The sequence below is a fragment of the Kocuria salsicia genome, from assembly GCF_039532055.1.
Lineage (GTDB): Bacteria > Actinomycetota > Actinomycetes > Actinomycetales > Micrococcaceae > Kocuria > Kocuria salsicia.
On record NZ_BAAARF010000025.1, the window covers coordinates 1 to 57,159 of the forward strand.

The 57,159-nt window shown below is 69.4% G+C and carries 49 protein-coding genes, 2 tRNA genes, 2 pseudogenes and 1 riboswitch (1 of these 54 only partly in view); of the genes and pseudogenes, 29 read left to right on the top strand and 24 right to left on the bottom strand.

What is annotated here, in order from left to right:
- Positions 1-237: 237 nt before the first annotated feature.
- Together ABD264_RS11795 and ABD264_RS11800 are read right to left on the bottom strand one after the other, a co-directional pair.
- On the bottom strand, positions 238-999 hold the full coding sequence (locus ABD264_RS11795; RefSeq protein WP_344206216.1) for an SDR family oxidoreductase: 762 nt from the start codon (positions 997-999) through the stop codon (positions 238-240).
- 214 nt (positions 1,000-1,213) lie between these two features.
- The gene (locus tag ABD264_RS11800; protein WP_058954749.1) at positions 1,214-1,774 is read right to left on the bottom strand and encodes a hypothetical protein; all 561 of its coding nucleotides are present in this window, start codon (positions 1,772-1,774) and stop codon (positions 1,214-1,216) included.
- Between the two features lie 261 nt (positions 1,775-2,035).
- Here ABD264_RS11800 and ABD264_RS11805 point away from each other — a divergent pair, with 261 nt between their 5' ends.
- Positions 2,036-2,815 (top strand): SUMF1/EgtB/PvdO family nonheme iron enzyme, encoded by a 780-nt coding sequence (locus tag ABD264_RS11805; protein WP_082681876.1) that lies wholly within the window; start codon positions 2,036-2,038, stop codon positions 2,813-2,815.
- On the top strand, positions 2,697-3,338 hold the full coding sequence (locus ABD264_RS11810; protein ID WP_344206271.1) for a hypothetical protein: 642 nt from the start codon (positions 2,697-2,699) through the stop codon (positions 3,336-3,338). The genes ABD264_RS11805 and ABD264_RS11810 overlap by 119 nt, the downstream gene beginning before the upstream one ends.
- A 24-nt stretch (positions 3,339-3,362) precedes the next feature.
- On the opposite strand, the gene ABD264_RS11815 is transcribed toward ABD264_RS11810, so the two are convergent.
- Both ABD264_RS11815 and ABD264_RS11820 read right to left on the bottom strand, forming a co-directional pair.
- Positions 3,363-3,989, bottom strand: a complete 627-nt coding sequence (locus ABD264_RS11815; RefSeq protein ID WP_344206221.1) for a DJ-1/PfpI family protein — start codon at positions 3,987-3,989, stop codon at positions 3,363-3,365.
- Positions 3,990-4,090: 101 nt separating this feature from the next.
- Positions 4,091-5,032 (bottom strand): DMT family transporter, encoded by a 942-nt coding sequence (locus tag ABD264_RS11820; RefSeq protein WP_344206223.1) that lies wholly within the window; start codon positions 5,030-5,032, stop codon positions 4,091-4,093.
- On the opposite strand from ABD264_RS11820, the gene ABD264_RS11825 reads away from it, so the two are divergent.
- Complete coding sequence (locus ABD264_RS11825; protein ID WP_344206225.1) at positions 5,031-6,437, top strand: aminotransferase-like domain-containing protein; 1,407 nt, start codon at positions 5,031-5,033, stop codon at positions 6,435-6,437. The two genes, ABD264_RS11820 and ABD264_RS11825, sit on opposite strands and share 2 nt — an antisense overlap.
- Positions 6,438-6,590: 153 nt before the next feature.
- On the opposite strand, the gene ABD264_RS11830 is transcribed toward ABD264_RS11825, so the two are convergent.
- Positions 6,591-7,166 (bottom strand): maleylpyruvate isomerase N-terminal domain-containing protein, encoded by a 576-nt coding sequence (locus ABD264_RS11830; RefSeq protein WP_344206268.1) that lies wholly within the window; start codon positions 7,164-7,166, stop codon positions 6,591-6,593.
- Positions 7,167-7,320: 154 nt separating this feature from the next.
- On the opposite strand from ABD264_RS11830, the pseudogene ABD264_RS11835 reads away from it, so the two are divergent.
- Both ABD264_RS11835 and ABD264_RS11840 read left to right on the top strand, forming a co-directional pair.
- Positions 7,321-8,571, top strand: a pseudogene (locus tag ABD264_RS11835) (IS256 family transposase).
- A gap of 75 nt (positions 8,572-8,646) precedes the next feature.
- Positions 8,647-10,599: pseudogene (locus tag ABD264_RS11840) on the top strand (acetoacetate--CoA ligase); the annotation flags it as partial.
- A gap of 258 nt (positions 10,600-10,857) precedes the next feature.
- Here ABD264_RS11840 and ABD264_RS11845 read toward each other — a convergent pair.
- From ABD264_RS11845 to ABD264_RS11855, 3 genes are read right to left on the bottom strand one after another with little or no spacing between them, the layout of a single operon-like run.
- Entirely contained in the window at positions 10,858-12,534 is a 1,677-nt protein-coding gene (locus tag ABD264_RS11845; RefSeq protein WP_144942439.1) for an FAD-binding oxidoreductase, read from the bottom strand.
- A gap of 28 nt (positions 12,535-12,562) precedes the next feature.
- Positions 12,563-13,465, bottom strand: coding sequence for a lysophospholipid acyltransferase family protein (locus ABD264_RS11850; RefSeq protein WP_303106494.1), 903 nt, complete (start codon positions 13,463-13,465; stop codon positions 12,563-12,565).
- Positions 13,466-13,468: 3 nt separating this feature from the next.
- Positions 13,469-14,251, bottom strand: a complete 783-nt coding sequence (locus ABD264_RS11855) for an SDR family NAD(P)-dependent oxidoreductase (RefSeq protein ID WP_055085016.1) — start codon at positions 14,249-14,251, stop codon at positions 13,469-13,471.
- A gap of 83 nt (positions 14,252-14,334) precedes the next feature.
- On the opposite strand from ABD264_RS11855, the gene ABD264_RS11860 reads away from it, so the two are divergent.
- Entirely contained in the window at positions 14,335-16,602 is a 2,268-nt protein-coding gene (locus ABD264_RS11860; protein ID WP_145010663.1) for an HAD-IB family phosphatase, read from the top strand.
- Between the two features lie 6 nt (positions 16,603-16,608).
- On the top strand, positions 16,609-17,340 hold the full coding sequence (locus tag ABD264_RS11865; protein WP_238694060.1) for a TetR/AcrR family transcriptional regulator: 732 nt from the start codon (positions 16,609-16,611) through the stop codon (positions 17,338-17,340).
- Here ABD264_RS11865 and ABD264_RS11870 read toward each other — a convergent pair.
- The 3 genes from ABD264_RS11870 to ABD264_RS11880 are packed head-to-tail and all read right to left on the bottom strand — an operon-like array spanning position 17,337 to position 20,932.
- Positions 17,337-18,617, bottom strand: coding sequence for a DUF4032 domain-containing protein (locus ABD264_RS11870; RefSeq protein WP_094393533.1), 1,281 nt, complete (start codon positions 18,615-18,617; stop codon positions 17,337-17,339). The two genes, ABD264_RS11865 and ABD264_RS11870, sit on opposite strands and share 4 nt — an antisense overlap.
- A 1-nt stretch (position 18,618) precedes the next feature.
- Entirely contained in the window at positions 18,619-19,416 is a 798-nt protein-coding gene (otsB, locus tag ABD264_RS11875; protein ID WP_055085068.1) for a trehalose-phosphatase, read from the bottom strand.
- On the bottom strand, positions 19,409-20,932 hold the full coding sequence (locus tag ABD264_RS11880; RefSeq protein WP_290498735.1) for an alpha,alpha-trehalose-phosphate synthase (UDP-forming): 1,524 nt from the start codon (positions 20,930-20,932) through the stop codon (positions 19,409-19,411). Before ABD264_RS11880 ends, otsB begins: the two co-directional genes overlap by 8 nt.
- A 202-nt stretch (positions 20,933-21,134) precedes the next feature.
- On the opposite strand from ABD264_RS11880, the gene ABD264_RS11885 reads away from it, so the two are divergent.
- A complete protein-coding gene (locus ABD264_RS11885; RefSeq protein WP_094393534.1) occupies positions 21,135-22,010 on the top strand; it encodes a DsbA family protein in 876 nt (291 codons plus the stop codon).
- A 77-nt stretch (positions 22,011-22,087) separates the two neighbouring features.
- Here the strand turns inward: ABD264_RS11885 and ABD264_RS11890 are convergent.
- A tRNA-Thr gene (locus ABD264_RS11890) sits at positions 22,088-22,161 on the bottom strand.
- Positions 22,162-22,366: 205 nt separating this feature from the next.
- Between ABD264_RS11890 and ABD264_RS11895 the strand changes: the two genes are divergently transcribed.
- Positions 22,367-22,870, top strand: a complete 504-nt coding sequence (locus ABD264_RS11895; RefSeq protein ID WP_055085070.1) for a ferritin — start codon at positions 22,367-22,369, stop codon at positions 22,868-22,870.
- 106 nt (positions 22,871-22,976) lie between these two features.
- On the opposite strand, the gene ABD264_RS11900 is transcribed toward ABD264_RS11895, so the two are convergent.
- The 3 genes from ABD264_RS11900 to ABD264_RS11910 form a co-directional block, all read right to left on the bottom strand.
- Positions 22,977-23,579 (bottom strand): TIGR03085 family metal-binding protein, encoded by a 603-nt coding sequence (locus ABD264_RS11900; protein WP_303106500.1) that lies wholly within the window; start codon positions 23,577-23,579, stop codon positions 22,977-22,979.
- 106 nt (positions 23,580-23,685) lie between these two features.
- A complete protein-coding gene (locus tag ABD264_RS11905) occupies positions 23,686-25,755 on the bottom strand; it encodes an ABC transporter ATP-binding protein (RefSeq protein ID WP_303106501.1) in 2,070 nt (689 codons plus the stop codon).
- Positions 25,752-27,500: an ABC transporter ATP-binding protein gene (locus tag ABD264_RS11910; protein ID WP_344206235.1), complete on the bottom strand. Its 1,749-nt coding sequence runs from the start codon at positions 27,498-27,500 to the stop codon at positions 25,752-25,754. Before ABD264_RS11910 ends, ABD264_RS11905 begins: the two co-directional genes overlap by 4 nt.
- Before the next feature lie 279 nt (positions 27,501-27,779).
- On the opposite strand from ABD264_RS11910, the gene ABD264_RS11915 reads away from it, so the two are divergent.
- The 8 genes from ABD264_RS11915 (at position 27,780) to ABD264_RS11950 (ending at position 39,471) form a co-directional block, all read left to right on the top strand.
- Positions 27,780-28,571 carry a DeoR/GlpR family DNA-binding transcription regulator gene (locus ABD264_RS11915; protein ID WP_144942434.1) on the top strand — a complete coding sequence of 264 codons (792 nt, stop codon included), beginning with the start codon at positions 27,780-27,782 and terminating at the stop codon, positions 28,569-28,571.
- On the top strand, positions 28,568-29,680 hold the full coding sequence (locus ABD264_RS11920) for a 1-phosphofructokinase family hexose kinase (RefSeq protein ID WP_344206238.1): 1,113 nt from the start codon (positions 28,568-28,570) through the stop codon (positions 29,678-29,680). The genes ABD264_RS11915 and ABD264_RS11920 overlap by 4 nt, the downstream gene beginning before the upstream one ends.
- A 42-nt stretch (positions 29,681-29,722) precedes the next feature.
- Complete coding sequence (locus tag ABD264_RS11925) at positions 29,723-31,945, top strand: PTS fructose transporter subunit IIABC (protein WP_344206240.1); 2,223 nt, start codon at positions 29,723-29,725, stop codon at positions 31,943-31,945.
- 5 nt (positions 31,946-31,950) lie between these two features.
- Entirely contained in the window at positions 31,951-33,684 is a 1,734-nt protein-coding gene (ptsP, locus tag ABD264_RS11930; RefSeq protein ID WP_238694081.1) for a phosphoenolpyruvate--protein phosphotransferase, read from the top strand.
- A gap of 85 nt (positions 33,685-33,769) precedes the next feature.
- Positions 33,770-34,051 (top strand): HPr family phosphocarrier protein, encoded by a 282-nt coding sequence (locus ABD264_RS11935; protein WP_055085040.1) that lies wholly within the window; start codon positions 33,770-33,772, stop codon positions 34,049-34,051.
- Between the two features lie 76 nt (positions 34,052-34,127).
- Complete coding sequence (locus ABD264_RS11940) at positions 34,128-36,050, top strand: FMN-binding glutamate synthase family protein (RefSeq protein WP_344206243.1); 1,923 nt, start codon at positions 34,128-34,130, stop codon at positions 36,048-36,050.
- A 90-nt stretch (positions 36,051-36,140) separates the two neighbouring features.
- The gene (locus ABD264_RS11945; RefSeq protein WP_094393539.1) at positions 36,141-37,223 is read left to right on the top strand and encodes a lipid II:glycine glycyltransferase FemX; all 1,083 of its coding nucleotides are present in this window, start codon (positions 36,141-36,143) and stop codon (positions 37,221-37,223) included.
- 118 nt (positions 37,224-37,341) lie between these two features.
- On the top strand, positions 37,342-39,471 hold the full coding sequence (locus tag ABD264_RS11950) for a threonine/serine exporter family protein (RefSeq protein WP_145010642.1): 2,130 nt from the start codon (positions 37,342-37,344) through the stop codon (positions 39,469-39,471).
- A gap of 48 nt (positions 39,472-39,519) precedes the next feature.
- On the opposite strand, the gene ABD264_RS11955 is transcribed toward ABD264_RS11950, so the two are convergent.
- Together ABD264_RS11955 and ABD264_RS11960 are read right to left on the bottom strand one after the other, a co-directional pair.
- On the bottom strand, positions 39,520-40,371 hold the full coding sequence (locus tag ABD264_RS11955) for a siderophore-interacting protein (protein ID WP_144942428.1): 852 nt from the start codon (positions 40,369-40,371) through the stop codon (positions 39,520-39,522).
- A gap of 19 nt (positions 40,372-40,390) precedes the next feature.
- Complete coding sequence (locus ABD264_RS11960; protein ID WP_144942427.1) at positions 40,391-41,074, bottom strand: uracil-DNA glycosylase; 684 nt, start codon at positions 41,072-41,074, stop codon at positions 40,391-40,393.
- Positions 41,075-41,137: 63 nt separating this feature from the next.
- Between ABD264_RS11960 and ABD264_RS11965 the strand changes: the two genes are divergently transcribed.
- The 4 genes from ABD264_RS11965 (at position 41,138) to ABD264_RS11980 (ending at position 44,792) form a co-directional block, all read left to right on the top strand.
- Positions 41,138-41,362 carry a DUF3263 domain-containing protein gene (locus tag ABD264_RS11965; protein WP_144942426.1) on the top strand — a complete coding sequence of 75 codons (225 nt, stop codon included), beginning with the start codon at positions 41,138-41,140 and terminating at the stop codon, positions 41,360-41,362.
- Between the two features lie 89 nt (positions 41,363-41,451).
- On the top strand, positions 41,452-41,766 hold the full coding sequence (locus tag ABD264_RS11970) for a hypothetical protein (RefSeq protein WP_244944782.1): 315 nt from the start codon (positions 41,452-41,454) through the stop codon (positions 41,764-41,766).
- 261 nt (positions 41,767-42,027) lie between these two features.
- Positions 42,028-43,662: a chaperonin GroEL gene (gene groL / locus ABD264_RS11975; RefSeq protein WP_303106513.1), complete on the top strand. Its 1,635-nt coding sequence runs from the start codon at positions 42,028-42,030 to the stop codon at positions 43,660-43,662.
- 128 nt (positions 43,663-43,790) lie between these two features.
- On the top strand, positions 43,791-44,792 hold the full coding sequence (locus ABD264_RS11980) for an RNase H family protein (RefSeq protein ID WP_344206250.1): 1,002 nt from the start codon (positions 43,791-43,793) through the stop codon (positions 44,790-44,792).
- A 7-nt stretch (positions 44,793-44,799) separates the two neighbouring features.
- Here ABD264_RS11980 and ABD264_RS11985 read toward each other — a convergent pair whose 3' ends face one another.
- The 4 genes from ABD264_RS11985 to ABD264_RS12000 form a co-directional block, all read right to left on the bottom strand.
- Complete coding sequence (locus ABD264_RS11985; RefSeq protein ID WP_144942423.1) at positions 44,800-45,090, bottom strand: WXG100 family type VII secretion target; 291 nt, start codon at positions 45,088-45,090, stop codon at positions 44,800-44,802.
- A gap of 103 nt (positions 45,091-45,193) precedes the next feature.
- Complete coding sequence (locus ABD264_RS11990; RefSeq protein ID WP_186366711.1) at positions 45,194-46,666, bottom strand: sensor histidine kinase; 1,473 nt, start codon at positions 46,664-46,666, stop codon at positions 45,194-45,196.
- A 4-nt stretch (positions 46,667-46,670) separates the two neighbouring features.
- Positions 46,671-47,384 carry a response regulator transcription factor gene (locus ABD264_RS11995; RefSeq protein WP_144942422.1) on the bottom strand — a complete coding sequence of 238 codons (714 nt, stop codon included), beginning with the start codon at positions 47,382-47,384 and terminating at the stop codon, positions 46,671-46,673.
- Between the two features lie 79 nt (positions 47,385-47,463).
- Positions 47,464-47,751 (bottom strand): hypothetical protein, encoded by a 288-nt coding sequence (locus ABD264_RS12000; RefSeq protein ID WP_344206253.1) that lies wholly within the window; start codon positions 47,749-47,751, stop codon positions 47,464-47,466.
- 168 nt (positions 47,752-47,919) lie between these two features.
- Between ABD264_RS12000 and ABD264_RS12005 the strand changes: the two genes are divergently transcribed.
- Genes ABD264_RS12005 through ABD264_RS12015 form a run of 3 tightly spaced genes read left to right on the top strand, consistent with a single transcriptional unit; the run spans position 47,920 to position 50,316 of the window.
- Positions 47,920-48,303: a cold-shock protein gene (locus tag ABD264_RS12005; RefSeq protein WP_144942420.1), complete on the top strand. Its 384-nt coding sequence runs from the start codon at positions 47,920-47,922 to the stop codon at positions 48,301-48,303.
- A complete protein-coding gene (locus ABD264_RS12010; RefSeq protein ID WP_303106518.1) occupies positions 48,296-49,045 on the top strand; it encodes a DUF3027 domain-containing protein in 750 nt (249 codons plus the stop codon). Before ABD264_RS12005 ends, ABD264_RS12010 begins: the two co-directional genes overlap by 8 nt.
- A 56-nt stretch (positions 49,046-49,101) precedes the next feature.
- Positions 49,102-50,316, top strand: coding sequence for an MFS transporter (locus ABD264_RS12015; protein WP_144942418.1), 1,215 nt, complete (start codon positions 49,102-49,104; stop codon positions 50,314-50,316).
- Positions 50,317-50,363: 47 nt separating this feature from the next.
- Here the strand turns inward: ABD264_RS12015 and serC are convergent, their stop codons facing one another.
- A complete protein-coding gene (gene serC / locus ABD264_RS12020; RefSeq protein ID WP_144942417.1) occupies positions 50,364-51,491 on the bottom strand; it encodes a phosphoserine transaminase in 1,128 nt (375 codons plus the stop codon).
- Positions 51,492-51,686: 195 nt separating this feature from the next.
- Between serC and ABD264_RS12025 the strand changes: the two genes are divergently transcribed.
- The 4 genes from ABD264_RS12025 (at position 51,687) to ABD264_RS12040 (ending at position 55,343) form a co-directional block, all read left to right on the top strand.
- Positions 51,687-52,397, top strand: a complete 711-nt coding sequence (locus ABD264_RS12025; protein WP_344206257.1) for a metal-dependent transcriptional regulator — start codon at positions 51,687-51,689, stop codon at positions 52,395-52,397.
- A 445-nt stretch (positions 52,398-52,842) separates the two neighbouring features.
- Positions 52,843-53,009, top strand: a riboswitch (cyclic di-AMP (ydaO/yuaA leader).
- A 3-nt stretch (positions 53,010-53,012) separates the two neighbouring features.
- Positions 53,013-53,588 (top strand): C40 family peptidase, encoded by a 576-nt coding sequence (locus ABD264_RS12030; protein WP_145010639.1) that lies wholly within the window; start codon positions 53,013-53,015, stop codon positions 53,586-53,588.
- Between the two features lie 244 nt (positions 53,589-53,832).
- Positions 53,833-54,822 carry a C40 family peptidase gene (locus tag ABD264_RS12035; protein ID WP_344206259.1) on the top strand — a complete coding sequence of 330 codons (990 nt, stop codon included), beginning with the start codon at positions 53,833-53,835 and terminating at the stop codon, positions 54,820-54,822.
- Between the two features lie 197 nt (positions 54,823-55,019).
- Entirely contained in the window at positions 55,020-55,343 is a 324-nt protein-coding gene (locus ABD264_RS12040; RefSeq protein WP_144942413.1) for a hypothetical protein, read from the top strand.
- A gap of 64 nt (positions 55,344-55,407) precedes the next feature.
- Here ABD264_RS12040 and ABD264_RS12045 read toward each other — a convergent pair whose 3' ends face one another.
- Positions 55,408-56,289 carry a DUF4031 domain-containing protein gene (locus ABD264_RS12045; protein ID WP_144942412.1) on the bottom strand — a complete coding sequence of 294 codons (882 nt, stop codon included), beginning with the start codon at positions 56,287-56,289 and terminating at the stop codon, positions 55,408-55,410.
- Between the two features lie 60 nt (positions 56,290-56,349).
- Between ABD264_RS12045 and ABD264_RS12050 the strand changes: the two genes are divergently transcribed.
- Positions 56,350-56,422, top strand: a tRNA-Arg gene (locus tag ABD264_RS12050).
- 78 nt (positions 56,423-56,500) lie between these two features.
- On the opposite strand, the gene ABD264_RS12055 is transcribed toward ABD264_RS12050, so the two are convergent.
- Positions 56,501-57,159, bottom strand: partial view of a hypothetical protein gene (locus ABD264_RS12055; protein ID WP_144942411.1) — the 3' portion only. It continues 43 nt past the right edge of the window; only the last 659 of its 702 coding nucleotides appear in the window; its start codon lies beyond the right edge, outside the window; its stop codon occupies positions 56,501-56,503.

The following is a 57,159-nucleotide window of genomic DNA, read 5'->3' on the forward strand; positions in this document are numbered from 1 at the left end:
GGACTCGTACAAGTCCACCGCCCGGCGACGGAACTCGTCGGTGTAGTTCTTCCTGGCCATCCTTGGATTCTCGCTTCTCCCAGCATCGTGCTGGATTCCGCGTGTCCAAGATCAAGGGTCAAGCCCCACCCAAGATTGTTCGCCCGCCAGCCAGCACGCTCGGCGTGTAGCTCAAACAAAGGGTTCTGCACCACCGAGGCGAGCCGGTGGCTCAACCCACCGTTTTCGCACTGCTCACTAGCCCACTCCGAAGCCACCATTGCTGTATAGCACTTGCCCGGTAACCCAGCCACCCTGCTCAGACAGGAGAAATGCGACGAGGTTAGCCGTGTCTTCGGGGTTGCCGAGGCGTCCAGCCGGGGTCATGGCTGTGAGGTGGTCGCGAGTCTGTGAATCCATCCAGCCTGTATCGATCGGTCCCGGATTGATTGCGTTCGCGCGCACACCGAGCGATGCAAGTTCGATCGATGCTGCCGTCACGAGACGATCCAACGCGCCCTTGCTGGTTCCGTAGGGCAGGTTGAATGCGGAGTGATCGCTCGTCAGCGCGACGATACGCGCAGAATTGCCGTCCTTGACCTGGGCAGAAAGTGTCTCAGCGAACGCTTTGATCAGAAGCCATGCCGCACGAGCGTTGACCGCGTAGTGGAGATCCCAGCTCTCCACAGTGGTGTCCAAGATCGAGCTATCCACACCTTCAGAGTGAGACAACACCAGGGCCGTGAGAGTGCCGTGCTCGTTGGCGCGTTCGACGAGTTGCTGGGGCACAGCAGGGTCGGCCAGATCGGCAGGCAGCAGGGTGATTGTTGCTCCGCGCGTCCTGCACTCCGCAGCAATGTCTTCAACGTCATCGGGGCTCGAGGGGAGACCAACACGTTCTTCATAGCCTGGAAGGTGGGCGAGAGCTAGGTCCCACCCGTCGCTGGCAAGGCGAGTCGCTATGGCTGCGCCTAGGCCGGATCGGCGGCCTACCCCCGTGATCAGTGCAGTTGGACGCATATGACGAAACCTCTCTTGTGGGGTGGCCCCGGCGAGGACGCAGCTACCTGAGCAACATAGGCACGTTGAGCGGTGTAGCTCAAACGAAGGGTTCTACACCACCGAGGCGAGCCGGTGGCTCAACCCACCGTTTGTGCATCAACTACGCGACGGCTTTCACTCAGTGTGAGCAGAAGCCGCCATCGTTGCTACGCACGTGCTCCGCGGAGCAGGGCTAGAAAGGCAGCTTGCCGTGATTCTGCGGAACGATGAGCAGGCCAACCACTTGATCCGTCTCGTCGAGTGCGACGCGTCCGACCAGCTCGCCTGCTTCGCACATCAGACGCGTGGCACCGATGACGGTGCCGATGATGTCTCCGTCCTGGCTGAGGACCGTGCCGTCGTGGAGCTCAACGTGGGTGTTGGTGAAACCCTCCAAGGATCCGCATTCGGTCAGCGCGTTGCGCCAGGCCTCTCCGATGCGCTGCGGAGTGAGCTGTTCGCGCACCTGCGGGTGGAGATGGGCCTGTACCGCCGTGTCATCCCCGCTGGCGATGAGGCGAAAAATCTCCTCGGTGAGTTGGCTGGCTTTGTCGATGCTGCGGGTTTTCATGATCTCCCCTGTTCGTGGATCGTGAGTAGTTCCGAACCTCTTGAAGGCGGCTTGCCGGGTCATGCCGAGCAGCTGCCCGATCTCCGCCCACGAACGCCCTTCGCGACGTGCCGCAGTGACGGCATCGTGGAGACGGGCGCGGGCAAGGTCAACTGCTTGCTTAGCTTGGATGATGCCGTCCACACCCCTATGTAAACCAACGGTTGACATATTTGTCAACCGTTGGTTTACATGGGGGTTTCTGCGGCGACGCACCGCTGCAGCTCCCACGAGGGTTCTGCCCCACCAGTCTGCGGCGGTAGCGCAATCCACCGTTGTCGCATAGCCTGGCCGCATCGGAGGGGCGGGCGATACCGAATGAGATTATCGGTGGCTTCCTGTAACCCCAGCGCCAATGAGTCCAACGGGGGTGTTCCCGGCTTCGCTATCTGTCTAGGAAGTGTCATGCAGACGCTGGTCCCGATCCCCGGCGGGGACACGACCTTGAAGGACGCGCGACGGGGTACAGAGCGTATGGTGACGCTGCTGCCGTTCGATATCGGGGATACCCCGGTAAGCGCAGCGCAGTTCGCGGCAGGCCGTGTGGGCGTCGAGGGGCTTGATGGGGGCGATCTTCCTGCGGTGGGGGTTCGATGGCTGGATGCCGTGCAGTGGTGCAACGACGCTTCGAGACACGACGGGTTCGAGCAGGCATACCGTGTCGATGGGGGCAGCATGCGATGGATCCCGGGCGCAGACGGGTATCGCTTGCCGACAGAGGCTGAATGGGTCCATGCCAGCCGAGGTGACGTTGCTGGGGCACGTTACGGAAACCTCAGGGAGATTGCCTGGACAGCTTTGGATGAGATCCGCGGCCCTCAGCGCATGGGGTTGAAGGTTGCCAACGTCTACGGGGTCTACGACACTCTAGGAAACGTGTGGGAGTGGTGCTGGGATCGGTTAGATCCTGCGCGCTACGGTGACTACCGCTTATTCAAAGGCGGGGGCTGGGCCGACCCCGAGTGGTCTGTGCGGGTGGGCGTCCGGCGGGGCGACGCTCCGGACGCGCGGCTGGAAGATGTTGGGTTCCGAGTTGTTCGTGGGGCTGTCTCTACGGATGGGAACAGTGATGGTGGTCAAGGCTGGTCAGATCGAGATGACCGGGAACGAGCATCTTTCCAGGGCATACGCCCGTTGGGGTGGACGCCGCTGGAACCCCGGGATTCCGCCCAAAAGCCACGCTAAGGTTCACGCGCAGAAGCGACCGTTTGAGCTACAGCGCCGCGTTCGCCGCCTCAACACGTCCTTGGAGGCGACGAACACCGTCCCGACTCATCGCGCCATACCCCTGCTCGGGCAGTCGTGCGACAGATTGCTGCGCCCGTACAACCTGATCTTCGGCGTCTTGGACGCGCCCAGCGCGCAGGTAATCATCACCGAGGTTAAGGTGCAAGCTCGGAGCGAACCCCGCTGTCGAGGGAACTCCGATGGCTGCGAGGTCACCGTCTTGGAGGTGTGTGAACTCTGTCAGGGCTTGCTCGTCCCAATGAGTCTCGCTCTGAAGATTCTCCTGCTGGTCGGCCAGGTAGTGCGCCAACACGCACCGTTGGGCATGGTCTTCTTCGACCGCCTCATCCCAGCACTTTTCAAGAGCCGCCTTGGCGGCTTCGCTCCGACCGTTGACCGCTTGACCGACTGCTTCGAGGACTGGTTCCCAATACATGCCCCCGACACTAGACGTGAGGAGGGACACGCCGCAGATGGGTAGCTCAAACGACCGCTTTTGCACCCCTCATGTGAGTCCGTGCACCTGGGCGAAGGGATCCACGGTGCTGTCGGTTTGCGGCTGGTACTCAGCACGAGTGACAGCTGCCTCTCGAACGCCAGACCCGAAGATGCTGGCAATGAGCGCTGCCGTCATGTCCATCCCTGCCGCAACCCCAGAAGAGGTCCACCGGTCCCGGTCCTCGACCCAGCGGGCGTGAGGTTCCCACCCCACATTGCGCCCAAAACTGGAAGCCCAGGTAAAGGCCAGTTTGTTGCTGGTAGCTCGATACCCCTCCAGCAGCCCCGCCGCTGCGAGGACGGCAGATCCGGTACAAACCGAGACCAGGAGCTGGGAGTGCTCGCCCGTCTCCGCCAGCCAGGACAGGAAGGGTTTGTCGGTGACGAGTCGTCGTGTACCAGCTCCGCCGGGTACGAGGACGATGTCTGGGGTTGCGACGAGCTGGGGATAGCTGAGGTCCGCCACGATCTGGGCGCCTTGGGAACTTCTGACCGGGCCTGGGTGTGGCCCCACGTAGTCCATCGTGACATGGGGCACGTGGCTGAGCAGTTCCACGGGGCCGAACACGTCCAGCAGCTCGAACCCCTCAAACAGCACCACGCTCACCCGGCGTTTCCGTGGCAAGTCAGTCATGCCCACGAATCTACACAGACCACAGGAAAACCCGTCACATCAGAGGCACCGACCACCGCTTCTAGACCTCTCAGGCGAGTCCGGGTGCCTGGGCGAAGAGGTCAATGGTGCCGTTGTACCGGTTGTTTTGAGCGGGAACGGACCGCGGCAAGAGCACACACGATGACCGCGGCACCTCCCATGATCGTGGGAACAGTGATTCGCTCATGAAGAAGCACAGCAGCCCATGCAATGCTCAAGATTGGTTGCGCCAGTTGAATCTGGCTGACCTGTGCGATCGGCCCAATCGCAAGACCGCGATACCAGGCGACGAACCCCAAGAACATGCTCACCACGCACAAGTAGCCAAAGCTGACCCACTCACCGGCGGTGCCCGTCGGCGGGTGCGTCACAATCGCGTGCGCCGAAAGCGCTGCCATGATCGGAGCCGCTACCACCAGAGCCCAAGAGATTGTCTGCCAGGACCCCAAGCTGCGTGACAGAACCCCGCCCTCTGCATATGCCACGGCACAGACGATCACGGCGGCGAACAGCAACCCGTCAGCGGGTCGCAGGTGCCCGAGACCCCCCGCATGCACGGCCGCGAAAATCACGGCAGCCACAGCCCCGGCAGCAGCCGAGCACCAGAACATCACAGAGGGTCGCTCTCGGGTGCGCAGCACGGACACCACGGCAGTTGTCGCGGGAAGAAGCGCGATCACCACCGCACCGTGGCTCGCATGCGTTTGTGTCAGCGCGAATGACGTCAGCAGCGGAAATCCGAGCACAGCACCCAGTGCGACGATCCCGACGCTGACCCACTGGCGCCCCCGTGGGCGCTGTGACTGTGTGACGAGCAGCGCAAACGCGGCGATCACGGCCGCGACAACAGCCCGCGCGCTACCGACGAAAAGCGCCGACATGTGACCGCTCTCCACGGCGATACGCGTCAGCGGAACAGTGAAAGAAAACGCCAGGACGCCGAGAAATCCCCAAGCGAGCCCGAGCCGGGACTGCGATAGCGGAGGGCGAACAGGAAGAGTAGCGCTACTATGTGGTGTCATGTACCAGAGTAGCAGTGAACGTATTGCGGCCGATCTAGAAACCTGGATTGCCTCGGCACCTCCTGGTGCACAGTTGCCGTCGACACGCGAGCTCGCCGCTCAACACGCAGCCAGCCCCGTGACGGTGCAATCGGCACTGAGATCACTTGTGGCGCGCGGTCTCATTGAAACCCGCTCAGGCGTGGGTGTGTTCGTCAGCGCGGATCGAGCAATCGGCCCACGCGACTACTCCTGGCAAACCGGCGTCATGGGAGCCTCCAGCGCGGCAATCACAGAAACCTCAGTCGACTTACGTCCCGCCCGCACCGACGCAATCTCCCTGCACTCGGGATACCCCGACCGTGACCTTCTCCCAGAGCGTCTGGTGCGTTCCGCTCTTACGCGTGCGGCACGAAGCGATGAAGCTCTGCGCCGGTCGGAATCGGCGGGGATGACAAACCTGCGTTCCTGGTTCGCCTCCGAACTCGCCTTGCAAACACCTCCGCACCTGACCGCCCCGACAACCCACGATGTGATCGTGCTCCCCGGCAGCCAGCTCGGGCTCGGCTCCCTGTTCCGCAGCATCGCCGGGCCCGGCGGGACATTGCTGATTGAGTCACCCACCTACTGGGGTGCCATCATCGCGGCACGACAGGTCGGGGTGAGACTGGTTCCCGTCCCCACCGGAACCGACGGACCCGATCTGGTCGCCCTGGATCGGGCTTTCAACGACACCGGGGCGAATGTTTTCTACGCGCAACCGAACTACGCGAACCCGACAGGCGCGCAGTGGAGTCCCTCGACCAGCGCCCGCGTCCTGGAGATGGTGCGTGATCACCGCGCCTTCCTCATCGAAGACGACTGGGCGCACGACTTCGGGATCACCACTGACGCCACCCCGATAGCTACTCGCGATGACAGCGGGCACGTGATCTATCTGCGTTCACTCACCAAAAGTGTTTCACCGGCAATCCGCGTCGCCGCGGTCATCGCACGGGGCCCACTGCGCAGACGCCTCCTGGCGGACCTGCAAGCGCAGTCAATGTATGTCAGTGCTCTACTGCAAGCTGCGGCCCTAGAGGTGGTCAACGGGCCGGGGTGGCAAAACCACCGACGCACACTGCGCAAAAAGTTGCGCACCCGGCGTGACCTTCTCGTCAACGCGATCACAACCCACGTCCCGGACGCCACGATCGCAGCAGTGCCCCCAGGAGGGCTAAACCTCTGGGTGCGTCTACCAGATGAGGTCGACCTCGATCGACTGGTCAAGGACACCGAATCCAAGGGACTCGTCGTTGCTGGTGGTGATGAGTGGTTCCCCGCTGAACCCGCCGGCCGCTATCTGCGCCTCAACTTCGCGGGCCCTGAACCAGCAGCCTATGGACAAGCCGCTGTCCTGCTCAACGAAGCACTCGCACAGCAATAGAAGGTGCACGGATCGAACGGATCGATCCGAGAACGCCGGAACCACTACAACACCGGCAGAAATAGCAGTCCGCCAAACGAGACACTTTCCACCGTTTTGACTTTGTGGTCGGTAGCGCGGGAGGGCACCGCGCTACTTCATGCGTACGAGGGGTCAGGACGATGCAGAAACACTGGGGTCCCATGCCCACTCCTCTAAGCGGGGATGTTCACCAAGGGACGCCCGGCCGCAGCAGTAAAGAAATACGGCGGTGGGATCCCCATCGGGCGAGTGAGGGAAAAGACGGTTCAGTAGCGATCCGCACAGGGTTGCTGGGGGCCTCCACTCCAGGCCCAGACCACGCGCGATGTCATAGGTGTGGGCAAGGACCTCCACCGCGCCCATTGCCGCGAACCCAGGGCCGTCCGACACTCCGAAAGGGTGCCAACCCCTGGCCTGGGGGTGGGCGTTCTCAACGGCCTGCCCTAGTACGCGGCCGCACATGGCGATTGTTTCAAGGATTTGGCAGTTGGTCGCGTTTGGATCAATCACGATATCAATGGGCAGATAGCTGTCCTGGGGTTGGGCGATCACCTGCGACGCGTAGGAGAACAGGTCGTCTGCAACGTGCACCGCCGTGTCACGGCAGGACCACTCCACGTCGCCAGCGGGGACCGCCCATGAGATGCCTGCGATGTCACCTAGCAGCGACTGCATCTGCGTGACCGATTCCTCAAGCACCTGCGTCATCGAGTCCACACCCGAATCCTAATGCCGTGCCACTCGGGGGCACTTCGCAGCGCGCTGCCTGAGGGGGGACTGTAAGAAAAACGGTGTGTGAGGGTCCGGCCTGATCCGAAAGGAGACGGCCGTGACCGACTTCACGACAGACAGGACAGAGGAGATGATCGATCCCGTGACGGGAGAGATCATCGATCAGAAGGACCTCGCCGAGCGGCTGCTGGCCCAGGCGAAGGAGCAAGGCGTGAGCCTGGTCGGCCCGGGCGGGCTGCTGAACCAGCTGATGAAGAACGTCCTGGAAACCGCCCTGGAAGCCGAACTGACCGAACACCTGGGCCACGACCACGGGCAGACCCCGATCGCGGCCAACATGCGCAACGGGACCCGAGTGAAGACCGTGCTGACCGAGATCGGCCCCGTCGAGATCGGGGTGCCTCGGGACCGGGACGGGTCCTTCGAGCCGGTGATCGTGCCCAAGCGCAAGCGGCGCCTGGACGGGATCGATCAGATCGTCCTCTCCCTGTCGGCCCGCGGGCTGACCACCGGGGAGATCGCGGCGCACTTCGAGGAGGTCTACGGGGCCAGGGTCTCCAAGGACACCATCAACCGGATCACCGAGAAGGTCGCCGGCGAGCTGGCCGAGTGGTCTTCGCGCCCCCTGGACCCGCTCTACCCGGTGCTCTTCGTCGACGCGATCGTGGTCAAAGTCCGCGACGGGCAGGTGCGCAACACCCCGTTCTACGTCGTCATGGGCGTCACCGTGCACGGGGAACGCGACATCCTCGGGATCTAGACCGGTGACGGCGCCGAGGGCGCCCGGTTCTGGCTGCAGGTCTTCTCCGAGCTGAAGAATCGGGGCGTCGAGGACGTGCTCATCGCCGTCTGTGACGGCCTCAAGGGCCTGCCGGAGGCGATCAACACCACCTGGACGCAGACGGTGGTTCAGCAGTGCATCGTGCACCTGATCCGCAACAGCTTCCGCTACGCCGGCCGCCAACACCGCGACGGGATCGTCAAGGCGCTCAAGCCGGTCTACACGGCCCCGTCCGAGGCCGCGGCGAAGGACCGGTTCACCGAGTTCAAAGCCGAGTGGGGCCAGCGGTATCCGGCGATCGTGCAGCTGTGGGAGAGCTCCTGGGCGGAATTCGTGCCGTTCCTGGAGTACGACGTGGAGATCCGCCGGGTGATCTGCACGACGAACGCGATCGAGTCGATCAACGCCCGTTACCGGCGGGCGGTGCGGGCGCGCGGGCACTTCCCGAATGAGGCTGCTGCGCTGAAGTGCCTCTACCTCGTCACCAGATCTCTTGATCCGAGCGGTGGCGGTAGAGCACGCTGGGTGATGAGGTGGAAGCTGGCGCTGAACGCGTTCGCGATCACCTTCGCCGGACGGTTCGAGAGAACCACTCACTGATGAGAACCGCCGGGCCCCACACACCGTTTATCGGACAGTCCCGAAGGACACCAACGCGTTCTTCTCGGGACTCCGCCAGGCGAGTTTGTGGGAGACTCCCCGATGGACCGCTTCGCCCGGTGGGTGGAGCAGACCCGCGGCGTCCTCCTCCCCGACTACGCCGCGTTGCACATGTGGTCGGTGGAGCACCTCGAGGACTTCTGGGGTGCGGTGTGGTCGTACTTCGACGTCGTGGCCTCCGTGGCGCCCGAACGGGTACTGGCCAGCAATCAGATGCCCGGGGCGCGGTGGTTTCCGGGGGCGCGGCTGAACTACACGGAGAACTCGCTGCGGGCGGCGCGGACCCGGCCGGACGCCATCGCCATCGTAGGCGAGCACGAGAGCCGGGATCCCGACCGGTGGACGTGGCGCGAGCTGGAGTCACAGGTTGCTGCTCTTGCGCGGAAACTGCGGCAACTGGGGGTGGAACCTGGCGACCGGGTGGCGGGGGTGCTCCCCAACATCCCAGAGACCGTGGCCGCGATGCTTGCCACGGCATCAGTGGGGGCGGTGTGGTCCGTGGTGAACACCGACTTCGGGCCCTCCGGCGTGGCCGATCGGTTTGCCCAGATCGAGCCGAAGGTGCTGTTCGTGGGGGACGGCTACGAGTTCGGTGGCACGGTGCGGGACATGACGGTTTCCTACCAGGACCTGCGGGACGTGTTGCCGAGCGTGGAGCAACTCATCGTGGTTGATCAGATGCCGCGGGAGAGCGTCGGAGAACTTCCCGGGGACGCTCTGCGCTTTTCGGAGATTGCCTCAGAACAGGCCGAACCGCGCTACGAGCAGCTGCCCGTCGAGCATCCGCTGTGGATCCTCTACTCGTCTGGCACCACCGGGAAGCCCAAGGGAATCGTGCACTCCCACGGCGGTGTGACCCTGGAGTTCTACAAGGCACTTGGCCTGCACTCTGGACTCGGCCCGAGGGACGTGGCCTACTACGCCGTGGCCACCACCTGGATGGTCTGGAACATGCTCGCCGGCATTCTGCTGACCGGAGCGCAGATCATCACGTACGACGGCTCCCCGACGTTCGGGGGACCGCAGAAGTCGTTCGAGCTCGTTGCGCGCAACCGTGCGACGTTCTTCGGGGCCGGCGCCGGCGTGCTGAGCATGGTGCAGCGCGCCGGTGTGGTGCCCAACGTGAGCATGGACTTCTCCTCGCTGAAGTCCATCCTGGTCACGGGGTCACCGCTGCCTGACGCCACCTGGGACTGGGTCTACGAGGCCGTCTCGGGCACTGTGCGGCTGGGCTCGGACTCCGGCGGCACGGACGTGACCAGTGCCTTCATCGGGACCAACCCGTACCAGCCCGTGTACCGGGGCGAGATCATGAGCCCGTACCTGGGCGTGGACGCCCAGTCGTGGAACTCCCGTGGTGAACGCGTGTGGGACGAGGTGGGGGAGCTCGTGATCACCCGGCCCATGCCGAGCATGCCGGTGTTCTTCTGGAACGACCCGCAGGGTGAGCGCTACCAGGCGGCGTACTTCGACATGTTCCCGGGGGTGTGGCGCCAGGGGGACTGGGTCACCCAGCTGCACGAGGGCCCGTTCGTGGTGCACGGCCGCTCGGACTCCACCATCAACCGCGGCGGCATCCGGATGGGCTCGGCGGACCTGACCCACGTGGTGGACCGCGTGGATGGTGTGGCCGCGTCCATGGTGATCGGGGCGGAACTGGCCGGCGGCGACTACTACATGCCGCTTTTCGTGGTGCCCCAGCCCGGCACGCGCCTCACGCGAGAGCTCGAGCGGCGCATCGTCGACGCGATCCGCACCCAGGTCTCCCCGCGCTACGTCCCCGACGAGATCATCGAGGCTCCCGCGGTTCCACGCACACGCACCGGCAAGCTGCTGGAGATCCCGGTCAAGAAGCTCTTCCAGGGCGCGGACCCGAGCACCCTCAACCGGGCGACCGCCGAAGACGCCGAGGTGCTGGACTGGTACGCCCGTGCCGCCCGCACGCATGCCGGGCGGCGTGAGCACTGACAATCACGACGTCACCCGCGACCCCGGGAGGGGAGCCCCGGGCGACGACGCCGCGGGCCGGTGGGCGCGCCGGTTATCCGGTTCTCTCGCGGATCGAGTTCCTTCTCAGAGCATGGCCTGACGGGTGCGACGAGACGCGTGCGGCGGCGACGCGCCGTCCCGCGAGGCGTCGGCGTCAGTCAGCCGCCGCAGCGTACGAGAAGGGCCCCGCGCCGTCGTCGCTCGACGGTGCGGAGCCCTTGCCCTGTCAGCGTGGGGTCAGGGGACGATCTTGCCAGGGTTGAAGTTGCCCCCGGGGTCTGCGACCTCGAACAGGCCGTGCATCAGGCGCACCCCCTCGGGGGAGATGTCCTGCTCCATCCACGGCTGGTGCTCCACTCCCACGCCGTGGTGGTGGGACAGAGTGCCCCCGGAGTCGATGAACGACTGCTGGATGGCGGACTTGATCATGTGGTACTCCTCGTACGGGTTCTCCTCGTCGAAGACGTACGCGAATGTGAAGTACAGGCACGCCCCCGAGTGGTACGAGTGGGACATGTGCGACATGATCCAGCCGGTCTTGTCGAGCCTCGCATAGGCGCGCTGGGCGGCGTCGTACGCGGCCTTGTGGACCGTGGTCAGCTGCGACCACGGCGCGGCGGTCTCGGAGACGTCCCCCACGGTGTTCTGCTCGAGCAGGAAGTCCCGCAGGTGGGGCGTGTCGAACTTCTTCTGGTCGTAGAGCGCGCCCGGTCCGGAGCCGAGGACGACGGCGCCCTGGGCCTTCGCAATCTTCGCCACGGCCTTCTTGCGCTCGGCCACGTCCTTGACCGTGCCCTCGAAGCACACGTAGGAGAGGCACATGGCGTCCGTGTCCCAGCCGCGCCGTCGCATCACCGCCCACAGGGCCTCCTGCCCCCTGGCAGCGAGCCTGCCCTTGACGGAGGTGGAGGCCTTCTGGGTGGCCAGCGAGAACGCCGTCTCGTGCGCGTCCGACACGCGGGCGAACGTCAGCGGGATCTCCGCCTCCGTGTACTGGCGCACCGCGGTCAGCGCCTGCTGCCACGTGGGGAACATGTAGGCGATGACCTCGTGCTCCTGCGGCAGCCGGTGCACCTGCACGGTGAGCTCGGTGATGATCCCCAGCCGTCCCTCCGAGCCGATGACCATCTCCCGCAGGCTCGGGCCCGTTGACGTTGACGGCAGCGGACGCAGCACCACGGTTGCGGTGGGCCGGACCAGGCGCAGACCGCGCACGATGTCCGCGATGTCCCCGTACTTGTCCGACTGCATCCCGGAGGAGCGGGTGGCGGCCCAGCCACCCAGGGTGGAGTGGGCGAAGGAGTCAGGGAAGTGCCCGAGCGTCCAGCCGCGGGCGTTGAGCTGCTCCTCCATGTCTGGACCGAGCACACCCGCCTGGATGGTGGCCAGCCCCGAGGTCTCGTCAATCTCCAGCACACGGTCCAGCCGCCCCATGTCCACGGAAACGATGCAGCGGGACTCGTCCTGCCCGGCCTGCAGGCTACGGGAGATGCTCGAGCCGCCGCCGAAGGGGATGACCACGAGGTCCTCGGCCACAGCGGTCTCGAGGATCCTGGTGACCTCGTCCTCTGAGCCGGGGTAGACCACGACGTCCGGGACGCGGGTGAAGTCGTTGCGCAGGGTCTGCAGCAGCTCGAGCACGGACTTGCCGGCCCAGTGCACCACGCGCAGCTCGTCCTCCACGCTCACGTTCTCCGCGCCGCTGATCTCCCGCAGGTGCGCCAGGACGTCCTCGGGGGCGCGGGACTCGGGCACCTGCGCGGTGGCGAACTCCACGGTGTCACGTTGCCGGGGCCGCAGGCTGACGCCGATCGCCTCCTCCACGAACGGGGCGAACGCGGGCTTGTTCTCGTAGTTGAAGAACACGCCCTCCTCGCCCCAGCCCCACCACTTCTGATGCTTCACGTGTGCCACTGGGCGAAAACCTCTTCCTGGGAGACGACTAGTCGTGGATCATGTGCCGGTTCGCGGCGTACAGGGCACGCACGGCGGCCTCGATGCGCTCGTTGAAGCTGCGCGCGGTCTCGTTGCCTCGGGCCCGCAGGGGCGCGCCCACCGCAACCACGACGGGTGGGCGGCCGGGACGGGGCCAGTTGGCGCCGCGCGGCATGGCCTCGTGCGCGCCGATCAGTGCGACAGGAACCACCGGGACCTGCACGGCCAGCGCCAACGACGCCGCCCCCACCCGGAACGGGGCCATCTTCCCCGTCTTCGAGCGGGTGCCCTCGGGGAAGATCAGCAGTGGCACGCCGGCCGCGAGCAGCTTCTTGGACAGCCCCTTGTTCGCGCCCTCACCGCGGCGGTCCACGGGGAACGCGTTGAACACCAGCTGGGTGAAGAACTTCTTGTGCCATGCGGTGAAGAAGTAGTCCGCGGCCACGCCGGTGGCGAGGTCGCGCGAGATGTAGCGCGGCACGCCGCTCATCACCAGCGGCGCGTCCAGGTGGCTCGAGTGGTTCGCGACGACGACGCACGTACCCTTCACGCCGTAGGCCGCCGGGTCCACCACGGTGGTCCGCCGGATGGTGCGGTTGACCAGCCCGCGGAAAAAGATGCTCTGCACGATCCGCCGGGCAATGCGTCGCGTGGGGTTTGTGTAGTGCGCGGCGGTCAGGTCAGCGGACTCCGCCGGGGGAGCAGGGGGCACAGGGTCCTGCTGACCCGCGCTGCCCTCGAGGGACTCGAGCACCCGGGGCCGCGCCTCGGGCTCCTTCGCGGAACGGGGCTCTCTCCCCTCACGGGGAGGCTTCCTGGGACGGGAGGGCTTCGCAGGGCGGGACGTGGATCCGCGGGATGCATCGGCGGCGTCGTCCTCGGAGGGCACGGGGGCGTCCTGGTGTGCCACGGCTCAGGCCTTGAGCTCGCGCTGGCGCACGCCGGAGATCTTGCGGGAGACCCAGCGGACGGCGGGGCGCGGGAGGTGGTGCAGCGCGGCGACCATGACCTTGTACCGCAGCGTGGGCACCGAGATCACCTTGCCCCGCGCGACGTCCGCCAGTGCCTCCTCGACGAGCCTGTCCGCGTCCAGCCACATGAAGTCCGGGATGGAGGAGCCGGTGATGCCCGCGCGGCTGTGGAACTCGGTGCGCACCCAGCCCGGCAGCAGCGCCGTGACGTGCACGCCCGTGCCGTGCAGCTCGACGGCGAGCGACTCGGTCATGCTGGTCGCGTAGGCCTTGATCGCGGAGTACTCGCCCATGGTCACGTATCCGGAGGTCGAGGACACGTTGACGATCCAGCCCGAACGGCGCTTGACCATCGCCCGTGCCGCGGCACCGGAGAGCCGCGCCACGGCCGCGCACATGACCTCGAACCCCGCCTCGTGCTGGTGGAAGTCCTCGGCAGTGTAGGGCGCCTTCACCGAGAAACCGGCGTTGTTGACGAGCATGTCCACCGGCTTCTGAGGGTCCTCGAGGCGACGGGCCACGCGCCAGAGGTCCTCGCGCACGGCCAGGTCCGCCGTGATCGTCTCCACATGGACGCCGTACTCGGCGGTGAGATCCCGACTCGTGTCCTCGAGTCGTTGCGCGTCCCGGGCCACCAGGACGAGGTTGAAGCCCCTGCGGGCGAGCGAGCGTGCGAACGCGGCACCGATGCCTGACGTTCCACCGGTCACGAGAGCGGTAAGCATGCCCCTAAGATACACTACGGTGGGCGTAGCGCAGTGGCCCGTCCAAGGGCCAGCCCACCACGGACCGACCACGGAGGAACCCCTTGACCGAGACCCCCACCCGCGTGCTCCTCACGGGAGCCACGGGCTTCCTGGGCCAGGCTGTCCTGGAGCGGCTGCTCTCGAGCTGCGAAGACGTCCACGTCACGGCGGTCGTGCGCCCCAAGGGCTCGCAGTCCGGCAGCTCGCGGCTGCGCCAGCTGCTGCACAAGCCCTCCTTCAGGACCTGGCGCGAGGCCGTGGGGGAGGAGCGCGCGGAAGAGGTCTTCGCCGAGCGCACGAGCGTTCTCGAGGGGGACCTCACGGGGCTCTCAGAGATCGGGGAGCCCTTCGACGTGGTGGTCCACTCCGCGTCCACGGTCTCCTTCGACCCGCCCATCGACGAGGCGTTCCGCACCAACGTGGGCGGCGCTGTGGGCCTCTACGACGCGCTGCGCGCGGCCGGGCAGGACCCCCACGTGATCCACGTGTCCACGTGCTACGTGGGCGGGATCGCCAAGGGCCTGCGCCCCGAGGCCTCCGTGGACCACGACGTCGACTGGCAGGTGGAGTTCGACGCCGCCGTGCGCGCCGCGGACACGGCCCAGGTGGAGTCCCGCAGCCCCGAACGACTCGAGTCCTTCATCCGCGAGGCCACGCGCACCCACGGCAAGGAGGGCCCAAAGACCGTGGCACGTGCCGCGGAGGCGGCCCGGCAGGAGTGGGTGCGCTCGCGGCTGGTGGACCACGGCCGCACCCGCGCCCAGTCACTCGGCTGGACCGACATCTACACCTTCACCAAGGCGCTGGGCGAGCGCGTGGCCGAGCAGAAGTGGGCGGGGCACGGGCACCGGCTGTCCATCGTGCGCCCCTCGATCATCGAGTCCGCGCTGCGCCACCCCTTCCCGGGGTGGATCGACGGCTACAAGGTCGCGGACCCGCTCATCATGGCCTATGCGAAGGGCGCGCTGCCCGAGTTCCCGGGTCTGCCGGACTCGGTGCTGGACGTGATCCCCGTGGACTTCGTGGTCAACGCCATCGTGGCCCTGGCGCGGGGCGGGCACCGTGAGGCGGAGGCCGCGCGGGTGCCTCTGACGCCGGCGGCGTCGTCGCCCGGTCCGAGTGCCGCCTACTACCAAGTGTGTTCCGGGGCCTCGAACCCGCTGCCGTTCCACCAGATGTACCGCAGCGTGCGTTCCTACTTCCTGGAGCACCCGCTGCAGGACGGCCACGGCAACCCGGTCGTGGTGCCCGAGTGGAGGTTCCCGGCGAACAACTCCATGGAGCGCGGACTGGCGGTCAAGGAGAAGCTCGCCGCGGTGGGTGTTCGCCTGAGCTCGGTGCTCCCGGCCACGGCCACCACGCGGGAGTGGACCAACTCCCTGCACCGGATGCAGACCGGTCTGGGCTCCCTGCGCACCTACGTGGACCTCTACCAGAACTACACACGCACCGAGATGATCTTCGACGACACCCACCTGCGGCGCCTGGACGCCTCCCTGCCGGACGTGACACCGGAGGACCAGCACTTCGACGTCCGCGCGATCTCGTGGCCCGAGTACTGGCAGGAGGTCCACCTGCCCGCGCTGACCGAGATGACCCGCGCCTACACCCGGGCCAGGGCGGCGTCCCGCAAGCGAACCGGGCGCAGCCGCGGCCTGACGCAGGGCGCGGACGTCGTGGCTGTGTTCGACCTCGAGGGCACTGTGGCCGGGGGCAACATCATCACGCAGTACGCGCTGCTGCGCCGACTCGAGCTGAGCCCGTTGCAGTGGCCCGCGGAGCTCGGCGAGCTCGTGGGCAACGCTCCCACATACGTCAAGGCCGAACGGCGGGACCGCGGGGAGTTCATACGCGCGTTCCTGCGCCGCTACGAGGGCGTCTCGGTGGCGCGTGTCGAGGAACTGGTAGCCGGTCCTCTCGGCCAGGCTGTGGCACAGAGCGTGCGCCCCGGCGCCCTGGAGCGGATCCGTGAGCACCGGGCCGCGGGCCACCGCACGGTACTGGTCACCGGTTCCCTGGACCTGCTGGTGAGTCCCATCGCGGAGCTGTTCGACGAGGTGGTCGCCGGGCGCATGGACCAGGTGGATGGTGTGCTCACGGGCTATTTGGCCACCCCGCCGCTCGTAGACGAGGCCCGGGCCCAGTGGCTCAAGCGCTACGCGCAGGACCACGGGCTCGACCTGAGCCGTTCCTACGGGTACGGGGACTCCGTGGCGGATGCGAGCTGGCTGTCACTGCTGGGCCACCCGTTCGCCGTGAACCCGGACCTGTCTCTATACCGCCGCGCGCGCAAGGCGCACTGGCCGGTCGAAGACTGGCGGAGGGCCTGAGCCGTGGTGACGGAAGCGCCGCCGGAGGGCGGTCACCCGGGCGACGGGCGCGCGGGTGATGGACGCGCGGACGACCGCGCGGCGACGCGCGACGGCGTGGCGAAGGGCGGTGAGGCGGTGCGGCAGGACGACGGCGCCGCGCACCCGGGTGAGCGGGTGGCGTCGTCATCCGTGGATCCACGTACGGCCCGCACGGACCACAAGATCGTGGCGGGCGCGCTGCGTCTGCTGCGCGAGGGCGGTCCGCAGAAGGTGACGATCGAAGCCGTGTCCGCCAGCACGGGCGTGGCGAAGACCTCGATCTACCGCCGCTACGACAACAGTGCCCAGATGCTCGAGGCCGCGCTGCAGCACACGGCGGCTGCCGAGCCACCCGTGGCGCAGGATGCCACGTGGGAGCGGGCGCTGCAGGCGGCCGTCGACATGCTGCTGCGGGACTTGGGCATGGGCGTGGTCATCGCCCTGTTGCAGGAGCCGCACTCCGAGACCTCCAGGGTGCTGCGCGCCTCCGTGGTGCGACCGCGCATGGACGCGCTGCGCGCGCTGCTCGAACGGGACGTTCAGCGGGGGCTGATCCGCGCCTCGGTGGACATCGACATGGTGGTGGACTTCGTCCTGGGAGCGGCATATGCGCACGTGGCGCGCTACGGCTCGCTCGACGAGAGGTGGACCGAGCGGATGCACCGGGCGCTGTTCGATCTGATGGCCGCACGTCCGCAGAGCACTCCGGGCAACTAGAACACGTTGATCTCGTCCGGTCGCGTGGCGAGGTAGTGCTTCACGTAGTCCTGCACGGCGACCGGGGTGGGGATGTCCTCGCCGGCGCTCTCGGACATGAACCAGCGGTGCTCGAGCACCTCGTGGATGATCTGGGCGGGTTCCCGCTTGCGGCGCAGCTCGGCGGGGATCGCCTCCATGATCGGCACGAACACCTCGCGCATCCACAGCTGCGCGGTGAGGTCCTCCGGCAGACCCGGGTACAGGGCCTGGCCGAACTGGTGGATGTCCGTGAGGATGCGCCGCGCCTGGTTCTCCTGCGTGTTGAGCCCCGTGAGGTGCAGCAGCTTGCGGGAGTGGTGCCCGGGCTCGACCACGCGCGGGCGCAGGCGGACCTGCCCGGTCTCGTCCGAGTCCAGGGAGGCCTCCTCGACGTCGAAGCCGAGCTCGTTGAGCCGCTCGACCCTCGCCTGGACGCGCCAGCGATCGCCCACGGGGAAGGTCTCCGTGGCCGTGAGCTCCTCCCACAGCCCCTCGTAGGTGTCCACGAGGCGCTGGGAGATCTCGAACGGGTCCACGGACGCGGGATCCACGCCCGCGTCCCGCAGCCGCTGCTGCATGTCCTCACCGGCCAACAGGTCCATGACCTCCCCGGCCACGTTGGTGCGGGCGAGGTCGATGTCGTACCCCCGCTGCCCCCGGGTGAGGGAGGGGTGCAGCTCACCGGTCTCCGCGTCCACGAGGTACGCGGCAAAGGCCTCGGCGTCCCGGCGGAACAGGGTGTTGGACAGCGAGACGTCCCCCCAGTAGAAGCCGGAGAGGTGCAGCTGGACGATGAGGGAGGCCAGGGCGTCCACGAGCCGCTCGATGGTCTCCGGGGCTGGGACCTGCTCGAAGATGGTGCGATAGGGCAGTGAGAAGCTCAGGTGGTCGGTCACGAGCGCCGCGGGCAGGGGCTCGCCGTCCGGTGTGTAGCGGTCGGTGACCACGGAGTCCGGGACCACGGACGGGATGGACATGGTCTGCAGCTTGCGCAGCAGACCGTACTCCCGCTGGGCGTAGTGGGCTGTGGTCTCTTTGACCGCCACGACCTTGCGCCCCACGTGCGCGAAGCGCACCACGTGGCGGGAGAGGCCCCTGGGGTAGGCCGCGAGGACCTCGGGGGGCCACTGCTCCAGCGGCAGCTCCCAGGGCAGCTCGAGCAGCGCCGGGTCCGGGAAGGCCGTGCTGATGGATACACCCCGCAGGGGCCGGGGTGCTCCCGCTGCCGGGGAGTCGGAGGATGAGGGGACCGTCATGTCACTTCATGCTAGTCATGGCGCGGGTCCTGCGGTGCGCGAGCAGGCTCAGGCACGCCGCCAGCGCCGGGGGATCCGCGACCCGCCAGCGTGCCATGGAGTCCTTCTCGCCCACCTTGATCCCCACGTCCCCGGGCCCGAGGACGGCCAGGGCGTCCTCGTCCGTGACGTCGTCCCCCGCGAAGACGGTGACGTCCGGGTGGACCGCGGCGGCGATGGTGGCGAGGCCGTCCCCCTTGGTGGCGCCGAGCACGGAGCACTCGACCACCAGCTGCCCCGGTGTCAGCCGCAGCCCGGGCATGGCCTCGTAGACCGCGGTCATCTCCTCGAGGGCTTGCTGCGCCTCCCCGGGATCCGCGATGGGGCGTGCGTGGAAGGCCACGCCCGCGGGCTTCGGCTCGGCGCGGGCACCGGGGTAACGGGCCACGAGCGCTAAGGTGGCCGCCACGGCGCGCTCGAGCAGGTCGGACTGCTGCGCGCTCAGCTCGATCCTCGTCCCTGAGCCCGCGCCCGGGGCTGCGGAGAGGTCCACCTCCGCGCCGTGGGAGCCGGAGAGCACCATCCGCGAGTCCGGGTCCACCACCGTGCGCAGGAACTCCAGGGGGCGCCCGGAGATCACGGCCACGGTGGTGTGCGGCAGCTGTGCGAGAGCATCAAGGGCCTCGCGCGCGGCCGGCAACGGCCGGGAGTCGGCGGGGTCCTCGGTGAACGGGGCCAGCGTTCCGTCGAAGTCCAGCGCCACGAGCAGCCGCGGCGCCGCGGCCGCGCGGTCCAGGGCGTCCTGGAGGTCGTCACTCATGACTGCCGCCCGCCCGGGCACCCGCGGCCGTGGCGTCGTCGTCCCCGCCAGGTGCGTGGGCGGCGGCGTGCTGTGCGAGGTCGTCCAGGAAGCGCTGGGACCAGTCCACGACGTCGTGCGTGAGCACCTGCCGGCGCATCGCCACCATGCGCTTGCGAGCCTCCGTGCGGGGCATGTCACGGGCGTGGAGCATGGCCTCCTTCAGACCGTCGATGTCGTGCGGGTTCACGAGCACCGCCTGCCTGAGCTGCTCGGCGGCCCCCGTGAACTCCGAGAGCACCAGAACGCCCGAGTTGTCCTGCCGCGCGGCCACGTACTCCTTGGCCACGAGGTTCATCCCGTCCCGCAGCGCCGTGACGAGCATGACGTCCGCCGCGAGATAGAGGGCCACCATCTCCTCGAACGGGTAGCCGTGGTGCAGGTAGCGGATGGCCGTGTGGGAGATGGTGTCGTGCTGGCCGTTGATGCGCCCCACCATGCCCTCCACGAGCTCCCGCAGCTGGCGGTACGAGTCCACCCGCTCGCGGGAGGGGCTGGCCACCTGGATGAGCACCGAGTCCTCGACGGAGAGCTCGCCGTCGTGCAGCAGCTCCCCGTACGCCTTGATGCGGTGGCGGATGCCCTTGGTGTAGTCCAGGCGGTCCACGCCCAGGTAGACGGTCTCCGGGTTGCCGAGCTCCTCGCGGATCTCCTTCGCCCGCGCCCGCACCGAGGGATCCGCGGTGAGCTCCTTGATGGACTCCACGTCGATCGAGATCGGGTACGACCCCGCGTTGACCGTCCAGGAGGTCTCCTCGCCGTCCGCGGTGCTCTCGCTGAACTGCGCGGTCCCCTTGATGAACTGCACGCCCAGGTACTTGCGCACGCAGCGCTGGAAGTTCTGGGCGTCCCCGGGGCGCTGGAAGCCGATCAGGTCCGCGCCCGTGAGTCCGTCCAGCACCGCCCTGCGCCACGGCAGCTGCGAGAAGATCTCAGTGGGCGGGAAAGGGATGTGGTTGAAGAAGCCGATGGTCACGTCCGGACGCAGCCTCCGCAGCATGCGGGGCACGAGCTGCAGCTGGTAGTCCTGCACCCACACCGTGGCGCCCGGCGCGGCGGTCTCCGCGGCCTGGCGGGCGAAGCGCTCGTTGACCCTGCGGTAGGCGTACCACCACGTGCGGTGGAACTCCGGGGACGCAATCACGTCGTGGTAGAGGGGCCACAGGGTCGCGTTGGAGAAGCCCTCGTAGTACCTGCGCACCTCCAACTCGGACAGCGCTACCGGGACGAGGTGGAAGACGTCGTGGTCGAACGGCTCCAAGTCCTCGTCCGGCGCCCCGGACCAGCCGACCCACGCGCCGTCGCGCTGCGCCATCACCGGGGCAAGGGCGCTCACCAGGCCGCCGGGGGAGCGGCGCCACGTGCTGCTGCCGTCCTCCGCGACGTCCCGGTCCACGGGGAGCCGGTTGGAGACCACCACGAAGTCGTAACCGTCACGCGGGACGTTCACTTCTTGAAGAGACTGCTCTGCGGACACGCTGGGTTCCTTCCCCGGGGACTGCTGGTCACCCCATTCTAAGTGGGCGTACTACCGCCGCCCAGGGGGACGACGCCGCCGCGTGGCCGTGCGCGCGGCGTCGTCGTGCGTCACCTGCCGCCACCGGCGCCGAGGCGGGCCGGGTACTCTGAGGGGCAGTATCCACACGTGTCCACCCCCTCGGAAGGAAACCCGGACCCCCATGGCTGCACAGAAGAAGACCTCCGGCTCGTCGGCGTCGGACGACGCCCGGGAGCGGGCCCGTCGGATCGCGGACCAGCAGTCCCGTCGCTCCAGCGGCAGGCCCACCGGTCTGATCATCGGCATCGTGGCGCTCGTGGTTGTCATCGCGCTGATCATCGGGCTGGTCGTGTGGCAGAACAACAAGGCCACGATCCCGGACGCGGGGCCCGTTCCCGCGAGCTCCAACCAGTACGGCGGCATCACGCTCACCAAGGACGGGATCGCCAAGAACACCTCGGACGTCCAGGAGCGGGACCTCTCCCAGCTGCCCGCGGCGGAGGAGAGCCCGGACACCACCAAGACCCCCCTGGGGATCGTGGACAAGGACAAGGCGGCCAGCAACGGAAAGCCCGTGCAGCTCGTGATCTTCCAGGACTTCGAGTGCGTGCACTGCGCAGATTTCGAGAAGGAGAACGCGGACACCATCAAGAAGGCCGTGGACTCCGGGAAGGTGGAGGTGGAGTACCGCAACCTCAACTTCCTCGACAAGGCCACACCGGACCAGTACTCCTCACGCTCCGCCAACGCCGCCTACCTCGTGGCGGAGCAGGTGAGCACCGACCAGTACATGGACTACGCCCAGGAGATCTTCACCCACCAGGGCAGCGGCGGGCTGAGCAACGCCGAGATCGCGGAGATCGCCAACAAGCACGGCGCGAACATCTCCGCGGACGACCTCGACGAGAACACCTACCGCCCGCTCGTGAACGTTGTTGCCCGCGAGGCCGTGAACAATGGCGTGGCCGGGACGCCCACGATCTACGTGGACGGCAATCGTTTCGAGCAGGGCACCTTCTCGGACGTGCTGGACAAGGCGGTCAAGGCCAAGAAGTAGCCGTGGCGCCCATGCCCGGAACCAATGTGAAGAACCCCGGCCGTCCAGGACGACCGGGGTTCTTCGCGTTCCACGGGAGCCCCCTGCCGGATTCGAACCGGCGACCCTCTGTTTACAAGACAGATGCTCTGGCCATCTGAGCTAAGGGGGCGCTGCGCTCCCGCCACGGCCGGCCGGGGTGCACCAGCACCGCCTGCCGCGCCCGCACGGGACCGCTCCATGATACTGGACAAGTCGCGGGCGCCCGCGCACCCCCGGATCCGCAGGGCACTCTGCCGGGTGCACGGGTGGCTGGTGTGACTGAGCCAGGCCTCACTCACTATCCAGGCCGGGCGAAAGGTGCTTCCATGGGCCACATGGAAATCAAGGGAAGAATGGCAGAAGCGATCACCGAGCAGATCACCATGGAGCTCCAGGCGAGCGTGGTCTACCGACAGCTGTCCATCGAGATGGACGTGGCGAGCCTGCCCGGGTTCTCGCAGTGGTTCCGTGCGCAGGCGGCCGAGGAGGTCACCCACGCGGAGAAGTTCATCGACCACGTGGTGGACCGCGGCGGTGACCCGAAGATCGGCAGCATGAACGGGCCGACCCTCGAGGACACCTCTCCGCTGGGCTGCTTCCAGGCGGCCCTCGCCCACGAGCGCGAGGTCTCCGAGTCCATCCGCAACCTGTACCGGTTGGCGCAGGAGGAGGGCGACATCGACGCCATGCCCCTGCTGCACTGGTTCATCAGCGAGCAGCTCGAGGAGGAGGCCAGCGTGGAGGAGATCGTGGACCAGGCCCGCCTGGTGCACAACGACGGGCCCGGCCTGCTGCGTCTCGACGCCGAGCTGGGGTCCCGCGAGGTCGAGAGCGACTGAGCTCCCCGCGTGACGAACGACCGGCCCTGCTCCTGAGGAGCGGGGCCGGTCGTCTGTCACCGGTGTCCCTCTGGGCCTTGTCCGGCACGGGGTGCGGGAAGGGGCGCTACTCCTGGGTGATCTCCACGTCCGCCTGCTCCCGGCGCCCGAAGGCCCACAGCAGCAGCTCGGCGGGTTCGCCGCGCACGATCTGCACCCGGCGCGCGGACTTCTTGCCCCCTCGCACGGCACCGAACCCGGCGGCGATCAGCACCACCGACTCGGGCTCCTTGCGCAGCAGCGCGGGGCCGGCCAGCTTCAGCATGCTCCACAGGGCCTTCTGCTCGTCGTTGAGCAGCTGCCGGGCGTGCCACTGGGGCTGGGCGCGGCGGACGTCCTCGTGGTGGATGAAGAACTCGCCGGTGTTCATCCGCTTGTCGATCGGGGACCAGCGCCCCGGCGAGTGCAGCGGGGGCCGCTCCACGAGGTTCACGAGGTCCTCCCACGGCATCTGGCGGTACTCGGCGTCCACGGTCTCCGCGTGCTTGCCGAGCACCGGCAGCCTGGGCGAGAACATCCCCGGGACGGCGTCCGGGCGCGCGTCGCGAATGGCCAGGTGCACCGCGAGGTCCCGCGTGTGCCAGCCCTCGCACAGGGTGGGGGCGTCGGGGCCCACGCGTCGCAGCAGCGCCGCGAGGTGACGGCGTTCGACGTTGGCAAAGTTGGTCACGGGAGCATCCGATCTGCTGTGGGTGAACGATCACGTCCACGGTAGACGCGCTCGGCGGGGGTTGTCACTGGCCCAGCGCCGCAACGGGCGGGTCGGTGTGTCGGGCTCAGGCCGGGGGCTCGGTCCCGGGGCCCGGGGAGGTGACTCGGCCGGCGTCGTCCGAGGACGACGACATCGCGGGGCCGGTGGCCGAGGCGGCCGGCGCCGACGGGGCGGGTGTCTCGGCGGAGTCGGGGTCCGTTGTCGTCGGCGGCTCCTCGGAATCCTGGGTCGCCTGCGCGAACTGGGCCCGGTAGAGCTGCGCGTAGGCGCCGTCGGCCGCGACCAGCTCCGCGTGCGATCCCTGCTCCACGATCCGCCCGGACTCCATGACCACGATGGTGTCCGCGTCCCGGATGGTCGAGAGACGGTGGGCGATGACGAACGAGGTGCGGTTCTCGCGCAGCGCGGCCATGGCCTTCTGCACGAGCAGCTCCGTGCGGGTGTCCACCGCGGAGGTCGCCTCGTCCAGGATGAGCAGCGAGGGCCGGGACAGGAACGCCCGTGCGATCGTGATGAGCTGCTTCTCACCGGCGGAGACCGAGGTCTCGTCCTCGGTGAGCACGGTGTCGTAGCCGTCCGGAAGCGCCCGCACGAAGCGGTCCACGTAGGTGGCCTTCGCGGCGGCCACGACCTGCTCGTCCGTGGCGTCCTGTCGGCCGAAGCGGATGTTCTCCATGATGGTCCCGGTGAACAGCCAGGCGTCCTGCAGGACCATGCCCACCTGACGGCGGAGGTCGTCCCGCGCGAGGTCCCGGATGTCGATCCCGTCCAGCAGGATCCGCCCGCCGTCGATCTCGTAGAAGCGCAGCACCAGGTTCACGAGCGTGGTCTTGCCCGCCCCGGTGGGGCCCACGATGGCCACGGTGCGCCCGGGCTCCACGTGCAGGGAGAGGTCCTCGATCATGGGCGGTTCGCCCGCGGTGGCGGCGTCCTTGTCGTAGGAGAAGTCCACGTGCTCGAAGCGCACCTCTCCGCGCAGCCGCTCCGGCAGCCTGGCGGTGGGGGTCTCCGGCTCCTGCTCCGGCGCGTCCAGCAGCTCGAAGGTGCGCTCGGCGGACGCGATCCCGGACTGCAGCTGGGTGGCCATGCCGGCGATCTGGGAGAGGGGCTGGGTGAACTCGCGCGAGTACTGGATGAAGGCGGTGGCGTCCCCGAGCGTCAGCTGGCCGGAGGCCACGCGCAGCCCGCCCAGCACGGCGATGCCCACGTAGGACAGGTAGGAGATGAACTGCATGACGGGCATGATCGTGCCGGAGAGGAACTGGGCACCGAACGCCGCCCGGTAGAGGTCCTCGTTGCGCTCGTCGAACTGCGCCTGCATCTGGCGCTGCCGGCCGTAGGCGTGCACGAGCTCGTGGCCCGAGAAGGACTCCTCGATGTGCCCGTTGAGCACGCCCGTTGCCTTCCACTGCCCGGCGAAGAGCTTCTGGGAGCGGGAGCCGATCACCCCGGCGGCCACCGCGGACAGCGGCAGCGCGAGCAGGGCCACGAGCGCGAGCTGCCAGGAGACGGCGAACATCATGATCACGATCCCCAGCACCGTCAGCACGTTCTGGACGAGCTGCGCGAAGGTCTGCTGCAGGGCGGTCTGGATGTTGTCGATGTCGTTGGTCACGCGGGACATGACGTCCCCGCGCTGGCGCGTGTCGAAGTAGCTCAGGGGCAGGGCGTTGAGCTTGCGCTCGATCTCCGCGCGCAGGTCGTAGACCACGTGCATCACCACGCGGTTGAGCACGTAGCCCTGCAGCCACATCAGCGCGGAGGCCACGGTGTACATGGCGAGCACCAGCAGGATCAGGGCGCCCAGCCGTCCGAAGTCCACGCCCTGGCCGGGGATCAGCTCCATGGCGGAGACCATGTCCGCGTAGGTGTCCTGCCCCTGGGCGCGCAGCCCGGCCGCCACCTGCTGCTGGTCCGCGCCCGCGGGCAGGGAACGGGCGACGACGCCGGCGAAGATCACGTCCATGGCGCGGCCGAGCACCCGCGGGGCGAAGACTCCGAGGAGCACGGAGCCGAGCACCGCAGCCACCACCACGCTCAGGGCGGCGCGGTGCGGCGAGAGCAGCCCGAGCAGGCGGCGGGCCGAGGACCAGAAGTTCTGCGGCTTGGCGGCCGGCTGGGGGTCGTGGCTCACTTCTCGCCTCCGGTGGTCTGTTCGGCCGAGAGCTGGGACGTGACGATCTCCCGGTAGGTAGGGCTGTGCTCGACGAGTTCCGCGTGGCTGCCGCGGGCCGTGACACGGCCGTGCTCGAGCACCAGGATGAGGTCTGCGTCCGCGATGGTGGAGACCCGCTGGGCCACGGTGACCACGGTGGCGTCCCGGGTCACGGGCCGCAGGGCCGTGCGCAGGGCGGCGTCCGTGGTGACGTCGAGGGCGGAGAAGGAGTCGTCGAAGACGTACACGCGGGGGCGGGCCACGAGCGCGCGGGCGATGCTCAGCCGCTGCCGCTGGCCGCCGGAGACGTTGGTGCCGCCCTGGGAGACGGAGGAGTCCAGCCCGTGGGGCATCGCCCGGACGAAGTCCTCCGCCTGGGCAACCCTCAGCGCCTCCCACAGCTCATCGTCCGACGCGTCCTCCCGACCGAAGCGCAGGTTCTGCGCGACGGTTCCCGAGAACAGGAAAGGCTTCTGGGGCACCAGCCCGATCCTCCCGGCGAGGTCCTGCGGGGCGTAGTCCGGCAGGGGGACGCCGTCCAGCAGCACGCGCCCGGCCACGGGGTCGAGCAGCCGGGGGATCAGACTCACGAGGGTGGTCTTGCCCGAGCCCGTGGCACCCACCACGGCCACGGTGGTGCCGGGCTCCGCCGCGAAGTCGATGTCCTCGAGCACCGGAGCCTCGGCTCCCGGGTAGCGGAAGCAGACGCCCTCGAAGCGCACCCTGCCCTGGGTGGGCGGTGCGACGGCCGGGTGCAGGGGCGGATGGATGCTCGGCTCGGTGTCGAGCACCTCGCAGATGCGTTCCGCGCACACGATGGCGCGGGGAACCATCATGAACATGAAGGTGGCCATCATGACGGACATCAGGATCTGCAGCATGTACTGCAGGAAGGCGGTGAGCGCGCCCACCTGGATCTCGCCCTGGTCTACCCGGTGCCCGCCGAACCACAGCACGGCGGCGGTGGCGAGGTGCATGATCATGTTGACCACGGGGAACATCAGCACGAACAGCGCCCCGATGCGCAGCGAGATCTCCGTGAGGTCCTGGTTCGCGCGGCGGAAGCGCTCGGTCTCGAACGGCTCCTTCACGAACGCGCGGACCACCCGGATGCCGGTGATCTGCTCCCGCAGCACCCCGTTGATGCCGTCCAGGCGTTCCTGCATGGTGCGGAACCACGGCATGAGCTTGGCCATCAGCAACCCGAGCATCACACCCATCACGGGGATGGAGACCCACACGAGCCATGACAGCCCGGCGTCCTCGCGCAGGGCCATGACGATGCCGCCGATGCACATGATGGGCGCCATGATCATGAAGTTCAGCGACATCAGGGTGAGCATCTGGATCTGCTGGACGTCGTTGGTGTTGCGGGTGATCAGCGAGGGCGCCCCGAACTGGCCGACCTCGCGGGCGCTGAACTGCCCCACCCGGCGGTAGACGTCGCGGCGCAGGTTCCGGCCCACTTCCATGGCGGTGCGCGCACCGCACCACACCGCGATCACGGCGCTGACGATCTGGCCCAGGGCCACGGCCAGCATGAGGGCACCGGTGCGCCAGATGAAGTCCGTGTCACCGCGGGTGACGCCGTCGTCGATGATTCGGGCGTTGAGGCTCGGCAGGAAGAGGGTGGCCATGGTGGAGAGCAGCTGGAAGACCAGGACGCCCACGATCCACGGGAGGTAGGGGCGGGTGGAGGTGCGCAGAAGACGCAGCAGCTGCATGGCGGACGGTCCTGACGCTGGGCGCCGAGGGGCGCGGTGACTGGTGCGGCCAATATACGCGGGGTCGCCGACGCGCTCGGACCGCCCCGCTGGGGCCGGCACCACCGCGCTCCCGGGCCCGTGCCCGCGCCGTGACCCCTGCTTCCAGAAACCTTGGCCACCATCTCCCTTGCAACAATGCGGAAATGTGGGGTGAGGGGTAGTAAAACCACATAAACAGACATAAGCTCACATTCACAGGGGGTGTCACCGCCGTCACTCCCCGTCCGTGAGGTGAAGATGTTCGCTGCAGAACGCCACGAGGAGATCGCTCGCACCGTGGCCCGGGAGCGCCGTGTCAACGGTGCCGAGCTGGCCAGACGGTTCGAGGTCACCATGGAGACCGTGCGCCGCGACCTCGCGGTGCTCGAGTCCCAGGGTCGGCTGCGCCGCGTGCACGGCGGCGCGGTGTCGGTGGACCAGTCCACGAGCGGGGAACAGGGGATGGACTCCCGGCAGCGACAGGCCGCCGCGGAGAAGCGCAGCATTGCCCACAGGGCGCTGGAGGTTCTCGAACGGGCCGAGGCCGGGGCCGTGGTGCTGGACGCGGGAACCACCGTGGAGGCGCTCGCGGAGCTGCTGCTCGCCCGCGACAACCACCTGCCCGGCGGCCAGGAGCAGCTGGTCATCACCCACGCCCTGCACATCGCCGCCAAGCTCGCGGACGCCCCGGGGGTGGGACTCGAACTCGTGGGTGGTCGGATCCGCAAGCTCACGTGGGCCGCCACCGGATCCCGGGCCGCCCAGCACTACGACCAGCTGCGCCCGGACCTCGCCTTCGTGGGCTGCAACGGCGCCCACGCCCAGTTCGGACTCTCGACCCCGGACCCCATCGAGGCGGTGGTCAAGTCCGCGATCGTCCAGGCCGCCCGCCGCGTGGTGGTGCTGTGCGACGCCAGCAAGCAGGACCAGGAGACGCTCACCCGGTTCTGCTCACTCGAAGAGATCGACACGTTCATCACGGACCGGGCCCCGGTGGGGGACCTGGCCCAAGCCCTCGAAGACGCCGATGTGGAAGTGGTCCTCGCATGATCATCACCGTGACCCTCAACCCCTCCGTGGACCGCACGGTGGACCTCTCGCAGCCGCTGCGGCGCGGGGAGGTGCAGCGCGCCAGCGGCACCCGCCAGGACCCCGGTGGCAAGGGCGTGAACATCTCCCGCGCGCTCACTGCGAGTGGCGAGCAGACGGTCGCACTCGCACCGGGGGACGCTGCGGACCCCCTGTTCACGGGGCTCGACGCCGCCGGTGTGCGCTACGAGAACGTCCCCCTCGGCGCGCCCCTGCGCTCCAACATCACGATCACCGAGCCGGACGGGACCACCACCAAGATCAACGAGCCCGGGCCCCCGGTCGACCAGGACACCGTGGAGCGGATCGTCGAGCGCATCGTGGCCCGGGGTGCGGGCGCCTCCTGGCTCGTGTGCGCGGGGTCGGTGCCCCCGGGCCCGGCGCCGGACATCTACGCGGTTCTCGCCGCCCGGGTGAAGGGTGCGCTGGGAGCCGCGGCTCCGTTGCTGGCCCTGGACACCTCCGGTCAGCCCCTCTACGAGGCCCTCACGCCGGGGCTGCCTGTGCTGCCGGACGTCATCAAGCCCAACGGCTTCGAGCTCGCCGAGTCGCTCGGCCGCACCGACGGCGCGCTCTTCGAGAGCGATCCCCGGGCGGCCGCCGAGGCCGCGCAGGAACTCGTGGCCCGCGGAGTGGGCGCCGTCCTGTGCACCCTGGGCGGCAACGGCGCCGTGCTGGTGACGCCCGAGGGTGCGTGGCACGCCGTGCACGAGCCCGTGACTGTGCGCTCCACGGTGGGCGCGGGGGACAGCGCGCTGACGGGGTACCTCGTGGCCGCCCAGCGCGGTGACGCCCCCAGCGAGTGTCTGCGGCAGGCCGTGGCCCACGGCTCCGCGGCGGCGTCGCTGCCCGGGACCCAGATGCCCACCGTGGCGCAGACCAGGCCCGACGCCGTGCGGGTCACGGACCTCGGCCTGCCCCCCGTGGGGCGTGGCACCGCGCACCCGGGAGCAGCCGACGACGCCGCGGCGTCGCCGTCGCCCACGCACCAGACCCCCGCGGGGCCCGACGCCGTCCTCGACCTTTCGGACGGGACCAGCGGCGCACGCCGCGCCGAGCCCCGGTCCTGACCACCCCAGCGCGCCCCACGGGACGCACCCAAGGAGCCTGACATGTCAGATCTCATCAACACCGGACTGGTCCTGCTGGACCGGGACCTGGGCGGATCCACGGACAGCGTGATCCGCGCACTGGCCGCCACCGTGCACGCCGAGGGGCGGGCGAAGGACACCGACTCCCTCGCCGCGGACGCGCTCGCGCGGGAGGCCAAGAACGCCACGGGCATCCCGGGCGGCATCGGCATCCCGCACTGCCGTTCGGAGGCGGTCACCCAGGCGACCCTCGTCATGGCGCGGCTCGCCCCCGCCGTGGACTTCGGCGCGAAGGACGGCCCCGCGGACATCGTCTTCTTCATCGCGGCCCCGGCCGGTGCGGACCAGGAGCACCTGAAGCTGCTCTCCAAGCTGGCCCGCTCGCTCATGAAGAAGCCCTTCGTGGCGTCGCTGCGGGCAGCGCAGTCGCCGCAGGAGGTCGTGGACATCGTGGACCGGGCCCTCGGCCTGGCACCCCCGGCCGACGACGCCGCCCCGGCCACCGCCGCGGGCACCTCCGGTGAGGGGGCCGCGGCCGCACAGGGCACGGGGGCACCAGCCGCCGCCGGCTCGACCGCCGCCGCAGCTGCGGGGACTCCCGCCACCGGAGCGGCCGGCACCAGTGCGGTCGGCAGCAACGCCGCCGGGACCAGCGGAGCAGGAACCTCGGCAGCTGGAACCGCCGCGGCCGGCACCGGGGCGGCCGCCGCGGAAACCGGGACGGCGCCGGCCGGACCGCGCCACATCGTGGCCGTGACCGCGTGCCCCACCGGCATCGCGCACACCTACATGGCCGCGGATGCGCTGAGCAACACCGCCGAGGAGATGGGGGTGGACCTGCAGGTCGAGACCCAGGGCTCCTCGGGCGCCACGCGCCTGAACCCCGCGGTGATCGCCTCCGCCGAGGCCGTCATCTTCGCCACGGACGTGGACGTCCGCGAGCGCACCCGTTTCGCGGGGCTGCCGTACATCGCCTCCGCCGTGAAGCGGGGGATCGACGAGCCGCGGGAGATGATCGAGGAGGCCCTCGCGGCCGCGGACGACCCCCGCGCACCGAAGGTCACCGGTGACGGGACCGACGCCGCCGCGGCCGTGACGGGCAGCGAGGGCTGGGGCTCCCGCATCCGCAAGGCCGTGATGACGGGCGTGAGCTACATGATCCCGTTCGTGGCCGCGGGCGGTCTGCTCATGGCCATCGCGTTCATGATCGCGGACCCCGTGCTGGTGGCCCAGCAGGCGGACGACATCCTGGGGACCGCGACGCTGGGCAATCTCGGCGACGTGTCGCTGGGCATGTACCTCGGCGCCGTGCTGTTCAAGATCGGCAACCTGGCGATCAGTCTGCTGGTCCCCGCGCTCGCGGGTTACATCGCCTACGGGCTCGCGGACCGTCCGGGCATCGCTCCGGGCTTCGCCGCCGGTCTCGTGGCGAACTTCATGGGCGCAGGCTTCATCGGCGGCATCGTGGGCGGTCTGCTCGCCGGCCTGTGCGCGTACTGGCTGACACTGCCCAAGCTGCCGCGCTGGCTCGGCTCGCTGATGCCCGTGGTGATCATCCCGCTGCTGGCCTCGCTGTTCGCGGGCGGACTGCTGTTCCTGGTGATCGGCGGGCCCATCGCCATGTTCATGACCTGGCTGACCTCCGTGCTCGCCGGCATGAGCGGCGCCTCCGCCGTGACGCTGGGTGCCGTCCTGGGCCTGATGATGTGCTCTGACCTGGGCGGTCCCATCAACAAGGTGGCGTACTCCTTCGCGGTGGCCGGTCTCGGTGCCGCGACCGCGACCAACACCGCCCCGCAGGAGATCATGGCCACCGTGATCGCCTCGGGCATGGTTCCTCCGCTGGGCCTGGCCCTGGCCTCGACCGTGCTGGGCCGCAGGTACTTCACGGCGGCCGAGCGCGAGAACGGCAAGACGTCGTGGCTGCTCGGCGCGTCCTTCATCTCCGAGGGTGCGATCCCGTTCGCCGCGGCGGACCCGCTGCGCGTGATCCCGGCATCCATGCTCGGCGGTGTGGTCACCGGTGCCATGACCATGGCGTTCGGAGTCACCTCGGCAGCCCCGCACGGCGGCATCTGGATCCTGCCCGTGATCGACGGCCGCCTCGCGTTCGTGGCGTCCATCCTGGTGGGCACCGTGATCACCGGCGTGGTGGTGACCGTCCTCAAGCGTTTCGGTCACGTGGAGAAGAGCGTGGGTGAGGTCCCGGGCGTCCCGCAGACCAAGCAGACAGTGGAGGTGTGAGAACCATGAGCGAGCAGGACATGATGAACGAGCAGCCGCGGCGGGACACGCTGCACGGCGTGGGCGTCAGCCCGGGACGCGTCATCGCGCCCCTGGTGCACATGGCGCCCGCCGTGAGCGAGCCGCCGGAGGACGAGGCGCTGGAGGGGGACGCGGAGACCGCGACTGACCGTCTCAAGGCCGCAGCGCTCGCCGTGAAGGCGGGGCTGAAGGAGCGCGCCGCGCGGGCCCGTTCCGAGTCCGCCGCGGAGGTGCTCAAGGCCACTGCGCTGATGGCAGGGGACAAGGCGCTCGTGAAGAACGCGAGCAAGCTCGTCACGGAGCAGCGGCTGAGCCCGGAGCGCGCGCTGTGGCAGGCCGCGACCGCGTACGCGGACCAGATGCGCGCCATGGGCGGCTACATGGCTGAGCGTGCCGCGGACATCGAGGACGTGCGGGCGCGCATCGTCGCCGAGCTGCGCGGTGAGGATGCCCCGGGGGTGCCGCAACGCCGTGAGCCGTTCGTGCTCACCGCCGAGGACCTCGCACCCGCGGACACCGCGGTGCTGGACCCGGACGTCGTCGTCGCGCTCGTCACCGCGTCCGGCGGCCCGCAGTCGCACACCGCCATCCTGGCCCGCAACCTGGGACTGCCGGCCGTGGTGGCGGTCGAGGGTGTGCTCGACGTCGCCGGGGAAGCGCCCGTCTTCGTGGACGGTGCCGCAGGGACCGTTGTCGTGGCCCCCGGGGAGACCGAGCAGGAGGCCGTGCGGGCGTGGCAGCGCGCGTCCGAGCAGCTGGCGTCCTTCGCCGGGCGCGGCGCGCTCTCGGACGGCACGGTGGTCCCGCTGCTCGCCAACGTGGGCACGGGCGACGACGCCCGGGCCGCCGCGGAGGCCGGTGCGGAGGGCGTGGGCCTGCTGCGCACCGAGTTCTGCTTCCTGGGCCGGGACAGCGAGCCCACCGTGGAGGAGCAGGCGGATGCGTACACCGAGGTCTTCGAGGCGTTCCCGGGGCGCAAGGTGGTCGTGCGCACGCTCGACGCAGGCGCGGACAAGCCCCTGCCGTTCCTCACGGACGCCACCGAGCCCAACCCCGCGCTGGGCGTGCGCGGCTACCGCACGGACTGGACCACCCCGGGCGTGCTGGAGCGCCAGCTCGAGGCGATCGCCGTCGCCAAGCAGCGCAGCACCGCGGACGTGTGGGTCATGGCTCCCATGATTGCGACCGTGGGGGAGGCAGCCCGCTTCCACGACCTCGTGGTCGCGGCGGGTCTGAAGGTCAGCGGCGTCATGGTGGAGACTCCCGCCGCCGCGATCACCGCGGAACAGATCCTGGAGCGCGTGGACTTCGTGTCGCTGGGGACCAACGACCTCACGCAGTACACGATGGCCGCGGACCGCATGCTCGGCTCCCTGGCCGATCTGAACTCCCCGTGGCAGCCTGCCGTGCTGCGAATGATCCAGGCCACCGCGCGAGGGGCTGCACAGGCCTCCGAGCGCGGCGGGGAGCACAAGAACGTGGGCGTGTGCGGCGAGGCTGCCGCAGACCCGGCGCTCGCCGTGGTCCTCGTGGGACTGGGGGTGGACACGCTGTCCATGAGCCCGCGGTCCCTTGCCGCGGTCTCCGCCGTCCTCGCCCGCGTGGACGCCGCTGAGGCCCGGCGGCTCGCGGAGCTTGCGCTGCACGCGACGAGTGCCCAGGAGGCGAAGGAGGCGGTGCGGGCCGAGCTGCCCGTGCTCGCGGACCTGGGACTGTGAACCCGCGCGGCGGCCCTCGCCCACAGCCGGGCAGCGCCGCCGCGCCACCCCGACCACCGAAGAACGAAGAACAAGGAGTACGACAATGACCGAACGCACCGCCACCGTGGCCTCCCGAGTGGGCCTGCACGCGCGCCCCGCCGCGATCTTCGCCGAGGCCGCAGGCGAGTACGAGAACCTCGAGATCACCATCCGCGCCGAGGGCGAGGACGCCGAAGAAGGCATGGACGCCGCGTCCGTGCTGTCCCTGATGTCCCTGGGCGCGTCCCACGGGGACAAGGTGGTGCTCGCCGCCGAGGGCGACGGCGCCGAGGCGGCCCTCGAGCACCTCGCCGGAATCATCGAGACGGACCTCGACGCCGAGTGAGCCGTCCCGCGGTGCGGACGCCGGGTCTTCTTCACGGAGGGCCCGGCGTCCGCCGTCCGGGGGTAGCCTGACCGGCATGGTTCGTTCTCTGATTCTGGCCGGTCTGGCCGCCGCCACCCTCGTCACGGTCCTCGCGGCCGTCCTCGGTCCCTGGGGGTGGTGGATCCCCGCCGTCGTGTTCCTCGCGCTGCTGCTCGTGGGGATCCGCGACGCCACGCAGCGCCGGCACTCGATCCTGCGCAACTTCCCCGTGCTGGGGCACATGCGGTTCTTCCTGGAGAAGATCCGCCCCGAGATCCAGCAGTACTTCATCGAGCGCAACTACGACGGCAAGCCGTTCGACCGTGACCAGCGCTCCCTCGTCTACTCCCGCGCCAAGGGCTTCAAGGGGGACAAGGCGTTCGGCACGGAGCTTGACGTCAACGCCCCGGGCTACGAGTACTTCGTGCAGTCCATCGCCCCCAAGCCCGCGCCGGAGGACGAGCACCGCGTGCGCCTGGGCGGGCCGGACTGCCGCCAGCCCTACGACGCCTCCCTGCTCAACATCTCCTCCATGAGCTTCGGCTCCCTGTCCAAGAACGCGGTGCTCGCCATGAACAAGGGCGCCGCGAAGGGCGGGTTCGCGCAGGAGACGGGCGAGGGCGGGCTGACCGGGTACCACCTGGCGCACGACGCCGACATCTTCTGGGAGTTCGGCTCAGGGTACTTCGGCACGCGGGACGCAGACGGCAACTTCGACCCGGAGATCTTCCGCCGCAAGGCCACCCTGCCGCAGGTCAAGGCCATCAACATCAAGCTCTCCCAGGGCGCCAAGCCGGGGCTGGGCGGTGTGCTGCCCGGGGCCAAGGTGACCGAGGAGATCGCCGAGGCGCGCGGGGTGCCCGTGGGACAGACGTGCATCTCCCCGGCGAGCCACTCGGCGTTCACCACCCCGCGGGAGCTCATCCGTTTCATCGCCCGGCTGCGGGAGCTCTCGGACGGCAAGCCGATCGGCTTCAAGCTGTGCGTGGGCTCGCGCGTGGAGGTGCTGGCCATGTGCAAGGCCATGATCGAGGAGGGCGTGACCCCGGACTTCATCATCGTGGACGGCTCCGAGGGCGGGACCGGTGCGGCGCCGCTGGAGTACCAGGACCACGTGGGCACCCCGCTCGTTGAGGGGCTCATCCTGATGCACAACGCGCTCGTGGGCTCGGGGCTGCGCGAGCGCATCAAGCTCGGCTGCGCGGGGAAGATCACCTCAGGGCACGACATCGTGCGCCACATCATCCAGGGCGCGGACTTCTGCATGAGTGCCCGCGCCATGATGATGGCCGTGGGCTGCATCCAAGCGCAGGCGTGCCACACCAACAAGTGCCCGGTGGGCGTCACCACGCAGAACCCGCAGCTCTACAAGGCGCTGGACGTCGAGGACAAGGGTGACCGCGTGGAGCGCTACCACCGCCTCACGGTGCAGGAGGCGGGGCAGATCATCTCCACCATGGGCTGCGAGCACCCGGAGGAGCTCACCCGCGAGATGCTGCGCCGCAAGGTCACCGCAACCCAGAGCATCTCCTACGAGTCGCTCTACCGCTGGCTGCAGCCGGGCGAGCTCTTCGACGGCGTGGAGGGTGGCTGGGGCGAGGACTGGCGCTACGCGGACCCGGACCGCTTCACCGCGGGTCACCCCGGCAAGTACGTGTTCAACGACCGCAGCCCCCTGGTTCCCGGTGGCGTGATCCCCGCGGTGGACCATGCTCCCGAGCGGGTCACGGTGGGTGGCGCGGCGGTCGGTGCCGAAAGCCACCACGACGACGCCGCGAGCACAGGCACACGGGCGGCGACACCGGCGTCGGGCGCGGGACAGGGCGACGAGGACACCACGACCGGCACGAGCAGACGCCCGGAGGGCCAGCCCGGCACCGAGGCTGGTGCGCAGCACACCACGCGGGACCCGTCGCCGGACGCGGAGCACGTGGACCCGGCGGAGGACTCCCGCACCCGGGACCCGGGGCTCGCCTGAGTCCGGGGGATACCATGTGAGGCGGCGGCGCCCCAGCGGTGCCCGCCCGACAACGTCAGAGCACGTCCGCGGTACAGGAGTGAGAGACCCTTGCGAGAATTCACGGCACGTTTTGCGACCGGCCAGGAAGTAGCCGAGTGGGACTCCCACGTCACCGCCAACCCCTCGGGCGGCAACCTGCTCCAGTCCGAGGCGTTCGCCGAGGTCAAGAAGGACCACGGCTGGAAGCCGGTGCACGTGGTGTACGAACCCACGGACGGCTCGCAGCCCAGCTACAACCTGGTGCTGGAGAAGTCCGTTCCTGTGCTCGGCAAGCTCTGGTACATGATCAAGGGCCCGGACGTGGCGAGCGTGGACGACATCCCCGGCATCGTCGCGGCCAACGAGCGCTTCGTGGCCGGTGCCGCCCACGGCGTGTTCGCCATCAAGTACGAGCCCGAGATCCTCGCCTCGGACTACGCCGCCGGGGTCTTGGCGCGCAGCGGACTCGTGAAGTCCTTCGAGATCCAGCCCAACGACTCCACCGCCGTGCTCGACACGGACATGGACGAGAAGGCCCTGCTGAAGTCCCTGCACTCGCGCGGGCGCAACGCCGTGCGCCGCGCCACCCGTGAGGGCTGCGAGGTGGAGCAGGTGCCGCTGACCGAGGAGAACATGCGGGCCATGTACGCCCTCATGGACTCCGTGGGCCAGGGCAACGCCAAGGTGAACCTGCGATCCTACGACTACTACAGGGCGTTCTGGACCGGCTTCGAGCGCCGCGGCCAGGGCCGGCTCTACTTCACGTACGAGGACGGCAGGCCCTCCGTGGGCGCGTACGTGATCGCCTACGGGAACAAGGGCACGTACAAGGACGGCGGCTCCAAGCCCCGCCGGAAGCAGTACGGCGACTCCCACCTGGTGCAGTGGAGCGCCATCACGGACCTGAAGCGGGACCACGGGATCGTGCAGTACGACTTCTGCGGCACTCCGCCCTCGGACCAGCTCAAGAACAAGGAGCACCACTACTACGGGCTCGGGCTGTTCAAGACGAGCTTCACGAAGACTGTCGTGGACTACGTAGGAGTTTGGGACCAGCCGCTCAGCCGGGCGAAATACGCTGTGTGGACCAGCGTGGCGGAGAAGGTCCAGCGCCAGCTCTGGGTGCGCCGCACCGGTCAGCCGTTCTACTGAGCCGGCCACCCACCTGAGCGGACACCCCGCCACCACGGCGCGCTCGCGGCTCACCCGCGGGCGCGCCACCACATGACAGACGAGTAGGACCTGCGGCGGCAGGGGAGGTTCATCCGACGTGAGCGTGACCGATCAGCTGACGCGTCTGGCGCACCAGGGATACCCGTCCTCGGGCGAGTCTGGGGACTCCGGGGGAGTCAACGGCGAGCCTTTCGGCCCTGGCGGGGACACCGCTCTGCACGCCGCGGTGCGGGGCACGGCACCGCGGCGCCGGATCGCGCCTACCGCCCGTCCCACCGAGGAGCAGGCGGCGCAGGCGCAGCGGTGCAGCGTGGCCGCGCACACGGCTCCCGGCGCGACGACGACGCCCCGCCTCCCTGACAAGCACGCCCCGGGTACGCACACTCCGGCCACGGCGTCGCCGAAGGCCACCGCCCTGCCGGTGCTCACCCCGCGCCAGATCGCGGAGCACCGGGCGGACAGCGGCCACCGCAGCGGGGTCCCCGCAGCGCTGGCCGAGCCGATCGGCAGCGTCTCGCGGCGCAGCGCGGCGGCCTCGACGTCCCCGGTCGAGCGGCCCGAGACGGTCGCGCACGAGATCGCACCGGCCACCACCGCCATTCCTCGCGCCACCTACCCGGCCACGAGGGTCAAGCCGAGCCGGGCGCCCCGTTCCCTGCTGCGCTCGCTCGTGCAGGGGGACACCGCCCCCACCGCCCCCATGCGGGTCGTGGACCGGCTCACCGCCACTCCGTTCCAGCACCTGCGCAAGTTCGGCGACAGCACGGAGCGCCAGGCCCGGCGCACCCTGAACTTCGCCCTGCGCCTGGCCGAGACCATGTTCCACTACGGTGCGGACGCCCTGGACGTGGAGAACGCGATCATCGCGGTGTGCGCCACGTACGGGGTGGAGAACCTGGACGTGGACATCACCAACCAGTCCGTGACGATCAACTACGTGGCGGAGAGCACCACTACGGGCAAGCTGGGCCGCGCAGCGTCGACCTCGAAGGACGCCCGCGGCGAGGGCGGCTCGAGCGCCCACCCGACCACCTCCTTCGACGGGGTCCCGGGCACCACGGCGGAGCACCGCCGGGCCGCGCCGTCCCAGGAGTCCCCCCAGGACCGGGACGAGCACGACCCGTGGGGGGACTCCACCACCTCGAGCCACACCGTGATGCGCGTGGTGCGCTCGTGGACGGACAACTACGCCGGTCTCGCCGACTCCCACCAGCTCGTGACCCGCATCATCGAGGGTGAGATGCCCCTGCGGGAGGCCGAGCGGGAGCTCAAGGAGATCAACGCCCGCCCCAAGCCGTACCCCCGGTGGATGGTACTGGCCGCGACGATCATCGCCGCGGGCACCCTGACCCTCGCGCTGGGCGGCACGATCGTGGGCGCGGTGGTGGCCATGGGCTCGGCCACCGTGGTGCAGCTCGTCACGGCCAAGCTGGGCGCGTGGCGGATCCCCGAGTTCTTCTCCCTGGGCGCCAACGCGCTGGTGATCACCCTGATCGCCATGGTGATCTCCGCACTGGGGGTGGAGCTGTACCCACCGAAAGTCATCGCCGGTGGGCTCATCATGTTGCTGCCCACCACCCGCATGGTCTCCACCATGCAGGACGCGATCAACGGCTTCCCCGTGACCGCAGCGGGCCGGCTGCTCTCCACCGCGATGGCATTCCTCGCCATCGTGGCGGGGATCGCGATCGGCGTCTCGCTGACCGTCCGACTGGCGGACGTGCCGGGCATCGACATCTCACAGTCGAGCTTCACTCCCGCGGGGGCACTGCGCAACGTGGTCTTCATGCTGGTCTCCACGGCGCTCGTCGCGGTGCTGATGCAGGCCAAGCCCCGGCACATCCCACCGGCACTGCTCGCGGCCTTCGCCGGGCTGCTCGTCTACCACGGGATCGGTCTCGTGGATCCCGGGGCGCGGCTGGCCACAGGCGCGGCCGCGGTGGTCAGCGGCTGCGTGGCGGCTCTGCTGGCGGCCCGCGCGCGCATCCCCCAGGCCGTGCTGGCCATCCCCGCCATGACGTTCCTGCTGCCCGGGCTCACACTCTTCCGCGGCATGTACGCCATCACGGTGGAGAACGAGACCGCGGGGCAGGGGATCACCGAGCTGCTCAACGCCATGGCCTCGATCGTGCTGCTGGCCGCCGGCGTGGTGCTCGCCAAGTACCTCATGCGCCCGTTCATCGAGCAGATGCAGCACCTCTCCCAGCGGCGCAACCGCCGCCGCTGAGGAGCTGACGGGTAGCCGCAGCCCTCTGATGTCTCAGCGCCCGGGCTGCTAGAGGATCTTCCCCACGGGCAGCTTCTTCTCCGCCTGGAAGACGTCCTCGGTGCGCCCGCCGGCCCAGTACCCCGACAGAGACACCCTGGAGCGGTCCAGGCCGCGCTGGTCGAAGAGCACCGCACGCGCAGCCTTCATGGCCTCGCGCTCGCCGTGCACGAAGGCCTGCACACCGCTGACGTCCTCGGGCCACGCGGCGTCCGCGATGCCCTGCACGAGCGCACGCTCACCGGGTGCCTCATCCGCGCGGTGCACCCACCGCACCGTGATCCCCTCCGGGACGGCCACGACCGAGAGGTCGAGCTCGTGGGCGGCGTCCTGGACCTCCAGGACCACCTCGCCCCGTGCGGAGACGGGCAGGGCCTCGAGATTCGCGAGCACGGCGGGCACGGCGGCGTCGTCGCCCGCGAAGAGGCTCCACGTGGCGTCCGGGTCCGGCATCCACTTGCCTCCGGGGCCGAGCGCCACCAGGCGGTCGCCGGGCGCGGCGGCGTCCGCCCACGGCCCGGCGTAGCCCTCGGAGCCGTGCAGGGCGACGTCGATCCACACCTCACCGGCGGCGGGATCCGTGCGGCGCAGGGTCATATGGCGGGAGACCGGCTGGTCCTCGGGGGCGGAGGTGTCCCGGACCTCCCAGTAGTCCGGCAGGGCGCCCGGGGCGGTGGCCGCGAGCGTGGTCTCCGAAAAGAAGATCAGCTTGACGTACTTCTCCGGGGCCTCGATGTCCTGGAAGTCCTGCGCGTTGTCGACGTGGCAGACCAGCCGGACCATGGCCGGGGAGAGCTGCAGGCGCTCGGCGACGGTGAGCTCGAGCTGGGGCTTGCGGGGACGTGCTGGAGCGGTTGTCATGCCTTCAGCTTAGGTGATCCTAACCTGGTAGCTCCCACGAGACGGGGTCCGCGCCCTGCTCCTGCAGCAGGGCGTTGGTGCGGGAGAAAGGGCGGGAGCCGAAGAAGCCGCGGGACGCGGAGAGCGGCGAGGGGTGGGCGGACTCCACCGTGGGCGCGCCGCCCAGCCAGGCCGCGGTGCCGCGCGCGTCGCGGCCCCACAGGATTCCCACGAGGGGCTGCTCGCGTGCGCCCAGGGATCGGATCGCGCACTCCGTGACCGCCTCCCAGCCCTTGCCCCGGTGCGAGGCCGGGGCACCGGCCTGGACGGTGAGCACCCTGTTGAGGAGCATGACCCCCTGCCCGGACCACGGGGAGAGGTCCCCGTGGTCCGGCGGGGCGATACCGAGGTCCGACTGCAGCTCCGCGTAGATGTTCTTCAGTGAGCGCGGCACGGGACGCACGTCCGGGGCCACGGAGAAGGAGAGCCCCATCGCGTGGCCCGGAGTGGGGTAGGGGTCCTGCCCCACGATCAGCACCTTGATGTCGGACAGCGGCTCGCGGAACGCGCGGAAGATGTTCTCCCCGGCCGGCAGCGTGTGGCGGCCCTGGGCGTGCTCGGCCCGCAGGAACTCGCCCATCGCGCGGATCTGACCCTCGACCGGTTGCAGGGCTTGCGCCCACTCCTCGTGCATGATCTCGTGCAGCGGACGCTGGGCGTTCACGGGGCCTCCCTGTGTCGGGTGCGGCGCGCACGGAGTGCTGGCGTGCGCGTTAGGGTGGGGACCATGTCTACCACGGGGGAGGAGCTCGACGAACTGGACCGCGCGATCCTGGAGCTGGAGTCCCAGCACTGGAAGTACCGGGGAGCCAAGGAGTCGGCGATCCGCTCGCGGCTGGGGCTGAGCCCTGTGCACTACTACCAGCGGCTCAACGCACTGATTTCCTCCGAGGCCGCCGCCCGGCACTCGCCCATGCTGATCTCGAGGCTGCGCCGCGCCCGCTCGCGCTGAGCGGTTTCCCTGCGGGCCGTGCCATACTCGGCGCCAGTCCGCGAGCCGCCCCGTGGAGCGCGCTGCACACTGTCCAGGAGAGCCAGACCATGAGCGAGTACCCCCGCGACGAGTTCGACGACGTCCCCGAGGACGGCGCCCGCCAGGGCGCGCACCGGGGCCACAACCCCGCCGCCCGCACCGGCTCCCGACGAGAGTTCCGTGCGATCCTCGTGACCGGGCTGCTTGCGCTCGCCCTCGGTGCCGTGTGCTTCGTCAATGCTCCGCGCACGGAGCAGGACATGTCGGCCTCCGCGCCGGCGGGCGCGGCGTCCGCGGTCGCCTCCGTGCCGGGGAACCGGCTGGCGCAGGCGGGGACGACGACGTCGCCCGTGGCCCTACTGGGTCAGGTGGCCGCGCTCTGAGGCACCGCGTTCAGCCAATGATGAAACCGGCGCCCCGTGGTGGCCTCTCGGTTGCGGTTCCTCGCGCGCCGGTGCCACTATTGTTTTAGCACTCAGTCGAGTGGACTGCTAACCGGGTCCGGTGGCGGTTCTCGGCATCCGGGTGAAACCACATCACGGTGAGGTGGACGCGGCGCGGTGAGGATCGTGCTGCGTTCCCGTCCGTCGCGGGCACCGTGATAACACGTCTTGTTTGTCAACCGTCCAGGAGGGACGAAACACATGGCAAAGATGATCGCATTCGACGAAGAAGCACGCCGCGGTCTGGAGAAGGGCCTGAACACCCTTGCGGACGCCGTGAAGGTCACGCTCGGCCCCCGCGGGCGCAACGTGGTCCTGGAGAAGTCCTGGGGCGCGCCCACCATCACCAACGACGGTGTCTCCATCGCCAAGGAGATCGAGCTCGAGGAGCCGTACGAGAAGATCGGCGCCGAGCTCGTCAAGGAGGTCGCCAAGAAGACCGACGACGTCGCCGGTGACGGCACCACCACGGCCACCGTGCTCGCCCAGGCCCTCGTGAAGGAAGGCCTGCGCAACGTGGCCGCGGGAGCGGACCCGCTGTCCCTGAAGCGCGGCATCGAGAAGGCCGTCGCCGCCGTGACCGAGCAGCTGCTGTCCTCTGCCAAGGAGATCGAGACCGAGGAGGAGATCGCCGCCACCGCGTCCATCTCCGCCGCCGATCCCGAGATCGGCAAGCTCATCGCCGAGGCGATGGAGAAGGTCGGCAAGGAAGGCGTCATCACCGTCGAGGAGTCCAACACCTTCGGGCTGGACCTCGAGCTGACCGAGGGCATGCGCTTCGACAAGGGCTACCTCTCCGGCTACTTCGTCACGGACGCGGACCGCCAGGAGGCCGTCCTCGAGGATCCCTACATCCTCATCGTGAACTCCAAGATCTCGGCCGTGAAGGACCTCGTCCCCGTGCTCGAGAAGGTCATGCAGACAGGCAAGCCGCTGCTGATCATCGCCGAGGACGTGGACGGCGAGGCGCTGGCCATGCTGGTGCTGAACAAGATGCGCGGTGCCGTGAAGTCCGTGGCAGTCAAGGCCCCCGGCTTCGGCGACCGCCGCAAGGCGCAGCTCGCGGACATCGCGATCCTCACCGGCGGCCAGGTCATCACCGAAGAGGTCGGTCTCTCGCTCGAGTCCGCCACGATCGACCTGCTGGGCCAGGCCCGCAAGGTCGTTGTGACCAAGGACGAGACCACCATCGTGGACGGTGCCGGCACGCAGGAGGAGATCGAGGGCCGTGTGGCTCAGATCCGCGCGGAGATCAACAACTCCGACTCCGACTACGACCGCGAGAAGCTGCAGGAGCGCCTGGCCAAGCTGGCCGGTGGCGTGGCAGTGCTCAAGGCCGGTGCGGCCACCGAGGTGGAGCTCAAGGAGCGCAAGCACCGTATTGAGGATGCCGTGCGCAACGCCAAGGCAGCCGTGGAGGAGGGCATCGTCGCCGGTGGCGGTGTGGCCCTCATCCAGGCCGGCGCCAAGGTGTTCGAGGCCCTCGACCTCTCGGGTGACGAGGCCACGGGCGCGAACATCGTGAAGGTCGCCATCGACGCGCCGCTCAAGCAGATCGCGCTGAACGCCGGTCTGGAGCCGGGCGTGGTGGTCGACAAGGTGCGCGGGCTCGAGACCGGATGGGGCCTCAATGCCGCCACCGGCGAGTACGAGGACCTCATGGCCGCGGGCATCAACGACCCCGTCAAGGTGACCCGCTCTGCTCTGCAGAACGCGGCGTCCATCGCCGGGCTGTTCCTCACCACGGAGGCCGTGGTGGCGGACAAGCCCGAGCCCGAGGCCGCCAGTGCGGGTGCGGGCGCCGATCCCATGGGTGGCATGGGCGGCATGATGTGATCTGCCCTCAATGAGGGATCCTCCCCGGCCGGTTCACTGGTCGGGAGGAGAACCGGAAGGACCCCGGGTACGCAGTGCGCGCGCCCGGGGTCCTTCTGCGTGTCGGGGTGCTTTGGAAGGATGTGTCCATGACGATCATCGCTTCCGCGGACGGCTCCGCGCTCGGCAACCCAGGCCCCGCGGGCTGGGCCTGGTACATCGACCCCACCTCGTGGCAGGCGGGGGGATGGGCGCACGGCACCAACAACCAGGGTGAGCTGACGGCGGTGCTGAACCTCCTGGAGGCGACCCGGCACCGCCGGGACGAGCCCCTGCGCGTGCTGTGCGACAGCCAGTATGTGATCAACTCCGTCACCAAGTGGATGCCCGGGTGGAAGAAGAAGGGCTGGAAGAAGCGGGACGGGAAGCCCGTGCTGAACGTGGACATCATGAAGGCCCTGGACAGGGAACTGGCCGGGCGGGACGTCAGCTTCGAATGGGTGAAGGGTCATGCCGGCCACGAGCTGAACGAGGCCGCGGACGAGCGCGCCCGCGCCATGGCCATGGCCTACCAGAAGCGCATGGATCCAGCCCGGATGCCCGTGGGCCCGGGCTTCCGCGACGACGCAGCCGCCGTCACCGTCGACGACGCCACCGTGACCGCCACGACCGTGAGCGGCCCGGACGAGCAGCCGGACCTGTTCTCCGAGCTCGCGCTGGGCGAGGACCTCTCGGGCCCGACTCATCCGGCGGACCCGTCCTCGGCTCCGGGCGACGCATCCACCGGCGCAGGCAGCCACGGAGGCTTTCCCCCGCACCTGGTGGTGGATGCGGTGTCACGGGAGATGGCGGTGCTCCGTTCCACCGCGCAGCAGCACGGCGCTGTGGACTTCCTGCACCGGGAGGCACTGTGTGTGGACACCCACGGCCGCTGCCTCACGGGGGAGGACGTCCTGGAGGTCCTGCGGGGTTCGGGGGCGGTGGACGAGACCCGGGTGACGAGTCTGGGCTCGGGCTCCTACCACCTGAGCTACCGCTCGGAGGAGCCCTCCGCGGTGACTCGCCGCAGCTCGGTGTGGGTCCGGGAGGACCAGCACAACGAGATGGGGCCGTGGCTGCTGCGCTACCACCAGGTCACCGCAGAGCACTGAGCGCGGTTCACCCCGCGAACATGCGCGCGTTGGCGGCCTCCGTCTCCGCGTACTGGGTGCCTGCGGCGGCGAGCGCCTGGTTGATCTGGGCAACCGCCTGCTCCATCTGCGCCTGGGCAGAGCGCCACGAGCGGAACGCCTCCTGGAAGCTCGCGGACGCGGTGCCGGTCCAGGAGGCTTCGAGGTCCGCGAGCGTTCCGGTCATGCCGTTGACCTCGGCGCTGAGCCGCTCGATGTGGCCGTGTGCCTGCTGAGACTTGGCGGCGATGGTGTCGCTGTCGACGACGAAGTGGGCCATGGTATTCCTCCCCGGAAACGGTGGTGATCCCGGCGCGGTGCCGGTCACGCCACGGTAGGTCCGGGGCCGGGTGGGCGACCCGGTCCGGGGCGGGGCTGGGGACTCAGACGTCGTCGGGTGCGCTGTCCACAGGTTTCGAGTGGGGGATCCGCACGGTGAAGGTGGCGCCGCCTCCCTCGGTCTCGGTGAGTTTCACGGAGCCTTCGTGCTGGTCGACCACCGCCGCGACGATGGACAGTCCTAGCCCCGTGCCACCCGTCTCGCGCGTGCGGGAGGAGTCGGCGCGGTAGAAGCGCTCGAAGACGCGCTCGGCGTCCTGCCCGTGGATGCCGGGGCCGTGGTCGCGGACCTGCAGCACCGCCGTGAACTCGCCGTCCACCGCGGACTCCAGCCCCACGGCCAGCTCGAGGGGCGAGCCGGCCGGGGTGTAGCGCAGTGCGTTGGTGAGCAGGTTCGCCACCACCTGCCGCAGCTTGGACTCGTCGCCGTGCACCCACGCCTCCTCCGGCGTGGAGTCGTGCAGCCCCCGGACCACCACCGAGCGGTCGGGAGCGGTGGCGTGGGCGTCCGAGGCGGCGTCATAGGCGAGGTGCAGGAGATCCACGGCGCGGTTGGCGGCCACGCGGCGCTCGTCGAGCCGAGCCAGGGTGAGCAGGTCCTCCACGAGCTGCGTCATGCGCTTGGACTCGGACTCGATGCGCTCCATCGCCTTGCCCACGTCCTCCGGGGTCTGCAAGGCGCCGTGGCGGTAGAGCTCGGAGTAGCCACGGATCGAGACGAGCGGGGTGCGCAGCTCGTGGGAAGCGTCCGCCACGAAGCGGCGCAGCTTGGTCTCAGAACGGGTGCGGGCGTCGAAGGCGTCCTCGATGTGGCCCAGCATGGCGTTGAGCGAGGCGGAGAGCTGACCGATCTCCGTCTGCGGGTTGTAGCCCTCCATGCGCTGGGAGAGGTCGCCGTCCGCGATCCGCGCGGCGGTGGCTTCCACCTGGCGCAGCGGCTGGAACGCGCGGGTCACCATGACCCAGCCCACCGTCATGGCCGCAAGCAGCGTGGCGAGTCCGAAGCTGAACGTCAGCAACCCCACCCCGGAGATGATCGCCGTTGTGCGGTCCAGGGGCTGGGCCACGGCCACGGACATGTCGAACATGGTCAGTTTCGTGGCCACCACCCGCCACTTGCGCTCGGGGGCACCCACGGAGCCGACAGTCTGTGCCTGCCCGTCGTGGGAGCGCACGTAGTCCAGTGTCAGTCCGCTGAGGTCCGGGGTGGCCTGCTGCTGGGAGGTGCTCGAGCTGCTGCGGGCGGTTGCAATGACGTTGGCGTCCTCGTCCAGCAGGAAGCCGGAGTTGGGCACGGGCGTGGTCACGTCCCCTTGCAGCGCGCTCGTCAGCACGGGGGCGACCGTGGGGATGGAGCTCGCCAGCTCGTCGTCGATGCTTGCCACGAGGTTGTCCCGCAGCACCGAGACCGCCACCAGCGTGGTCACCAGCACGCTGACGGCCAGCAGCAGCCCCGTCAGCGCCATCAGCTGGGAGCGCAGGGAGGCGGTGCGGAACCGGCGGGCCAGGAAGTTCAACGGATCAGTGGCGCTTGTCCGAGGAGCGCAACAGGTAGCCCACGCCGCGCTTGGTGTGGATCAGGGAGGGCTGCTCGGGGTCGTTGTCGATCTTGCGCCGCAGGTAGGAGATGTAGGACTCCACGATGGAGGCATCCCCGTTGAAGTCGTACTCCCACACGTGGTCCAGGATCTGTGCCTTGGACAGCACCCGGTTGGGGTTGAGCATGAGGTAGCGCAGAAGCTTGAACTCGGTGGGGGACAGGTCGATCTCGTGGTTCCCGCGGAAGACCTCGTGGGCGTCGTCGTCGAGGACGAGATCGTCCACCTTCAGGCGGGAGTCCTCCTCCTCGAGTGGCTGGGTCCGGCGCAGTACCGCGCGGATGCGCGCCACGACCTCGTCGAGGCTGAAGGGCTTCGTCACGTAGTCGTCGCCGCCCACGGTCAGGCCGGCCACCTTGTCATCGGTATCGTCCTTGGCCGTGAGGAACAGGATGGGAAAGTGCCGCCCGGCGGCCCGTAGCTTGCGGGTCACGGAGAACCCGTCGATGTCCGGGAGCATGACGTCCAGGACGGCGAGGTCCGGCTCCTCCGCCTCGGCCTTGAGCAGGGCGTCACGGCCGTTGGCTGCGGTGACGACCTCGAAGCCCGCGAATCGCAGGGAGGTGGCCAACAACTCGAGGATGTTGGGCTCGTCGTCGACGACGAGCAGCTTTGCTTCGGGATTTTTCGCATTCACGGTCGTCAGTATCTCCAAGTTTCCTGTGCGGAATCTGTTTCTGCACCGAAGAAGCTCTGGAAGTCCAGTCGGGGAGCGCTCAGGCCCGCGAGCGGCTTCGTGCGTTGCGCAGCAGCTCCACGCACATCAGCAGGAACGCGACCGGGAGGAAGACCGCCGGGAAGAGCGTGAATCCCGCCCAGAGGACGTGCCCGCCGGTGGAGGCTACGAGCACCGCGACGATGGACAGCGCGCACAGGCCCGCAATGACCAGGGCGACGAGCAGCAGGGTGGAGATGCCGCGCGGGGAGCCCGGGGCCGCGGGACCGGGGGCGGCGGCACCCGGGGCCGTGGAGCGGGGAGCGGCGGCAGAGGTGGTGTCAGGCATGCTCCCCAAGGTACCTCTCCCACGGCACGGGGCCCGTTACGCGGTGGGTTGAATCGGCAGGGGGCCGTGCGCGGGGGAGGATAAACTGTGGATTTCGTAGGCCGCGGCGTCCCGGGACCCGAGGACGCACCGGCACAGAGGCAGCGACGAGAGACTGAGGTGATCCCCGTGCCCACGGGCAAGGTCAAGTGGTTCGACGCAGACAAGGGTTTCGGCTTCCTGGCCACCGACGACGGCCAGGAAGTGTTCCTGCACTCGTCCGCGCTGCCCCGGGGAGTCACCACGGTGAAGCCCGGGACCCGCATGGACTTCGGGATCGCAGACGGCAAGCGCGGTGCCCAGGCGCTGTCGGCGACCGTCCTGAGCACACCGCCGTCGGTGGCGCGCAACACGCGCAAGCCGGCCGAGGAGATGGCGGGGGTCACGGAGGACCTCATCCGGCTGCTGGACGGCATGTCCAACGGGCTGCGCCGCGGCCACTACCCGGACCACGCGCACGGCAGGAAGATCGCGGCCATCCTGCGCACCGTGGCGGACGAGCTCGATGTCTGAGGCTGCCGGGACCGCCACGCACGGCGGAGAAGATGCCGCCCCCGGGCAGGGCCAGGAGGCGCTGCCGGTCGAGGAGAGGGAGCAGTCCGTGACGCAAGCCCTGGGCTCGGAGCCGGAGGCGGTGCACGAGGAGGCGCTGGTCCCCGCGGGGCCCGCGCAGGACAGCGCGGGCCCCGCGCCGGTGAAGGAGTCCGGTGCGGCCGACGACGCCGCACCGGCAGCTGCCACACCCCGCGCCCGCACCGGATCGCGAGCGGCCCGCACACGCGCACCCAAGCAGGACGCCGTGCTCACGGAGGCCGTTGCGCTGGCCCGCGAGGCGGTCGTGGACTCGCCCGAGGGCGGGGCAGCCGTGGGGGAGCACCTGGGCGTGGTCGTGCACGAGGACCGGCTGCTCACGCACCTCTTCGACTGTCGGCTGCGCGGCTACCCGGGCTGGACCTGGTACGCCACCGTGGCCCGCGCGCCGCGCACCAGGCACGTGACCGTGTGCGAGTCCGGACTGGTTGCCGGCCCGGACTCCCTCCTGGCGCCGGACTGGGTGCCGTGGGAGGAGCGGATGCAGGCGATGAACGACGAGGAGGAGAACGCTCAGGAGGACGCCGAGGGTTTCGACTCCGCCGACGAGCAGACGGGCGCCGAAACGGAAAGTACTGAGCCGGCGGGCACTCAGTCGACCGACACTGGGCGGCGGGACTCCCGCCGGGATGGCGAGCCCTCCGAGGGTGGCGCGTCATCCTAGGAGGCGGGCCCCGGAAGGGGCCCGGTGCCGCTGATCCCGAGCCCCGGACCACGGGGATGTTCCGCTCCCTGAGCGTTCGCAACTACCGGTTGTGGTTCCTCGGGGCGTTCGTCTCCAACATCGGCACGTGGATGCAGCGCACGGCGCAGTCCTGGCTGGTCTTCGACGAGCTGACGGACCACGACGCGACCGCCATGGGTGTGGTCATGGCCCTTCAGTTCGTCCCGCAGCTCGTCCTGGCGCCCTACGCCGGGGTGCTGGCCGACCGCTACGACCGGCGCAGGATCCTGGTGGTCACCCAGGGCGCCATGGCACTGCTCGCCGCGGGCCTGGGTGTCCTGCTGCTGCTCGGTCTTGCAGAGCTGCCCACGGTGTACGTGTTCGCGCTCGCTCTGGGGATCGTCGCCACGTTCGACGCCCCCGTTCGTCAGACGTTCGTCTCCGAGATGGTTCCGGAAACCCACCTGTCCAACGCCGTGGCGCTGAACTCCACCTCGTTCAACTCCGCGCGGCTGATCGGGCCCGCCGTGGCCGGTGTGCTGGTCGCCGCCGTGGGCACGGGGTGGGTCTTCATGATCAACACCCTCACGTTCGGCGCCATGATCTGGGCGATCTCGCTGATCGACGACGCCCGCCTGCGGCACTCCCCACGGGCGCAGCGGGCACGCGGGCAGATCCGGGAGGGGATCAGTTACGTCCTGCACCGCCCGGACCTCGTGGCCGTGATGAGCACGATCTTCGTGATCGGCACGTTCGGCATGAACTTTGCCGTCTACCTCGCTGCTATGGCGGGCGCGGTCTTCGGACAGGGTTCCCAGGAGTTCGGCGTGCTCAACTCGATGCTCGCGGTGGGCACGGTCACGGGCGCCCTGCTGTCCGCACGGCGGGCGAGCGCCCGGCTGCGCTACATCTTCATCGGGTGCGCCGCCTTCACGGTCTCGTGCCTGGGTGCCGCCACCTCGCCGTCCCTGTGGCTGTTCGCGGCGTGGCTCGTGCCGTGCGGGGTGTCGTCCCTGACGATCATGACCACCGCGAACGCGTATGTGCAGACCACCACGTCCCCCAGCATGCGGGGTCGGGTGATGAGCCTCTACATGGCCATCTTCATGGGCGGCACGCCGATCGGCGCCCCCGCCGTGGGGTGGCTGACCGACACTCTGGGCCCCCGCTGGGGCATGGGTTCCGCGGTGGCCGCGGGCGCCGTCGGCGTGGCCGTGGGCCTGCTGTTCGCCTGGCGGGTGCGTGGCGAGCGGGCGGAACTGCGCCCGTAGCGCAGGGGGCGACGACGCCTCGGGGCCGCCTTCCCGTCCGCGAGGCCTCAGCTCAGCCCGTTGGCCACGGTCCAGTCGATGCACTCCAGCAGGGCGCGAACGTCCCGCGGGGGCACCGAGGCGAAGGTGGCGATCCGCAGCTGGTTGCGCCCGAGCTTGCGGTAGGGCTCCACGTCCACCACGCCGTTGGCGCGCAGGACGGAGGCGATCCTGGCCGCGTCCACGGCGTCGTCGAAGTCCACGGTGCAGACCACAGGGGAGCGGTGTCCGGGCTCAGCGACGAACGGGTGGGCGACGTCGCTGAGCTCGGCCCAGTCGTAGACGAGCCCGGAGGTCTCCGCGGTGCGGGCTGCCGCCCAGGGCAGGCCGCCCTGCTCGAGCAGCCACCCGAGCTGCTCGTCGAGCATCACCAGCCCGGCGAGCGCCGGGGTGTTGTACGTCTGGTGCTTGCGCGAGTTCTCCACGGCGGTGCGCAGCGACAGCACGTCCGGCATCCACCGCCCGGAGGTTGCGACGCTCTCCACCCGCTCGAGTGCGGCGGGTGAGAACGCCGCGAACCAGATGCCGCCGTCGCTGCCGAAGTTCTTCTGGGGGGAGAAGTAGTAGACGTCCGTCTCGGTGAGGTCCACCGCCATGCCCCCGGCGGCGGAGGTGGCGTCCACGACGGTCAGCGCGCCGTCGTCCGCGTGCACCCGGCGCACCGGCATGGCCACGCCGGTGGAGGTCTCGTTCTGCGGCCACGCGTAGACGTCCACGCCGGACACGGCCTCCGGCCCCTCCGGGCGCGAGCCTGCCGGGGCCTCCACGACCACCGAGGGCTCCAGGAACGGGGCCCTGTCCGTGACGCTCGCGAACTTGGAGCCGAACTCTCCGAAGGACAGGTGCTCGGCGCGGGAGGCGACCAGGCTGAAGGCGGCAGCGTCCCAGAACGTGCTGGACCCGCCCAGCCCGAGCACGATCTCGTAGCCCTCCGGCAGCGAGAAGAACTCACCCAGGCGCCGCTGCACGCGGGCCACCAGGTCCTTCACGGGCGCCTGGCGGTGCGAGGTGCCCAGCAGCGAGGCTCCCGCGCGCTTCAGCGCGGCCACCTGCGCGGCGCGCACCCTGGACGGACCCGCCCCGAAGCGCCCGTCCTCGGGCAGCAGGGACGGGGGGATCACGGGTGTGCTGGTCACGGGTACTCCTCGGGGGCGACGACGGGGTGTCACCTCCCATTGTGCCCGCACCGGGCGGGTGCCACCCGCGGACTCCGTGGGCCCGTGGGCAACTGGATACAATCGAGGAGAATCTTCGAGAACAGGCCGAACGGCATTCTCCACCACCACACGGTTGACGTGCGCGCTCCCTGCGCAGAGATCTGAGGACGAACCATGAGCGGCGATCTGATCGACACCACCGAGATGTACCTGCGTACGGTGCTGGACCTGGAGGAGGAGGGCATCACGCCCATGCGGGCACGCATCGTGGAGCGCCTGCACCACTCCGGGCCCACCGTCTCCCAGACGGTCTCCCGCATGGAGCGCGACGGCCTGCTGTCCGTGGCCCCGGACCGTTCGCTGCGGCTCACGGAAACGGGGCGCACCATGGCCGTGTCCGTGATGCGCAAGCACCGTCTCGCCGAACGGCTGCTCTCGGACGTTGTGGGCCTCGACATGGCGCACGTGCACGAGGAGGCCTGTCGCTGGGAGCACGTGATGAGCGAGCGCGTGGAGCAGCGGCTGGTGGACCTGCTGGGCGATCCCGAGACCTCTCCGTACGGCACACCCATCCCGGCGCGTGGCTCGCAGGGGGCCCCCATCACCGCCACCGAGATCTTCCAGGGGCGTACCCTGCTGGACGTCGCCACCGAGGAGGGCTCCATGCATTACGTGGTGACCCTGCTGCCGGAGGTCGTGCAGGCGGACCCTGAGCTCATCGAGATGCTCAGCTCCGCAGAGATCCTGACCGGTTCGCATGTGACTGCGCAGCTGAACCCCCGGGACGAGCACCGGGTGCTCGTGACCCGGGTGGACTCGGGCGTGTCCCTGGACCTCGACGCCGCGACCGCGCGAGCCATCCGCGTGGGGGAGCTCGACTCCTGATCCTGCCGGCTGACCCGGGTGGCCGCGGCCGGCAGGACCGCAGGAGGAGCGCCGTGGAACGGTACTTGAACCCCGGGGGGGCACCCCCGGGGTTCGTTGCGCTGCCGTGACCTTCTGGTTCCCCGGTGTGACCTTCCGCATGTGGGGACACTCACGGGCTCGGGGCGCTCGGAAGCCGGGGCTGCTCCCGGGGATCACAGTGTTCCCCCTGGTCAGAGAGCATATTCAGGGGCGTGGAGCGGTGCTGGAGAACCATCCCGGTGGGTTCCACTCATATCTACGTGGTGATCAATCAGCCCCACTGGTGAGAAGCGATGCTCAATTCGTGACCCGTTGTAATCAAAACGTGACATTTTCGTTATCTGTCCTGTACAGTCATGACCGTGCCGATCACTGGTCGGATCCGGCACTCCCGAGCGCTCGCCGAGTTCTGCCATGCGCCCCCGGGACCCGTACACAGAAATCCGCATGGCAGAAGCGGGGGAACCACTTTCCGGGTTCGTTGCAGCCCAACGAATCCTCGGGGTTAAGCCGGCACGGAGCACCACCTCGTGCGGCCGGATGTCTCCCATCCGAACCCGACAGCTCACCTCGTAGGCGCAGGGAGGAACACTCATGTCTTTCGTGAAGCACAGCACTGCCCGCCACCGTGCCGAGACGTCCTCGCACGTGGTCCGCAACTCCACCGTTGCGGCCGTGGCCGCCGGCGCCGTCGTCGCCGGTTTCGCATCCCCGGCCCAGGCCGCGGGTGAGGTCGTCGACCTCGGAACCACGTCCTACTCCGTGACGTCCTACACCACGCAGTCCAGCGGCATGCTGGCCTCCAGCTCGGGCGTCAGCACGCAGTCGAACCACTCCGCCTCCGGCGTCGTCGGCACCGCGTACGAGGGCATCGGTGGCGCCTACGTCTGGGGAGGCACCGGCTTCAAGGCCTGGGACTGCTCCGGTTTCGTGCAGTGGGTCTACGCCCAGAACGGCATCAACCTCCCGCGCACCACGTGGGCTCAGTTCGCCGCCAGCACGCCCACCTCCAACCCGCAGCCCGGCGACCTCGTGTCGCAGAACGGCGGCTCGCACGTGGGGATCTACATCGGCAACGGCCAGATGATCTCCGCTCTCAATCCTTCGCAGGGCACCCAGGTTCACGCTGTGAACGCCATGCAGGTGGACGGCTACTACAGCGTCCGCTGAATCCCTCGGGAGGCGGGCGTCCACACGGATGACCGTGCTCCCGCGCTGAGCTAGACACTTGGTCCTGCGCGCCGCCCGGAGCCCCTCGGGCACGGAAGCGGCGCGCACCGGGCCGGAACACCTGAAATCGCAAGTAACCACATCACCGCCCGCACGGTGAACCGCGGTGTCCACACCGGATGCCGAAGGCTCACCGCACTTCTCGTGCCCTGGGTGGATACGAACGTGTTAGGAAAACTCACGCATGTCGAACGAAACCGCTACCACGGCCAAGGGCCTCTTCGCCGGTAAGGCCCGCACCGTGGCCGCAGTTGCCGCCTTCTCCGGTCTGGCGCTCGCCACCACCGTGTCCGTCCAGGCCACGCAGAACGCCGACGAGCAGGCTCCCGCCGCCGCCGTGTCCGAGGCCCCGGCTTCCGAGAACACGGTCTCCGCCGAGCCCGCAGCGAAGGCCGACAAGGCCGAGAAGGCCGCCAAGTCGGAGACCAAGAAGACCGACAAGGCCGAGGCCGCCGCTCCCGCCGTGCAGACGTCCGTGGTCGAGGCCGCTCCCGTGGCCGATGTGACCCCGCTGCAGGCTCCCGCGGCCCAGGCACCCGCCACCCAGGCTCCCGTGGTGACCACCGCCTCCGAGAACGTGACCCCGGTGGCCGAGCAGGCCCCCGTGTCCCAGGGCCGCCACGCCGCCCCGGCATCGCAGCAGACCATCCAGGCCGAGGCCGCGGCACAGAACTACACCGCCGTGTCGAACACGACCATTCCCGACACCACGGGCACCCAGAGCCAGAACACCGGTTGGACCGGCCACGCCACCGCCGACGTCGAGAAGACCCAGACCCCGGTTGCCGAGACGCCCGCCTCGACCACCAAGGTCTCCACGCAGTCCACCTCCGGCCAGTCCAGCTCCGCCAAGGGCAAGGCCATCCTGGGCGCAGCTCAGGACCAGATCGGCGTCAACCAGGACTGCACCGCCCTGGTGAGCAACTCCCTGAAGGCCGTGGGTATCAACTTCCACGGCTGGCCGGCCGAGTACAAGTCGCTGGGAACCGCTGTCTCCGCCGACCAGGCGCAGGCTGGCGACATCGCCTACTACGCTGACGGCGGCGCAGGCGTGGCCCACGTGGCGATCTACGCCGGCAACGGCCAGGCCGTGCACGGCGGCTGGAACGGCAACCAGACCGTCCAGACCACCGCGAACGTGGGCTCCGGCCCCGAGTACATCCGCGTCGGCTGATTCGGATCCTCCCGGCATGGCGGTGACCAGCCGCGTGCCACACCTCGTATCGAGTCGGGACCGGTTGTGTACCCGCTCCTGGCGCGAGCGACACGAGACGCAAGGACCCTGCACTGTGCAGGGTCCTTGCGTCTTTCCCGTACCCGGGTGGCGTTCGTACCCGGCCGGTGTTGGGGCGGGCGCCGTAGAATGGGGCCATGTCCACCGATTTCTCCCACGCGGCTCGCACCCCCCAGGACCAGGAGTTCACCTACTACGCGATCGGCATGGTGGCTGGCGCTGTCCCAGGCATCATTGTGGGTTTCCTGGTGGCGGCCTTCGCGGGCCACGTCGCCATGTGGCTGTCCGTCTTCGGCGGTGTGGGCATCATCATCGGTCTGGTGGTGGCGTCCCTGCTCTTCCGTAGACGCCGCGCGGCCGCCCGCCGTGAGGAGACATCAGCGCCGGGCGCGGCGGCCCCCAACGCGGAGTCCCCTGACGCCGACGACGCCGCGTCGCAGACGTCGCTGCCCCGCTGCTAGTTCGCGCGGCGCCGGGTTGCGGCTGCGTCCTGCGTCCTGCGTCCCCGCAGGGTGTGTTCTCTCGTCACCGCGCGGTGAGCTCGGTGATCTCCCGCGAGACGTTCTCCCGCGCCCGGTGCTCCCACAGATCCACCGCAACGGGGTCGTGGAACAGCGCCGGCGCCGAGAGCAGCTGCCGCATCACCTCCGCGCGGGCCGCGCGGAACTCCGCCTCCGGAACCCGGGCGTACTCGCGCCGCACGGCCTCCGAGTAGCGGGCGTACTCCTGCGGCGAGGCCCCCAGGATGCTGAGGTCCGCGTCCACCAGCAGGCACGCGTGACGGTCCTCGGGGCCGGGGCGGTGCTCGAGCGTCACCAGCACGAGCTCGGCAACCCGTTCCGCGGCGTCCGGGGTCCAGCCCGCGGCGGTCAGCTCACAGCGTGCGAGCTCGGCGGACGCCCGCTCGTCCTCACCTGCCCGGCCCTCGTGGACGGCGTCGTGGAACCATGCCGCGAGCAGCAGCTCGGGCTCTGGACGGCCGACGGTGAGCCGGTCGAGGGCCTCCAGCACGCGCAGCAGGTGGGAGGTGTCGTGGTAGGTCCTGTGGGGTTCGTTCCAGCGCTCGAGCAGGGCCGCGCCGAGTTCCGCGTGCCCCGGGAAGTGGCGAGCCCAGCGGGCGGTGAGCGCGGCGGTGATCTTGGCCGGGCGACGTCGTGCGGGGATCCGCAGGCCGCTTCGGATCAGCAGCCGCGCGAGCTGCTTGCCGTCCACGGCCACTGCGCCCAGGGCCACCGCGTCTGCGTGCCGGTGTGCTGGGACGTCGTAGTGGTCCTCGTCGAAGGCGCGCACGGAGACCCCGAGCTCCTGGGCGAAGCCGTGCAGCTCCTCGAGGGACGCGTCCGAGACCAGGTGGGAGAAGACGGTGCCGTGGGCGGGCCACCGGGGCGGGTCGATGTAGACGGTCATGTCCCCATTGTGCGCCCGACTCGCGGGTGGCCCGCCGCGCCGATAAAGTGGGACAGCGTTGCCCTCGTAGCTCAGGGGATAGAGCACGGCTCTCCTAAAGCCGGTGTCGTTGGTTCGAATCCAATCGGGGGCACGAGAAGTGCCCCACCCGTTCTCGGGTGGGGCACCGTCGTGTCCGGGGGCCTCGTGTCCGGTGGTTGCGGCGGGGAGTTCAGCTCCGGGGTCGCTGCCCGGGGAGCCTGCCCTGGGAGAAGTCATCGAGCTTGCGGCGCACCACCGAGACGCAGACGAGCAGGGCGATGAGCAGCAGGGCGGCGAAGAGGAGCCACCGGGTGAGCACGAGCCCCGAGGCGTACGCGGCGTACGCGGTGTCCTGCGGGTGGGCCACGGCGGAGTCGAGCGCGCAGTTGCCCAGCAGGAAGACCACGGCGTAGGCGAGCACGACCACCCAGTAGACCCACTTGCGGGCCCGCTGCGGGGTGTTCAGCCCCGTGAAGAGCAGCCAGCCCAGTCCGGTGAGCAGGGGCGTGAGCAGACCTGTTGTTGCATGGACGCCCTCGTACTCGGTGCGCCCGTCCGTGCCGAGCCCGCGGGCGAAGTCCGCCAGGTGCTCGGCGGAGAAGCCGCCGGCCAGCAGCTCCGGGGCCGTGACCCCTCCGGCCAGGGCGCCGGAGACTCCTTGCAGCACGAGCAGGTGGTAGTACAGCCACAGCGCCACGCCCACGGAGAACGCGACCCCCACGAGGATGCCCGCGGAGGAGCTCTTGCCGGGCTCCGGGGCGAGCTCGCCGGGGCGCATCTCGTGCACGCTCACGGGACGCACGGCCGGGTCCCGTGAGCGCCTCGGCGCGGTGGGCGTGGAGCCCTCGC

Bases quoted from the DNA above. Each gene is read 5' to 3' on its own strand.
- ABD264_RS11795 (WP_344206216.1), bottom strand. From the start codon at position 999: ATGCGTCCAACTGCACTGATCACGGGGGTAGGCCGCCGATCCGGCCTA.
- ABD264_RS11805 (WP_082681876.1), top strand. From the start codon at position 2,036: ATGCAGACGCTGGTCCCGATCCCCGGCGGGGACACGACCTTGAAGGAC.
- ABD264_RS11815 (WP_344206221.1), bottom strand. From the start codon at position 3,989: ATGACTGACTTGCCACGGAAACGCCGGGTGAGCGTGGTGCTGTTTGAG.
- ABD264_RS11825 (WP_344206225.1), top strand. From the start codon at position 5,031: ATGTACCAGAGTAGCAGTGAACGTATTGCGGCCGATCTAGAAACCTGG.
- ABD264_RS11820 (WP_344206223.1), bottom strand. From the start codon at position 5,032: ATGACACCACATAGTAGCGCTACTCTTCCTGTTCGCCCTCCGCTATCG.
- ABD264_RS11830 (WP_344206268.1), bottom strand. From the start codon at position 7,166: ATGACGCAGGTGCTTGAGGAATCGGTCACGCAGATGCAGTCGCTGCTA.
- ABD264_RS11855 (WP_055085016.1), bottom strand. From the start codon at position 14,251: ATGCTTACCGCTCTCGTGACCGGTGGAACGTCAGGCATCGGTGCCGCG.
- ABD264_RS11870 (WP_094393533.1), bottom strand. From the start codon at position 18,617: ATGACGGTCCCCTCATCCTCCGACTCCCCGGCAGCGGGAGCACCCCGG.
- otsB (WP_055085068.1), bottom strand. From the start codon at position 19,416: ATGAGTGACGACCTCCAGGACGCCCTGGACCGCGCGGCCGCGGCGCCG.
- ABD264_RS11885 (WP_094393534.1), top strand. From the start codon at position 21,135: ATGGCTGCACAGAAGAAGACCTCCGGCTCGTCGGCGTCGGACGACGCC.
- ABD264_RS11895 (WP_055085070.1), top strand. From the start codon at position 22,367: ATGGAAATCAAGGGAAGAATGGCAGAAGCGATCACCGAGCAGATCACC.
- ABD264_RS11910 (WP_344206235.1), bottom strand. From the start codon at position 27,500: ATGCAGCTGCTGCGTCTTCTGCGCACCTCCACCCGCCCCTACCTCCCG.
- ABD264_RS11915 (WP_144942434.1), top strand. From the start codon at position 27,780: ATGTTCGCTGCAGAACGCCACGAGGAGATCGCTCGCACCGTGGCCCGG.
- ABD264_RS11920 (WP_344206238.1), top strand. From the start codon at position 28,568: ATGATCATCACCGTGACCCTCAACCCCTCCGTGGACCGCACGGTGGAC.
- ABD264_RS11925 (WP_344206240.1), top strand. From the start codon at position 29,723: ATGTCAGATCTCATCAACACCGGACTGGTCCTGCTGGACCGGGACCTG.
- ptsP (WP_238694081.1), top strand. From the start codon at position 31,951: ATGAGCGAGCAGGACATGATGAACGAGCAGCCGCGGCGGGACACGCTG.
- ABD264_RS11935 (WP_055085040.1), top strand. From the start codon at position 33,770: ATGACCGAACGCACCGCCACCGTGGCCTCCCGAGTGGGCCTGCACGCG.
- ABD264_RS11940 (WP_344206243.1), top strand. From the start codon at position 34,128: ATGGTTCGTTCTCTGATTCTGGCCGGTCTGGCCGCCGCCACCCTCGTC.
- ABD264_RS11955 (WP_144942428.1), bottom strand. From the start codon at position 40,371: ATGACAACCGCTCCAGCACGTCCCCGCAAGCCCCAGCTCGAGCTCACC.
- ABD264_RS11965 (WP_144942426.1), top strand. From the start codon at position 41,138: ATGTCTACCACGGGGGAGGAGCTCGACGAACTGGACCGCGCGATCCTG.
- ABD264_RS11970 (WP_244944782.1), top strand. From the start codon at position 41,452: ATGAGCGAGTACCCCCGCGACGAGTTCGACGACGTCCCCGAGGACGGC.
- groL (WP_303106513.1), top strand. From the start codon at position 42,028: ATGGCAAAGATGATCGCATTCGACGAAGAAGCACGCCGCGGTCTGGAG.
- ABD264_RS11980 (WP_344206250.1), top strand. From the start codon at position 43,791: ATGACGATCATCGCTTCCGCGGACGGCTCCGCGCTCGGCAACCCAGGC.
- ABD264_RS11985 (WP_144942423.1), bottom strand. From the start codon at position 45,090: ATGGCCCACTTCGTCGTCGACAGCGACACCATCGCCGCCAAGTCTCAG.
- ABD264_RS12000 (WP_344206253.1), bottom strand. From the start codon at position 47,751: ATGCCTGACACCACCTCTGCCGCCGCTCCCCGCTCCACGGCCCCGGGT.
- ABD264_RS12010 (WP_303106518.1), top strand. From the start codon at position 48,296: ATGTCTGAGGCTGCCGGGACCGCCACGCACGGCGGAGAAGATGCCGCC.
- ABD264_RS12015 (WP_144942418.1), top strand. From the start codon at position 49,102: ATGTTCCGCTCCCTGAGCGTTCGCAACTACCGGTTGTGGTTCCTCGGG.
- ABD264_RS12025 (WP_344206257.1), top strand. From the start codon at position 51,687: ATGAGCGGCGATCTGATCGACACCACCGAGATGTACCTGCGTACGGTG.
- ABD264_RS12030 (WP_145010639.1), top strand. From the start codon at position 53,013: ATGTCTTTCGTGAAGCACAGCACTGCCCGCCACCGTGCCGAGACGTCC.
- ABD264_RS12035 (WP_344206259.1), top strand. From the start codon at position 53,833: ATGTCGAACGAAACCGCTACCACGGCCAAGGGCCTCTTCGCCGGTAAG.
- ABD264_RS12040 (WP_144942413.1), top strand. From the start codon at position 55,020: ATGTCCACCGATTTCTCCCACGCGGCTCGCACCCCCCAGGACCAGGAG.
- ABD264_RS12045 (WP_144942412.1), bottom strand. From the start codon at position 56,289: ATGACCGTCTACATCGACCCGCCCCGGTGGCCCGCCCACGGCACCGTC.